Origin of the sequence: Jezberella montanilacus, assembly GCF_003003055.1 — a bacterium.
Taxonomy (GTDB): Bacteria; Pseudomonadota; Gammaproteobacteria; order Burkholderiales; family Burkholderiaceae_B; genus Zwartia; species Zwartia montanilacus.
On sequence record NZ_PVTV01000004.1, the window covers coordinates 1 to 45,478 of the forward strand.

At 50.5% G+C, this 45,478-nt stretch carries 39 protein-coding genes, 1 tRNA gene and 1 pseudogene; 19 read left to right on the forward strand and 22 right to left on the reverse strand.

What is annotated here, in order from left to right; translation table 11 throughout:
* Window positions 1-189 precede the first annotated feature (189 nt).
* The 8 genes from BCM14_RS01245 to BCM14_RS01280 form a co-directional block, all read right to left on the reverse strand.
* Window positions 190-1,338: an NAD-dependent epimerase/dehydratase family protein gene (locus tag BCM14_RS01245; RefSeq protein ID WP_106226228.1), complete on the reverse strand. Its 1,149-nt coding sequence runs from the start codon at window positions 1,336-1,338 to the stop codon at window positions 190-192.
* 206 nt (window positions 1,339-1,544) lie between these two features.
* The gene (locus BCM14_RS01250) at window positions 1,545-2,147 is read right to left on the reverse strand and encodes a Maf family protein (protein WP_106226194.1); all 603 of its coding nucleotides are present in this window, start codon (window positions 2,145-2,147) and stop codon (window positions 1,545-1,547) included.
* A 7-nt stretch (window positions 2,148-2,154) separates the two neighbouring features.
* On the reverse strand, window positions 2,155-2,625 hold the full coding sequence (gene rlmH / locus BCM14_RS01255) for a 23S rRNA (pseudouridine(1915)-N(3))-methyltransferase RlmH (RefSeq protein ID WP_106226195.1): 471 nt from the start codon (window positions 2,623-2,625) through the stop codon (window positions 2,155-2,157).
* A gap of 60 nt (window positions 2,626-2,685) precedes the next feature.
* Window positions 2,686-3,150 carry a ribosome silencing factor gene (gene rsfS / locus BCM14_RS01260; protein WP_106226196.1) on the reverse strand — a complete coding sequence of 155 codons (465 nt, stop codon included), beginning with the start codon at window positions 3,148-3,150 and terminating at the stop codon, window positions 2,686-2,688.
* A gap of 19 nt (window positions 3,151-3,169) precedes the next feature.
* Window positions 3,170-3,769 carry a nicotinate (nicotinamide) nucleotide adenylyltransferase gene (gene nadD, locus BCM14_RS01265; protein WP_106226197.1) on the reverse strand — a complete coding sequence of 200 codons (600 nt, stop codon included), beginning with the start codon at window positions 3,767-3,769 and terminating at the stop codon, window positions 3,170-3,172.
* Window positions 3,766-4,686: an oxygen-dependent coproporphyrinogen oxidase gene (gene hemF, locus BCM14_RS01270; RefSeq protein WP_106226198.1), complete on the reverse strand. Its 921-nt coding sequence runs from the start codon at window positions 4,684-4,686 to the stop codon at window positions 3,766-3,768. The genes nadD and hemF overlap by 4 nt, the downstream gene beginning before the upstream one ends.
* Entirely contained in the window at window positions 4,687-5,970 is a 1,284-nt protein-coding gene (purD, locus tag BCM14_RS01275) for a phosphoribosylamine--glycine ligase (protein ID WP_106226229.1), read from the reverse strand.
* Between the two features lie 5 nt (window positions 5,971-5,975).
* Entirely contained in the window at window positions 5,976-6,707 is a 732-nt protein-coding gene (locus tag BCM14_RS01280; protein ID WP_106226199.1) for a YebC/PmpR family DNA-binding transcriptional regulator, read from the reverse strand.
* Window positions 6,708-6,820: 113 nt separating this feature from the next.
* Here BCM14_RS01280 and BCM14_RS01285 point away from each other — a divergent pair, with 113 nt between their 5' ends.
* Window positions 6,821-7,807 carry a quinone oxidoreductase family protein gene (locus BCM14_RS01285; RefSeq protein ID WP_106226200.1) on the forward strand — a complete coding sequence of 329 codons (987 nt, stop codon included), beginning with the start codon at window positions 6,821-6,823 and terminating at the stop codon, window positions 7,805-7,807.
* A gap of 144 nt (window positions 7,808-7,951) precedes the next feature.
* On the opposite strand, the gene BCM14_RS01290 is transcribed toward BCM14_RS01285, so the two are convergent.
* From BCM14_RS01290 to BCM14_RS01300, 3 genes are all read right to left on the reverse strand, one after another.
* A complete protein-coding gene (locus BCM14_RS01290; protein ID WP_106226201.1) occupies window positions 7,952-8,962 on the reverse strand; it encodes a class 1 fructose-bisphosphatase in 1,011 nt (336 codons plus the stop codon).
* 74 nt (window positions 8,963-9,036) lie between these two features.
* Window positions 9,037-11,739 (reverse strand): aminopeptidase N, encoded by a 2,703-nt coding sequence (pepN, locus tag BCM14_RS01295; RefSeq protein ID WP_106226202.1) that lies wholly within the window; start codon window positions 11,737-11,739, stop codon window positions 9,037-9,039.
* Window positions 11,740-11,741: 2 nt separating this feature from the next.
* Window positions 11,742-12,104 (reverse strand): H-NS histone family protein, encoded by a 363-nt coding sequence (locus tag BCM14_RS01300; protein WP_106226203.1) that lies wholly within the window; start codon window positions 12,102-12,104, stop codon window positions 11,742-11,744.
* Window positions 12,105-12,209: 105 nt separating this feature from the next.
* On the opposite strand from BCM14_RS01300, the gene BCM14_RS01305 reads away from it, so the two are divergent.
* The 8 genes from BCM14_RS01305 to BCM14_RS01340 all read left to right on the forward strand — a co-directional run bounded on the left by BCM14_RS01305 (window position 12,210) and on the right by BCM14_RS01340 (window position 21,269).
* Complete coding sequence (locus tag BCM14_RS01305) at window positions 12,210-13,034, forward strand: carbon-nitrogen hydrolase family protein (RefSeq protein ID WP_375318454.1); 825 nt, start codon at window positions 12,210-12,212, stop codon at window positions 13,032-13,034.
* A 19-nt stretch (window positions 13,035-13,053) separates the two neighbouring features.
* Window positions 13,054-14,514 carry a metalloprotease TldD gene (gene tldD / locus BCM14_RS01310; RefSeq protein WP_106226204.1) on the forward strand — a complete coding sequence of 487 codons (1,461 nt, stop codon included), beginning with the start codon at window positions 13,054-13,056 and terminating at the stop codon, window positions 14,512-14,514.
* Between the two features lie 35 nt (window positions 14,515-14,549).
* Window positions 14,550-15,623 (forward strand): 3-deoxy-7-phosphoheptulonate synthase AroG, encoded by a 1,074-nt coding sequence (gene aroG, locus BCM14_RS01315; RefSeq protein WP_106226205.1) that lies wholly within the window; start codon window positions 14,550-14,552, stop codon window positions 15,621-15,623.
* An 11-nt stretch (window positions 15,624-15,634) separates the two neighbouring features.
* A complete protein-coding gene (locus tag BCM14_RS01320) occupies window positions 15,635-17,056 on the forward strand; it encodes an FAD-binding oxidoreductase (RefSeq protein ID WP_106226206.1) in 1,422 nt (473 codons plus the stop codon).
* Entirely contained in the window at window positions 17,053-18,549 is a 1,497-nt protein-coding gene (locus BCM14_RS01325) for an FAD-linked oxidase C-terminal domain-containing protein (RefSeq protein WP_106226207.1), read from the forward strand. Before BCM14_RS01320 ends, BCM14_RS01325 begins: the two co-directional genes overlap by 4 nt.
* Before the next feature lie 7 nt (window positions 18,550-18,556).
* Window positions 18,557-19,663 (forward strand): glycolate oxidase subunit GlcE, encoded by a 1,107-nt coding sequence (gene glcE, locus BCM14_RS01330; protein ID WP_106226208.1) that lies wholly within the window; start codon window positions 18,557-18,559, stop codon window positions 19,661-19,663.
* A gap of 59 nt (window positions 19,664-19,722) precedes the next feature.
* Window positions 19,723-20,958, forward strand: coding sequence for a glycolate oxidase subunit GlcF (gene glcF / locus BCM14_RS01335; protein ID WP_106226209.1), 1,236 nt, complete (start codon window positions 19,723-19,725; stop codon window positions 20,956-20,958).
* Window positions 20,959-21,068: 110 nt separating this feature from the next.
* Complete coding sequence (locus tag BCM14_RS01340; RefSeq protein WP_106226210.1) at window positions 21,069-21,269, forward strand: hypothetical protein; 201 nt, start codon at window positions 21,069-21,071, stop codon at window positions 21,267-21,269.
* 29 nt (window positions 21,270-21,298) lie between these two features.
* Here BCM14_RS01340 and BCM14_RS01345 read toward each other — a convergent pair whose 3' ends face one another.
* The 3 genes from BCM14_RS01345 to BCM14_RS01355 are packed head-to-tail and all read right to left on the reverse strand — an operon-like array spanning window position 21,299 to window position 24,191.
* Window positions 21,299-22,747, reverse strand: coding sequence for an NAD(P)(+) transhydrogenase (Re/Si-specific) subunit beta (locus BCM14_RS01345; RefSeq protein WP_106226211.1), 1,449 nt, complete (start codon window positions 22,745-22,747; stop codon window positions 21,299-21,301).
* A complete protein-coding gene (locus BCM14_RS01350) occupies window positions 22,744-23,073 on the reverse strand; it encodes an NAD(P) transhydrogenase subunit alpha part 2 (protein ID WP_106226212.1) in 330 nt (109 codons plus the stop codon). The genes BCM14_RS01345 and BCM14_RS01350 overlap by 4 nt, the downstream gene beginning before the upstream one ends.
* The gene (locus BCM14_RS01355) at window positions 23,073-24,191 is read right to left on the reverse strand and encodes a Re/Si-specific NAD(P)(+) transhydrogenase subunit alpha (protein WP_106226213.1); all 1,119 of its coding nucleotides are present in this window, start codon (window positions 24,189-24,191) and stop codon (window positions 23,073-23,075) included. The genes BCM14_RS01350 and BCM14_RS01355 overlap by 1 nt, the downstream gene beginning before the upstream one ends.
* 84 nt (window positions 24,192-24,275) lie before the next feature.
* On the opposite strand from BCM14_RS01355, the gene mnmA reads away from it, so the two are divergent.
* Window positions 24,276-25,391, forward strand: coding sequence for a tRNA 2-thiouridine(34) synthase MnmA (gene mnmA, locus BCM14_RS01360; RefSeq protein WP_106226214.1), 1,116 nt, complete (start codon window positions 24,276-24,278; stop codon window positions 25,389-25,391).
* Between the two features lie 27 nt (window positions 25,392-25,418).
* Here mnmA and BCM14_RS01365 read toward each other — a convergent pair whose 3' ends face one another.
* On the reverse strand, window positions 25,419-26,030 hold the full coding sequence (locus BCM14_RS01365) for a glutathione S-transferase C-terminal domain-containing protein (RefSeq protein ID WP_106226215.1): 612 nt from the start codon (window positions 26,028-26,030) through the stop codon (window positions 25,419-25,421).
* Window positions 26,031-26,160: 130 nt separating this feature from the next.
* Here BCM14_RS01365 and purB point away from each other — a divergent pair, with 130 nt between their 5' ends.
* Both purB and BCM14_RS01375 read left to right on the forward strand, forming a co-directional pair.
* A complete protein-coding gene (purB, locus tag BCM14_RS01370; RefSeq protein WP_106226216.1) occupies window positions 26,161-27,537 on the forward strand; it encodes an adenylosuccinate lyase in 1,377 nt (458 codons plus the stop codon).
* A gap of 14 nt (window positions 27,538-27,551) precedes the next feature.
* Window positions 27,552-28,007 carry a c-type cytochrome gene (locus tag BCM14_RS01375; RefSeq protein ID WP_106226217.1) on the forward strand — a complete coding sequence of 152 codons (456 nt, stop codon included), beginning with the start codon at window positions 27,552-27,554 and terminating at the stop codon, window positions 28,005-28,007.
* A gap of 73 nt (window positions 28,008-28,080) precedes the next feature.
* Here BCM14_RS01375 and pcaD read toward each other — a convergent pair whose 3' ends face one another.
* A complete protein-coding gene (gene pcaD, locus BCM14_RS01380) occupies window positions 28,081-28,857 on the reverse strand; it encodes a 3-oxoadipate enol-lactonase (RefSeq protein WP_259673354.1) in 777 nt (258 codons plus the stop codon).
* 68 nt (window positions 28,858-28,925) lie between these two features.
* Window positions 28,926-29,624, reverse strand: a complete 699-nt coding sequence (locus tag BCM14_RS01385; protein WP_106226219.1) for a cytochrome b/b6 domain-containing protein — start codon at window positions 29,622-29,624, stop codon at window positions 28,926-28,928.
* A 54-nt stretch (window positions 29,625-29,678) separates the two neighbouring features.
* On the opposite strand from BCM14_RS01385, the gene BCM14_RS01390 reads away from it, so the two are divergent.
* From BCM14_RS01390 to BCM14_RS01420, 7 genes are all read left to right on the forward strand, one after another.
* Window positions 29,679-30,719 carry an ABC transporter ATP-binding protein gene (locus BCM14_RS01390; RefSeq protein WP_106226220.1) on the forward strand — a complete coding sequence of 347 codons (1,041 nt, stop codon included), beginning with the start codon at window positions 29,679-29,681 and terminating at the stop codon, window positions 30,717-30,719.
* An 88-nt stretch (window positions 30,720-30,807) separates the two neighbouring features.
* Entirely contained in the window at window positions 30,808-32,100 is a 1,293-nt protein-coding gene (locus tag BCM14_RS01395; RefSeq protein ID WP_106226231.1) for an ABC transporter substrate-binding protein, read from the forward strand.
* Window positions 32,100-32,978 carry a carbohydrate ABC transporter permease gene (locus tag BCM14_RS01400; protein ID WP_106226221.1) on the forward strand — a complete coding sequence of 293 codons (879 nt, stop codon included), beginning with the start codon at window positions 32,100-32,102 and terminating at the stop codon, window positions 32,976-32,978. Before BCM14_RS01395 ends, BCM14_RS01400 begins: the two co-directional genes overlap by 1 nt.
* A complete protein-coding gene (locus tag BCM14_RS01405) occupies window positions 32,975-33,844 on the forward strand; it encodes a carbohydrate ABC transporter permease (protein ID WP_259673355.1) in 870 nt (289 codons plus the stop codon). Before BCM14_RS01400 ends, BCM14_RS01405 begins: the two co-directional genes overlap by 4 nt.
* 89 nt (window positions 33,845-33,933) lie before the next feature.
* Entirely contained in the window at window positions 33,934-34,377 is a 444-nt protein-coding gene (gene cynS / locus BCM14_RS01410; protein ID WP_106226232.1) for a cyanase, read from the forward strand.
* A gap of 71 nt (window positions 34,378-34,448) precedes the next feature.
* The gene (locus BCM14_RS01415; RefSeq protein WP_106226223.1) at window positions 34,449-35,819 is read left to right on the forward strand and encodes a surface-adhesin E family protein; all 1,371 of its coding nucleotides are present in this window, start codon (window positions 34,449-34,451) and stop codon (window positions 35,817-35,819) included.
* 181 nt (window positions 35,820-36,000) lie between these two features.
* A tRNA-Met gene (locus tag BCM14_RS01420) sits at window positions 36,001-36,077 on the forward strand.
* 330 nt (window positions 36,078-36,407) lie between these two features.
* Here the strand turns inward: BCM14_RS01420 and BCM14_RS01425 are convergent.
* The 5 genes and pseudogenes from BCM14_RS01425 to BCM14_RS01445 all read right to left on the reverse strand — a co-directional run.
* Window positions 36,408-36,554, reverse strand: a pseudogene (locus BCM14_RS01425) (type I restriction-modification system subunit M N-terminal domain-containing protein); the annotation flags it as partial.
* Window positions 36,554-41,974 carry a DUF4011 domain-containing protein gene (locus tag BCM14_RS01430; RefSeq protein WP_106226224.1) on the reverse strand — a complete coding sequence of 1,807 codons (5,421 nt, stop codon included), beginning with the start codon at window positions 41,972-41,974 and terminating at the stop codon, window positions 36,554-36,556. The pseudogene BCM14_RS01425 and the gene BCM14_RS01430, both read right to left, overlap by 1 nt.
* A 636-nt stretch (window positions 41,975-42,610) precedes the next feature.
* A complete protein-coding gene (locus tag BCM14_RS01435; protein WP_106226225.1) occupies window positions 42,611-43,576 on the reverse strand; it encodes an HNH endonuclease in 966 nt (321 codons plus the stop codon).
* Window positions 43,577-43,730: 154 nt separating this feature from the next.
* Entirely contained in the window at window positions 43,731-44,222 is a 492-nt protein-coding gene (locus BCM14_RS01440) for an HD domain-containing protein (protein WP_146129710.1), read from the reverse strand.
* A 452-nt stretch (window positions 44,223-44,674) separates the two neighbouring features.
* Complete coding sequence (locus BCM14_RS01445) at window positions 44,675-45,220, reverse strand: hypothetical protein (RefSeq protein WP_106226227.1); 546 nt, start codon at window positions 45,218-45,220, stop codon at window positions 44,675-44,677.
* Window positions 45,221-45,478: the final 258 nt, after the last annotated feature.

The following is a 45,478-nucleotide window of genomic DNA, read 5'->3' on the forward strand; positions in this document are numbered from 1 at the left end:
ATGATAGTGGACGTACGTCTGTGAAAGTAGGTCATTGTCAAGCTCTTACCCCTCAAACCCCCGCCAGCATCAAGCTCGCGGGGGTTTGTCTTTGCGTGGACACTTTAATGATAGGTAGTCCGCGAGGTAATAAAAAAGCCAACAAGTCCATTGTTGGCTTTTTTATTTACGTTCCTGTTTGGTTGGCGACTAACTGTAACTGAATCTGGGCATGACTTTGCTGTGATCGATTCTGTCTTGGTATTTGGCAATCACTGAAATCATCTCCGAGATGATTTCAGTGGTTAACAAGTGTGGTTTCAAACCCATATCAAGTAAGCCCTGATGGGCAGCATTAAAGTAGTGGCTATCCATTTCCTTGCGTGGATTTTTAATTGTTTGGATTTCGGTTTGATAGCCTGAACTTCGCGCTGCGGTACGAACCTGCTCCGCAAGCTGTCTGACAGAGAATTGCTCAGTAAATTGGTTCAGAATCCTCAAGTCACCTCGCTCAACGGGCTGTGCTGCCGCTAGCTCGAGGCACTGTAAGGTATCTTTGATATTTAAAAAGCCACGAGTCTGACCGCCCGAGCCATATAGAGTAAGGGGTATGCCAGCAACAGCCTGTACTATGAAGCGATTTAAAACTGTTCCAAACAGGTCGTCGTAGTGGAAATTTGTTAGCAACCTATCGTCCAGCAAACTTTCTTCTGTGATTAAGCCGTAGACTGGTCCTTGCATCAAGTCTGTCACTTTCAGACCATAGGTCCTGACATAGAACCAGAGCAGATCCGTATCCATGATCTTAGTCGTGTGATAGAGCGTCGCCCCTTGCCTCGGATACAAAAATTTATCTGTTCTGCCTCTATGATGGATATCTATCCAACCCTCTTCGATATCAATATTTGGGGTCCCGTATTCGCCCATCGTACCTAATTTAATAATATGGCAATCAGGCGCGTGCTTAATGACAGACCAAATTACATTAAAAGTCGTATGGATATTGTTATTGAAGGTGACCTGAGCCTCTTCAAAACCCCGCATTGAGTAGGGCCCAGAGGGTTGCTCTGCGTAATGTATTAAAACCTCAGGCCTGCACCGCTGCACAATCTCGTTCAATGCTGTTGGGTTTGTGCAATCCTCGATAATGACATCGATTTGATGATTGGTAAGCGACTGAAAGATCCGAGCACGCTCAAGTAAATCTGGTGTTGGGATTAACGCCTGGGATTTGTTCTGCTTCGCGAGTGTTCTTTTGAGATAGTTATCAACAACGGTTACTTGATGACCATTGCTGGCGAAACGCATAGCTGTTGGCCATCCGAGATAACCGTCACCACCTAATATCAAGACATTCATAAAATCCTGCATTTAACTAAATATTACTTATTTTTTTCAATCCTCAAGCCTCCTCAGATAGGTCTCGTATGAGTAGCGTCATCTTTTTATTATTTTTTTACGCGATCAGACCTAGGTTTGATTATTACGCATATTTCTGATCAATGACACGGTGCAGCAAATTAATTCATTTCAATTTGTTACCCACACATGACTATGTTAACGAGTCAGGCGATTCTGGAAAGGAGAGCTGCTGTTTCGCATAGGGGCAGACCCATCACACCGCTATAGCTGCCTGCCAGGTGTTGGATGAAGGAAGCGGCATGGCCTTGGATGCCGTATGCCCCGGCTTTACCAAATGCTTCACCCGTTTTGACGTAATCTTCGATGCATTGATGGCTTAACTTGGCAAAGGTTACGTCTGAGGTCGATAGCGCTTTGTGCACTTGCCTGTCGTGTAACAGCACCACCGCAGTGTAAACCTGATGGGTTTGGCCTGATAATTTACACAGAATGGTGATTGCGTCATCGTGATCAGAGGGTTTGCCCAGAATTTCGTGAGCCAGGGCGACCGTCGTGTCTGCAGTCAAGAGGGGACGCACTATCCTGCGTCCCTCATTCGCCTCTCTGTTTAGCCACTTAGCGGCCCATTCCGCTTTATGCAAGGCAGTACGCTGTACGTAATCAAGTGGGACTTCACCGGGCAGAATAGGTTCGTCTTCGCCAGCTGGTGGTGGGACGTTCAAGATCTCGTGAGCGACTCCAATTTGAGTTAATAATTCGTGTCGTCGGGGGCTTGCAGACGCTAGATAAATATGTGGATATTTCATTTACTGCCTAGGCACGATGATACGGGTGGTTGTTAAGAATTGACCATGCACGGTAGATCTGCTCAATCAGCAGCACTCTGACCATGGGGTGCGGCATGGTCAGCGACGAGAGCCGGATCAGACTGGTACAGCTTGCCTTAAGCTCAGCGTCCAACCCGTCGGGCCCACCGATCAGCAGAGCCACTGTTTGACTTTGCTCGTGCCATTTTCCCAGTTGTTCAGCGAATTTAACGGTAGATAAATCTTTACCATGTTCATCCAGCGCGATCATCACTGCATCTTGAGGCACACTGGCCTGGATCCTTTTTGCCTCGGCGAGCATCATTTGCGCAGGCGTTTTGCCTATTGTTCGTGCTTCAGGTTTGATTTCTTTGATTGTCACCAGCCAGTCGGATGGTAAGCGCTTAATGTAATCATCCCAAGCCGCATCAACCCAATCAGGCATGCGGTTGCCAACGGCAATAATCACAAGTTTCATGCGACCCCTAGCGCTCGTCCAGGTTTAAACCCGAGATCACACCCAAGCTCAAGTTTGAACTCAACGGCCTGCTGTCTTGCTCACCCGACTAGCGGCACGCCGTCCAGTGGGAGGCTCTTGCAGTGAACTTGGTTCTGACTCATCTTCAGTGAAAGCCATCATCACCCCTTTGTTTGACTCGGGCAGTAGCTTCATGCGCACTGGCTTTCCACCCCAAACTTCTTCAAGATTGTAATAAGCGCGAATGGCTGGTTGCATGATGTGAACCACGATGTCACCGACGTCAACCAGAACCCATTCTCCCGTCTCTTCCCCTTCGATAGCAATCACTTGAAGCCCGGCACCTTTTACTTTTTCAGCAACGCTTGAAGCGAGGGCTCGCGTTTGTCGATTCGATGTCGCCGAAGCAATGATGACCCGATCAAACAAGCTGGTAATGTGCATCGTGTTGTAGACATGAATGTCTTGAGCTTTCACATCCTCAAGGGCGTCGACGACTAAGCGCTGTTGTTTGGTAATGTCCATGTATTGGGTTGTTATCCTGTTAAGTGGGCAGCTGTTTGTATAAACCGTGCACCGTAATGTAATTGGCGACCGGTGCGGTAATCAGGCCGCTGATGGATTGACCGCGAGCAATCCTTTGGCGGATTCCGTTGGCAGAGATATCCATCGGGTCGAAAGTAAGTTCAAGTAATTCTTTATCGTTGAGGGCTAGCCATTGAGCTAATTCATCGGGTGGTCTGGTGTCGGTACCAGGGCGTTGCGCCACCACTAACGTGACTCGTTGAACAATTTCTTGCCAGCGGTTCCAGGTACAAAAATTAACAAGTTGATCAGAGCCAAGTAACCAAAAGTATTCGGGTCCTACGGTCAAAGCCTCAAGCGTCTCAATCGTATAGGTGGGACCATTACGCTCGATTTCAATGGGATTGATAACGAGCCCGGGTGTGTTGCCGACTGCCAGCTTGAGCATATCGAGTCGTTGGCCAGGGCTTGCCCCAAGGGGGGCACGCTGCCAAGGTTGCCCGGCGGGGATTAACTGAACTTGATGCAATTTCAAGCTAGAGAGTGCCGTTCGGGCAAGTGCCAGGTGGGCGCTGTGCACCGGATCAAAGCTCCCGCCGAAGAGGCCAATTCGCGTCATAACCAGTCGCGAGGCGTCAAAAAGGCATTCAAGGCCGCCTCACGACTACCCTCAGCCGCGTGCCAATCGTATTTCCAGGTCGCCATGGGGGGCATCGACAGCAGGATTGATTCCGTTCGTCCGCCAGACTGCAGCCCGAATAAGGTGCCTCGATCGAACACCAGATTAAACTCGACATATCTGCCGCGACGGTAAGCTTGAAACTCTCTTTCTTCATCGCCAAAGGCCCGGAGACGTCTTTTGTTCACGATGGGCATGTAAGCAGGCAACAGTGAATTGCCAACTGATTGCATCAAGGCAAAGGATTGCTCAAATCCCGGTTCACTCAGATCATCATAGAAAATGCCCCCGATGCCACGCGTTTCTTTTCTATGCTTCAAGTAGAAATATTCGTCACACCATTTTTTATAGCGAGGATAAAGCTCGGAGCCAAACGGCGCCAAAGCATCGTGACAGGTCTGATGAAAATGCTTGGCGTCTTCTTCAAACGGGTAATAGGGGGTGAGGTCCAAACCACCGCCAAACCAAAATATATCTGCTTGGCTTGGCTCGTTGTTGCTCTTGGCAACAAATAGGCGCACATTCATGTGCGTCGTGGGTATGTAGGGATTGCGGGGGTGCAGAACCATAGACACGCCCATCGCCTCCCAGGGGCGACCGCTGAGTTCTGGTCGATGAGCACTTGCTGAGGGCGGGAGCGTTTTACCTTTGACGTGACTAAACAGAACACCCGCTCGCTCAAAGAGATCGCCGCCCTCGATCAGACGAGACACGCCACCACCGCCTTCGTCACGAAGCCAACTATCGGTCTTGAAGGGTTGTCCGCCGGCGATTTCAAGTTCATTAACGATAGTCTGCTGAAGACCCAGTAAATAGGCCTTCACCGCATCTGTATCGATCGTCGGGAGGGCGCTCACTTAGTTTTTCTCCAGTGCTCGCCAGCCAATATCGCGCCTAAACTGTGCCCCATCGAAACGTATCGCATCGACTGCTGCATAAGCGCGAGACTGCGTTGCCTTGACTGAGTCAGCCAGTGCGGTGACGCACAAGACCCGTCCTCCGGCTGTCATAACCTTGCTGTCTTGCAGGCGTGTGCCCGCATGAAAAACAACACAATCAGTTTGTTCTGCCGGTATGCCGGTGATGACATCGTCAAGGCGAGGCGTGCCTGGGTAGTTTGCGCTGGCCATGACGACACCAAGCGCTGTGCGCGGATCCCAGTCGAGGCTGGCTTGATCAAGTGTGCCCGAAATGGCGTGCTCGAATACCTTGGATAGATCGTTTTTAATCCGCAGCATGATCGGTTGAGTCTCGGGATCGCCCATTCTGCAATTGAATTCCAGCACCTTGATGGGTCTGGTTGCATCATCGCCCTCGCCAATCATTAAGCCCGCGTAGAGAAAACCGGTATAGCGAATACCGTCGAGCTTCATGCCGGTAATCGTGGGTTCAATCACCTCTTGCATGATGCGGGTATGCAAGGTGGCCGAGACGACAGGGGCGGGTGAGTAGGCACCCATACCGCCTGTATTTGGGCCGCGATCTCCGTCTTGCAAGCGCTTGTGATCTTGACTGGTGGCCAGCGGCAAGATGTGTTCGCCGTCACATAAAACAATGAAACTCGCTTCTTCGCCTAGCAGACATTCTTCAATCACGACCCGGGCACCTGCGGCACCCAACGAGCCGTCTCCAAGCATGGCTTCAACAGCTTCATGTGCTTCGGTGACTGAGGTGGCAACGACCACGCCTTTGCCCGCAGCTAATCCGTCTGCCTTGACCACAATCGGCGAGCCTTGTTCGTCGATGTAACGATGGGCGGCCACTGGATCAGTAAAGGTTTGATAGGCTGCGGTCGCTATTTGATGACGGACCAAAAACGCTTTGGCAAAATCCTTTGAGCTCTCAAGTTGCGCCGCTGCTTTGGTCGGACCAAAGATTTTCAGCCCCTGGCTTTGAAAGACATCGACCACACCTTTAGCTAACGGTGCTTCAGGCCCGACCACTGTAAACGCGATATCGTTCTGTTTGGCGAAATCGGCCAAAGCATGCAGATCAGTGATGTCAAGGTTGGATGCGCCTTGCATCGTAGCGGTGCCACCGTTGCCAGGTGCCACAAAAACATGCGTCACACGATCGGACTGCAAGAGTCGCCAAGCCAAGGCGTGTTCGCGTCCGCCAGAGCCAATAACAAGAAGTCTCATACTCATCAGGCCTGTTCGTCGATTAAAGCGTTGCTATACACCTCTTGAACATCGTCAAGATTTTCTAGGGCATCCAGCAGTTTTTGCATTTTGATACCGTCTTCACCGGCGAGTTCGATCTCATTTTGTGGCTTCATGACGATGTCAGACATCTCGGGTTGTAAGCCTTGAGCCAACAGTGAGGCCTTGACTGCAGCATAGGCACTCGTGGGGCAAATGACTTCAACTACGCCTTCAGGATCGGTCGTGACATCGTCAGCACCCGCATCGAGGGCGACTTCCATAATGGCGTCTTCTGAGGTGCCGGGCGCAAAGATAAACTGACCGCAGTGGTTGAACATGAACGCCACTGAGCCTTCCTGGCCGAGATTACCGCCGTGTTTAGAAAAGGCATGACGCACTTCAGCGACCGTTCTGACGCGGTTATCGGTCATGCAGTCAACCACGACTGCGACTCCCGCAATCCCGTAGCCCTCGTAGCGAATTTCTTCGTAGTTTGAACCATCCGCGCCACCAGCGCCACGGGTGATCGCACGCTGTATGTTGTCTTTGGGCATGTTGGCATCCATTGCCTTGTCCCAAGCCATGCGAAGCCGAGGGTTAGCGTCAGGATCTGCCCCGCCAGCCCGCGCTGCTACCGTGATTTCACGGATGATTTTGGTCCAGAGCTTGCCGCGCTTTGCATCTTGCCTGCCTTTGCGGTGCTGGATATTGGCCCACTTACTGTGTCCTGCCATAATTTTGATTTACATCTTCATTAATCTTGTTCAAGTAGTCATTTTACCTTGCGCGGATATACACTTGAAAGCTAAGCTGTTTTTGTTTTATTACCCATTCACCTGGAGCATTCATGAGCAATCTAGTCAAAGCAATCCGTATTGACCAGAACGGTGGTCCCGAAGTCCTGAAAGTTGTCGAAATCGAAGTGCCTGCGCCTGCTGATAACGAGATCACGATCAAGCAGCATGCAATCGGCTTGAACTTCATTGATGTGTATTTCCGTACTGGTCTCTATAAAGCACCGCTGCCTCATGGTCTTGGCTTTGAGGGCGCCGGCGACGTGATTGCAGTGGGTAAAGCGGTGACTCGCTTCAAAGTAGGCGATCGTGTTGCCTATGGTCAAAGCCCTTTGGGTGCTTATGCCGAAGTGCGCAATGTGCCTGAGGCTCAAGTTGTTTCAATCCCGAAAAAAATTAGCTACGAAGAAGCTGCAGCCATCATGCTCAAGGGCTTGACGGTTCAGTACCTGTTTCGCCAGACCTATCGCTTGCAGGGTGGCGAAACGATTCTGTTTCACGCCGCCGCAGGGGGGGTTGGTTTAATTGCGTGTCAGTGGGCCAAAGCGCTCAAGGTCAAACTTATCGGCACAGTTTCTAGTCCCGAAAAAGCCGCGCTTGCTAAAGAGCATGGTGCGTGGCAAGTCATCGACTATTCAAAAGAAAATGTCGTCGAACGCGTCGCTGAGCTTACCAAAGGTAAAAAATGCCCAGTGGTTTATGACGGCGTGGGTAAAGACACTTGGGAAACCTCACTTGATTGCTTGCAGCCGCGTGGTTTGATGGTCAGTTACGGTAATGCCTCTGGCTCGGTCGAAGGCGTCAACCTGAACATCCTAGCCGCTAAAGGCTCATTGTTCGTGACTCGCCCGACGCTCGGCACACACGTCAACACCGCTGCCAAAATGCAAGCTGCAGCTGATGAGCTATTCGGTCTGGTGCTGAAAAAGAAAATTAAAGTCCGTATTGATCAACGTTACAAGCTTGAGCAAGCTGGTGAGGCACAAGCCGCGTTGGCTGCACGCAAAACGACCGGCGCAACCGTCTTTACACTGGATTAATACTGTCTCGATTATTGAGACGTCTTGAGCTGAGTATTTCGTACAGTAGTCTGGTCGTTAGCAGTGCAACAAAAAAAGCTGCGAGATTATCCTCGCAGCTTTTTTTACTTTAAATGCCCTGTCTCGATATGGGCGGGCTTGGTGTCAGCCCTCGTGGTGATACTTGGTCACCCGCTCAACCTCGTTCTTGGAGCCAAGAACCACACCAACGCGTTGATGTAACGCGGTCGGTTGAATATCGAGAATTCGCTGATGGCCGTCAGTTGCCGCACCACCCGCTTGCTCAACGAGCATGCTCATCGGATTAGCTTCATACATCAGCCTGAGTTTGCCTGGTTTACCGGGCTCCCTGGCATCCCACGGATACATGAAGACACCGCCTCGCACCAATAAACGATGCACATCCGCGACCATTGAGGCAATCCAGCGCATGTTGAAATCTTTGCCACGTGGGCCTGTTTTGCCGGCCAAGCACTCGTCGATGTAACGGCGCATGGGTGGTGCCCAGTGGCGCATATTCGACATATTGATCGCAAATTCTTTGGTGTCTTCGGGGATAGTCATGTTGTCATGCGTCAAAATCCACGAACCCATTTCGCGATCCAGGGTAAAGCCAACAACGCCTCGGCCAATCGTGAGGATCAGCATGGTTTGTGGGCCATAGACGGCGTACCCGGCACAAACCTGAGTCGTGCCTTTCTGTAAGAAGTCTTGCTCGGTGACCTCTCGACCAGATACCTCTGAGGGCGCCCTGAGCACTGAGAAAATAGTGCCTATCGACACGTTGACGTCAATATTTGACGAACCATCCAAAGGATCAAACAGCAACAGGAACTCGCCCTTCGGATAGCGATTGGGGATGAGGTGTATGGTCTCCATCTCTTCAGAGGCCATCGCTGCCAGGTGACCACCCCATTCGTTCGCTTCGAGCAGGACTTCGTTAGACATGACATCTAGCTTTTTTTGCACTTCACCCTGAACGTTTTCACTCTCCAGGCTGCCTAGAACCCCACCCAACGCGCCTTTGCTCACGGCATGGCTGATGGTCTTGCAGGCGCGTGAGACGACCTCGATCAAGAGCCTGACTTCGGGTTCGAGTGCTTGCTCGGCACGCTGTTGTTCGACTAGATACTGGGTAAGCGTTTTTCGTTTCATGGGTCTTGGTGTCGGTTGATTTGAGTCGTGGGCGTGAAGGTATTCGAGTCGTAAGGTCGTGCGTGAGCGCTAGTTTAGAGCGCCAGCGCTTTGCTGACGATCTCTAGTGTATTTCCAGATAGGTCGGCCTGCGAGGCAATGTCTTGCAGATTGTGTTGCATAGCGGTTTTTGCTTGAGGGATGAAACGACTCCATAAATCCATCACGCGCGCGAGCCGAGCCGCTATTTCAGGGTTGATTTTGTCCAGCGTCAATACTTGCTGAGCCCAAAACTTGTAGCCCGCACCGTCCGGCGCGTGAAACCCTGAGAGATTCTGGTTACAAAATGCAAAGATCACTGATCTAGCCCGATTTGGATTCTTCAGGGTGAAATCAGGATGCTGCATCAAGGCAAGGATTTTGTCAGCCGTCGCATCCGGCGCAGTGGCTTGAACCGAAAACCACTTATCCAAAACAAGTGGTTGTTGATGCCAACTTTGATAGAAATCGTCCAGAGCTGATTGTTTCAGCGTATTGGTGGATTCATGAGTCAGGCTCGTTAACGCTGCGAGCCGATCAGTCATGTTGCTGGCGTTTGCGTATTGAGCTTGGGCAAGCAGCGACCCGAGTTCAGTGTTGCCCACCATCAAATAATTCAAGGCTAAGTTTTTTAACGCTCGCCGACCGGCAGAAATCGGATCAGGGCTGTATTCGCTGGGTGTTTGTTGCCCCAAATAGGTCTGATGAAACACTTCACTCAGGGCGGTCGCGATGTCTCGTTTGAGCCCGTCGCGTGCGGTGGCGATCGCAACTGGATCAATCACCAGCATGCGTTCGAGCAGCGTTTTTTCGCTTGGCATCATCATCGCGCGAGCCCGATATCCCGAATCAAGCGACACATCAGTGGCGAGCGCTTGCCAGACGTTGATCAACACTTTACTGGCTGCCAGGGGCTGCTCCGTTTCGCGCCAATGCGCTGCCGATTTCAGGATATGACGGGTAGCAAGCTCTTGGCCCGCTTCCCAGCGGGTGAAAGCGTTGTTGTCATGGGCGGACAGCACTGACAATTCAACATCGCTGTAATCGTAATCAACAATCACCGGCGCTGAAAAATCACGCAAAATTGAGGGGATCGCTTTGCCGCTACTGCTTGTCTTGAAGGTCCAGGTTTTGCTCTGGGTCGTCAGTTCAAGCGTTTTTGTGTCAGCGATCCCGTCACTGTCCGCTAACAGGATAGCCTTGCCACTTTCATCGAGCAGGCCGAACTTGATTGGGATATGAAAATCCTCTTTTTGAAGTGAATGCTGTTTTTCAACGCCTACTGGCGGGCACGACTGCGTGAAGGTAACAGACACTGTCCCTTCTGTTGGGTTGTCCGTCATGCTCGCGGTAAGACGTGGTGTGCCAGCCTGACGATACCAACGACGAAAAACATCGAGCGACACGCCGGGTTTGCTTTGTTTATAAGCGAATTCCATCGCATCAACAAAATCGTCGCAAGTCACAGCCTGTCCGTCATGGCGTCGAAAATACTCGTCCATGCCCGCTCTGAACGCTTGTTCGCCCAATAGGGTGTGCAGCATTCGGATGACTTCTGAGCCTTTTTCGTAGACCGTGGCCGTATAAAAATTGCTGATCGATTGATAGCTTTCAGGGCGAATGGGATGTGCCATTGGCCCGCTATCCTCCGGGAACTGAGCGTTTCGCAACACCACGACGTCATCAATACGCTTGGTGGCTCGGGCGCTTTGCGCCTCTTGAGCTGACAGGCCGGCCGCCATCATGTCAGCTGTAAATTCATGGTCTCTGAAAACCGTTAAGCCTTCTTTCAAGCTGAGTTGAAACCAGTCTCGACAAGTGACACGATTACCCGTCCAATTATGAAAGTATTCATGACCGATCACCGCTTCGATCCCTTGGTAATTCAGGTCAGTCGCCGTATCTGGGTCTGCCAGCACATAGGCCGCGTTGAAAATGTTCAAGCCTTTGTTTTCCATCGCGCCCATATTGAAATCTCGCGCGGCCACAATCATGAAGCGATCGAGATCTAATTCGAGGCCAAAGCGTTGCTCGTCCCATCTTACTGATCTGACCAGCGACTCCATGGCCCAGCCTGTTTGCGCAAAAGTGCCCGGATCGCTGTAAATTTGCAGCAGAACTTCTTTGCCATGCATCGTGCGCATCGTAAGTTCACGGCAATCGAAAACACCTGCTACCAGGGCAAACAGATACGATGGTTTTGGAAAAGGATCGTGCCAGACTGCCTCATGTCGGCCGAGGTCTAGCTCGCGACTCGATAACAGGTTTCCGTTTGACAAGAGGGTAGGGTAGCGGCCCTTGTCGGCTCTGAGCGTGACGGTATAGATAGACATCACGTCGGGCCGATCGGCAAACCAGCAAATCTTTCTGAAACCTTCAGCTTCGCATTGAGTAAAAAAACTTTCACCCGATACGTAGAGACCCATTAAGCTTGTGTTTGCAGCTGGCTTGCACAAACTGACAATCTCTAGGGTGCCCGACGCAGGAAACTCAAATATTGTCAGCCGTGCGTCGTCTTGAGAAAATCTGGACGGGTCGAGGGGCTGGCCATTTAACGTGAGGCGCTCTAGGGTGAGATCTTCCCCATTCAGCACGAGTGCTTCAAGCTCAGCACTCGCGCTCTTTCTGACAACAGATAGCTGGGTGGTGATTCTAGTTTGAACCGGATCCAACTCAACTATTAACTTGACCTCGGGGATATCAAAGGGAAACGCCTGATAATCGGTCCTGAATATTGTGTTGCTGATGTTTGTTTGCACGGCTAAATGAGAAACTGGTTGCGTGATTGGCCGGATTTTTCTGCCGCCACGATCCACAAAGGAGCTTTTCCCCTTCCCGTCCAAGTGGCGCCACTGCTTGGGTGACGGTATTTTGGAGGCACAGGTTTTTTAGTGGTGGCGCCATTCGCTGGTTTCGTGCCTACCGTGTTTTTTACCTTGCTAGTCACTTTGGCGAACGCAGCGCTGACATCATCTGGTGAAATGTCATATTCTTTCATTGACTTGATAATACCTGCCAAAATAGGGCGACGGCGCTTTGCTTGAAGCATGGATGCTTGTTTTTGCAGCTTTTCAATATCTTTTTGAAGTTTTGCTTGCTGGGCTGCGTATGATAATTTGTTCATTGACGGCCTATGTGATTAATTTAAGTGTTTGGATATTAATCGATATATATATAAACAGATTAAAAATACGTGATTAATTTGTCACGCAATATATATTAATTTTAAATAAAGCGAGATGCGAAATTGAAGCAGACATTCAACGTGGCAGCGGTGCAAATGGTAACGGGTATATCTCTCGCCGAAAACCTCGCAACAGCAGGCCGTTTAATTGCTCAAGCAGCTTCTGAAGGCGCTCATCTTGTGTCTTTACCCGAATATTTTTGTTTATTGGGACAAAAAGACACGGATAAACTTGCTATTGCTGAAAATGACGGTAGTGGGCCAATTCAGGATTTTCTTGCAGATATTTCAAGCCGTCATAAAATTTGGTTGGCAGCTGGCAGTATTCCCTTAAAAACGCAAGATCCTAATCGCGTTTTTAATACTCAATTGGTTTTCAATCCCGCTGGCGAGCAGGTGGTTCGCTACGACAAGGTGCACTTGTTTAGTTTTACCCGTGGTGAAGAAAACTACGATGAATCCCGTGCAATTGCAGCTGGCAGTGAGATCAAAACCTTTGACTGCGATTTTGGCCGGGTTGGACTGTCGATTTGCTACGATTTAAGGTTCCCGGAGATCTATCGGGCGATGGGATCGGTTAACTTAATTTTGATCCCCTCGGCCTTCACCTATACGACAGGCAAGGCCCACTGGGAGCTACTACTCAGAGCCAGAGCCATTGAAAATCAAGCCTACGTGCTAGCAGCTGCTCAAGGCGGCACCCACCAGAACGGACGAAGAACCTGGGGACACTCTATGCTTATCGATCCCTGGGGCGAGATCGTGGCGGTTTTGCCAGAGCACGAAGGGGTAGTAAGCGGTACCATTGATACCCAGCGCTTGTCAGACGTCAGGCAGTCGCTTCCAGCACTTAAACATCGAATTTTTTAATCATTAATACACACATTACATGAATCTGACCAATCCTTCGATTTCCGCCCTGGCCACCGCAAAAAGCGTGCTGCTTGATCCCTGGGGATTGACTGAAGCAGATATGGCTCGGGCGCTGGGTGAAATTTTCACCCATAAAGTCGATTACGCCGATCTGTATTTTCAATATACAAGAAGCGAAGGCTGGAGTCTGGAAGAAGGCATCGTTAAAACCGGTAGCTTTTCGATTGGTCAAGGTGTTGGGGTTCGCGCGGTGGCTGGTGAAAAAACCGCCTTTGCCTATTCAGACGCTTTATCCGGCGACGCCTTGTTGAATTCAGCAAGAGCCGTGCGAGAAATCGCTCGGCAAGGTGCAGGAAAAATTCACGTGCCGGCCTACAAAGACGAGGGCAAGTCACTGCAACTGTATCAACCCATTGATCCCCTGAGCACGCTGAGCGCCCCCGAGAAAGTCGCTTTACTTGAGCGCCTTGAACAAATGGCTCGCGCTAAAGACCCCCATGTCATTCAAGTCATGGCTGGTCTCGGGATGGAGTACGACGTGATCATGGTCGCAGGCAGTGATGGCCGACTCGCGGCCGATGTTCGACCGCTCGTACGCTTGTCTTTGACTGTTATTGTCGAGCGACAAGGTCGACGTGAGACCGGTCATGCGGGTGGTGGAGGGCGAACGGGTCTGGCCTATTTCACCGACGACCTGTTGAGATCTTACGTGGATCGCGCAGTGCACGAGGCAATGGTCAATCTGGATTCACGACCAGCACCAGCCGGCGAAATGACTGTCGTGCTGGGCAGCGGCTGGCCTGGCATTTTGTTACACGAAGCAGTCGGTCACGGCTTGGAAGGTGATTTCAATCGTAAAGGTTCGAGCGTTTTCTCTGGCAAGGTTGGTCAGCGCGTGGCTTCAAAGGGTGTAACGGTCATCGATGATGGCACCATCACAGACCGGCGGGGTTCGCTCAATATTGACGACGAGGGCAACCCGACACAAAAGAACGTCTTGATCGAAGACGGGATTTTGCGCGGCTACATGCAAGATGTAACGAACGCGCGCTTAATGAAAACGAGTGTGACCGGTAATGGTCGCCGTGAATCGTTCGCCCATCTGCCCATGCCGCGGATGACCAATACCTTTATGCTGGCGGGTGACAAGGACCCCAAAGAAATTATCGCTTCAGTTAAAAAAGGGCTGTATGCGGTCAATTTTGGTGGCGGACAAGTTGACATCACAAGTGGCAAGTTCGTGTTTTCAGCCTCAGAAGCCTACATGATTGAAAACGGCAAGGTAACCTACCCAGTTAAGGGCGCCACCTTGATCGGTAATGGGCCAGAAGCGATGAATCGGGTCAAAATGATTGGCAATGATTTGTCTCTTGACAGTGGAGTCGGCACCTGCGGTAAAGAAGGGCAAAGCGTCCCTGTCGGTGTTGGTATGCCAACCCTGCGGATGGAAGGCCTGACCGTTGGTGGCACGGCGTAATAATTAAAATTTTTGACTTAGAACTGGAGTAATTTGTGTCACATAATACCGACGACTTGCGCATCAAAGAAATCAAAGAGCTGGCTCCTCCCTCACATGTTATGCGCGAGTTCCCTTGTAGTGCAGACGTAGCTGAACTGGTCACAGAAAGTCGTAATTCGCTACACCGTATCCTTCACGGTATGGACGATCGTCTCATCCTGGTGATAGGTCCTTGCTCCATTCATGATCCCGTAGCCGCCATCGACTACGCGAAGCGCCTGAAAGAAAAGCGAGATCAATATAAAGGCGAACTCGAGATCGTCATGCGCGTCTACTTTGAAAAACCGCGCACGACAGTTGGCTGGAAAGGCCTGATCAACGATCCCGACATGGATTCGAGTTTCAACATCAACAAAGGTTTGCGCCTTGCGCGTGGGCTGTTGCACGACGTCAACGGCATGGGTTTGCCTGCGGGTTGCGAATTTCTGGATATGATCACGCCACAATATATTGCGGACTTGGTGGCCTGGGGCGCAATTGGTGCCCGCACCACCGAAAGTCAAATCCATCGTGAATTGGCCTCTGGTCTGTCGTGCCCGGTTGGTTTTAAAAACGGCACCGATGGCAATATCAAAATCGCTGTTGATGCCATGAAAGCAGCCTCGTCACCGCATCACTTTCTTTCAGTGACGAAAGGTGGCCACTCAGCCATTGTCTCGACCACCGGCAACGAAGATTGTCACGTCATTTTGCGTGGCGGCAAGACAACCAACTATGACGCAGCGAGTGTGCAGGCCGCGGCTGAGGATTTAGGCAAAGCAGGCTTGGCCCCTCGTTTGATGATCGACACGAGCCACGCTAACAGTAGCAAGAAGCCAGAAAACCAACCTCTGGTGTGCGAGGATGTCGCCAGTCAGATCGAGGCAGGTGAAACCCGTATTGTTGGTTTGATGGTTGAAAGCAACCTGGTCGCGGGCAGACAAGATTTTGTCCCAGGTCAGCCACTGGTGTACGGTCAGAGCGTAACGGATGGCTGTATCGATTGGGATAGTTCCTTGCAAGTCATCGAGCGTCTGGCAGCTGCCGTTCGCGAGCGTAGAAGAGTCCAGGCCACAAAAAGCGAATAAAAGGATTTAGGATGAACGCACCCCACAATCTACAAATGCTGCGTAAACCGTTGCCTGCAGAGATGTCCTCTGCGCTACAGCAATTATTTGGTGAGCGGTTTTCGACAGGTCAGGCCGTGCGCGAACACCACGGCAAGGACGAGTCTGCTTATCCAAACATGTTGCCTGATGCGGTCGTGTTTGCGCTAACGACTGAGGAAGTTGTGGCGGTTGTCAACCTTTGTAATCAGTATCAAGTGCCGCTCATACCATTCGGTGCGGGTTCATCACTTGAAGGTCACCTGCTGGCGGTCGAAGGCGGCATCAGCCTTGATGTGAACGGTATGAATCAAATCATTTCGCTCGACGCTGAAGACCAAACTGTGACGGTGCAGCCCGGTTTGACCCGTAAACAGCTAAACGAGCAAATTCGTGATTCTGGCTTGTTTTTCCCGATTGATCCTGGTGCGGATGCTTCACTTGGTGGCATGGCCTCAACCCGGGCGTCGGGTACGAACGCGGTCAGATACGGCACCATGCGTGAAAATGTCGTGTCATTGACTGTTGTGACGGCGCAGGGCAAAGTCATCAAGACCTCACGTCGGGCGCGCAAGTCGTCTGCTGGTTACGATCTGACGCGCTTGTTTGTCGGCAGTGAAGGGACATTGGGTGTGATTACTGAAGTCACCGTAAAACTTTACCCTCAACCTGAGGCCGTGAGTGCAGCGGTGTGTAACTTCCCCTCTGTCAATGATGCTGTGCAGTGCGTCATTCAGGCTATCCAAATGGGCGTGCCGCTTGCCCGTGTCGAACTGATGGATACTGCTGCTGTGCATGCCAGTAATCGCTACAGCAAACTGACTTTGCGCGAGACCCCCTTGCTGTTGTTCGAATTCCACGGCAGTCAGCACAGCGTGAAAGAACAAGCTGAGATCGTGCAAGACATTGCCAAAGAATGCGGTGGCATGGATTTCGACTGGGCCGAACGTACTGAGGACCGCAATCGGCTTTGGACCGCCCGCCACAACGCTTACTTCGCCGGTTTGCAATTGCGGCCAGGCTGCCGGGCCAGTACAACGGACGTTTGTGTACCGATTTCGCGTCTGGCTGAATGTATCAACGAAACCACGGCCGAGTTAGAGAAAGCAAGCTTCCCGACTACCATCGTTGGCCATGTAGGTGATGGCAATTTTCATGTGCTGATGTTGCTTGATCCTAATGATGCCGCGCAATGGGAGGAGTCTGAGCGTATCAATCAGAACATCGTTCGTCGCGCGCTTGAAATGGACGGTACGTGCACCGGCGAGCATGGTATTGGTTTGCATAAGATTCAGTTCATGGCGCAAGAGCACGGCGAAGATGCGCTCGATTTAATGCGTACGATCAAAAAATCCTTTGATCCAAATAATATTTTGAATCCTGGCAAGATCATCACAGTGGATTACTCTCTATGAACGCGATCACTGATGAGGGCTTGATGCGTGCGGTGGGTGTAGATGCCGAGCAGGTGGTGACCGAGCTCTTGAAGATCTTGCCGGCTCATTGCGTATTAAGTCGAAAAGAAGATTCACGACCCTACGAATGTGACGGTCTGTCGCTGTACCGTTCCGTGCCGATGGCTGTTGTTCTGCCTGAGACTGAGAAGCAAATACAGGATGTGTTGCTCACCTGTAGACGACTTAACGTGCCCGTGGTGGCTCGGGGTGCCGGCACAGGCTTATCAGGTGGCGCCATGCCGCATGCACAGGGGGTGTTGCTGGGTTTAGCCAAGCTCAATAAGATTAAACGGATTGATGCCGCTGCAGCGATCGCAGTGGTTGAGCCTGGTGTGCGCAACTTGGCCGTCTCAGAAGCCGTTGCCCCCTATGGTCTTTACTACGCACCAGATCCTTCGAGTCAGATTGCTTGCACGATTGGCGGTAATGTCGCTGAAAACTCAGGTGGGGTGCATTGCCTTAAATATGGGTTGACCATACACAATGTCCTGAAGGTCAGGATGATTACGATTGACGGTGACATCGTCGAGTTAGGATCGCTTGCACCTGATAGTCCCGGTCCGGACTTGCTCTCAGTCTTTGTCGGATCCGAAGGGATGCTCGGCGTTGTGACCGAAGTGACTTTGAAGCTCACGCCTAAGCCCGCACTGGCCCGCGTGATCATGGCGAGTTTTGATGATGTTGAGGACGCCAGCCGCGCCGTATCAGAAATCATTGCAGCCGGCATCATCCCAGCAGGCCTTGAGATGATGGATAAGCAAGCGACTCAAATGGTTGAGCCCTTCGTCAAAGCTGGTTACGACACTGAAGCAGCCGCTATTTTATTATGTGAGTCTGATGGTGCCGTTGAAGAAGTGGCAGACGAAGTAGCCCGAATGGAAGCTGTTTTTCAGCGTGTTGGTGCAACCAAACTACAGGTGTCCGAATCCGAGTCACAACGGCTGTTATTTTGGGCTGGCAGAAAAAATGCTTTCCCTGCCGCAGGTCGCGTATCACCTGACTACTACTGCATGGACGGCACTATTCCCAGACGAAGTTTGGGGCAAGTATTAAACGCAATCACGGCCATGGAGACTCAATTTAATCTTCGCTGCGCCAACGTGTTTCATGCGGGTGACGGTAATCTCCATCCACTGATTATGTTTGACTCAAACAGCGCAGACGAAGTCCTGCGGGCCGAGGACTTCGGCGCAGCCATCCTCGAACTTTGTGTCGAAGTGGGTGGCACTATCACTGGTGAGCATGGTGTGGGCATGGAGAAAATCAACCAGATGTGCGTGCAGTTCTCACGAGATGAGCTGGATAAGTTTCTTGGTGTGAAACGGGCCTTTGATCCTGCAACCTTACTCAATCCAGAGAAAGTTGTGCCGACATTGGCACGCTGTGCTGAGTACGGCAAGATGCATGTTCATGGTGGTGTTCTGCCGTTTGCGAATTTGCCCAGGTTTTAACGACAGCATGAATAGTCAACTTGAATTATTGCGTGAGAAGATCAAACGCGCTGCCGCTGAATCAAAAGTAATCCTCATTAAAGGTGGCAACACCAAAGCGTTCTACGGCAACACGGGCACCCGCGACGAGGCTAGCCCGATCGAGCTAGACATGACAAGCCTGACGGGGGTGATTAATTACGAGCCTACCGAACTGGTCATCACCGCTTGGGCTGGGACTCCTCTGCAGTCCCTCAAAAACCAGCTCGACGCTGCGGGTCAGATGTTTGCCTTCGATCCACCTTCGTTTGGCGAAGGCGCGACCTTGGGTGGTGCAGTTGCAACAGGGCTTTCAGGGCCCATGCGCCATGGTGCAGGCCCGCTGAAAGATTATGTCCTGGGTGCGCATTTACTGGATGCAGAGGGCAAGTTATTGAAGTTTGGCGGCGAGGTCATGAAAAACGTGGCTGGCTACGACGTGTCTCGTTTGCTGACTGGCTCGCTTGGGATGTTTGGCCCCTTGACGCAACTGTCGATAAAAGTTGCGCCCAAACCGCTTGAGGTGGCGACGTTGCAGTTTGAGCTGGATGAACAAGCTGCCCTAGACAAGTGCTTGAGCTGGCGTGCGCAACCCTTGCCTGTCTCTGCGACCGCAACGACACAAGACGGCTTGTTTGTGCGCCTTGCCGGTGCCCCGAGCACAGTTCAATCAGCGCTCGTAAAAATGGGCGGTACCCGAGTGCCAGAGCCAGTGGCTACATCATTCTGGGATGGTTTAAGAGAACAGACGCACCACTTCTTTGAGAGCAGCGCGCAACCTCAGTCAACGCAGGGGCTCTGGCGTCTTGCCGTCGCGCCGCATACGCCTGCTTTGGGTCTTGGTCCAACGCTTACTGAGTGGGGGGGAGGGCAACGCTGGATTAAATCTGATCAGCCTGCAGCCAACCTTCGCGAGATAGCCGCTCGCGCGGGTGGTCACGCGACGTTATTCAGAGCCGCGTTCGGTCAAGGCAATCCCGCAGATGGCGTTTTTCATCCTTTGTCGTCAGGCGTTAGCACGATCGTGCGTCGCTTAAAACAAGAGTTCGACCCGCAAGGCTTGTTTAATCCCAGTCGCTTAGTCTGGGGCGTTTAAGGCCTATCCAGCCTATCAAGCGACAGGTCTCACAGAATAATATTAAGAGCTTCTTCACTATGCAAACCAATCTCGCCCAGTGGGCACTCGAGTCAGATCTTGGTAAAGAGGCCGATGCCATCCTGCGGCGCTGCGTTCACTGTGGGTTTTGTAGTGCTACCTGTCCAACCTATCAAGTTCTGGGTGATGAACTCGATAGCCCGCGTGGCCGTATTTATCTGATCAAAGAAGTGCTCGAGGGTAAAGAACCTACGCAAGCCACACAACAACATCTAGATCGTTGCCTAACCTGTCGGAACTGCGAGACAACATGCCCGTCAGGGGTTCAATATGGTCACCTTGTTGATATTGGACGAGAGCTTGTCGAGCAGCGCGTTGCCCGCCCAGCAACGCAGCGATTAAAGCGAGCTTTGCTACGTAAAGGTCTGGTTTCACCCTTGTTTGCGCCCGCTTATAAAATCGGTCAGGCAGTGCGTGGCTTCTTGCCCGCTGTACTTAAAAAGAAGTTGCTGGCGAGTCGTCCTGCAGGCGCTATCCCTAGCACCCGACATCATGCCAAACAGGTCTTGATTTTAGCGGGCTGCGTGCAACCCACCATGATGCCCAGCATCGACGCGGCAACGATCAGGGTGCTTGATCGCTTGGGGATCGGCACACAAGTTGCGGCAGGCTCAGGTTGTTGTGGTGCGCTGAACTTTCATCTGGATGATCAAGCGACAGCACTCGATCAGATGCGAGCCAATATTGATGCCTGGTGGCCCCTGATTGAATTGGGGCAGGTGGATGCCATTGTGATGAATGCCTCGGGCTGTGGTGCCATGGTGAATGAATACGCCCACCATTTACGCCACGATGAGCAGTACAAGCTCAAAGCCGAGAAGGTACAGTCTCTCGTTCATGATGTGGCAGAGCTACTCGCACCTTATGGCGATCAACTGTCCGCTTTGATTGATGCGACCCAACTGCCGTCGCGACCTGTTTTTCATCCACCTTGCACCTTGCAACATTGGCAAGGTCTGCGTCCGCAAAGTGAACAACTGCTCACTAAACTTGGTCTGGCGTTGCAGCCATTTACCGAGACTCATCTTTGCTGTGGTTCATCAGGTACCTACTCGGTCTTGCAACCCGAGATTTCGACCGCTTTGCGGGATCGTAAGCTGACTCAGCTCAACGAGGCTAAACCTGACATGGTGCTGTCCTCCAATATCGGTTGTATCGGTCACCTGCAAAGTGGCACCGATACACCTGTCAGACATTGGATTGAAGTCATTGACTTGGCGTTGAAGCCAGCCTGAGTCGGCTAGCTGGTTGTTACTATTGTTTACAGAATACGCGGGTGCTACGCATTGAACTAGCTATTATTCACTTTTAAAATTCAGTCTCAGCTCACTAGATAAATTTTAAAATGGATAGTCGACTTACTCGAATAGAGGCACTCATCCCGACCCTCGCAACGCGCGAAGATCTGGCGCGCTTAGAAACCAGAATGGAAACCACCATTCACAGAGAGATCAGCACGCTAACCTGGCGCCTGCTGATTTTTTTAGTGACTTTCCTTCCCGGTGTATTCGCAGGTGTTTTTTACGTTGCTCGAAACGTACACTAAGTATTGCAAACTCGTCACGATAAAACTCGTCAAGAGTTCTCAACCGCCTTAATGATATCTTCGATCACCTTCTTTGCATCACCAAATACCATCATGGTTTTGTCGAGATAGAAGAGTTCGTTGTCCAGACCGGCATAACCCGCAGCCATCGAGCGTTTATTAACGATAATGTTGCGTGCCTTATAAGCCTCAAGGATTGGCATACCAGCAATGACTGATTTGGGATCATTCTTGGCCGCAGGATTAACGACGTCGTTTGCGCCTAGCACCAACACCACATCCGTCTGCGAAAACTCACTATTGATGTCGTCCATCTCGAACACCTGATCGTAGGGGACTTCTGCCTCTGCGAGCAGCACGTTCATGTGGCCTGGCATACGGCCAGCCACAGGATGGATGGCATACTTAACTGTGACGCCGTGCGCGATCAGTTTTTCTACCAGCTCTTTCAGCGCATGTTGGGCACGTGCGACTGCCAGGCCATAGCCAGGCACGATGATGACCGTCTCTGCATTGGTTAGCAGAAAGGCCGCATCATCAGAGCTGCCGCTTCTGACGTTGCGTTGGGCTTGCGCGCCAGCCGCACCGCCGGCCTCGGGGGTTGCACCAAAGCCACCCATGATCACGTTGATGAACGACCGGTTCATGGCCTTACACATGATGTAAGACAGGATGGCGCCTGACGAACCCACCAAAGACCCCGCAATGATAAGCATGGGGTTGTTTAGCGAGAAACCAATTCCTGCGGCAGCCCAGCCTGAATAGCTATTGAGCATCGACACAACGACGGGCATATCCGCACCACCGATTGGGATGATGATCAGCACACCGAGCACAAAGGCTAGTGCTGTCATGATGACAAAAGGTGTCCAGCTTTGTGTCAGCATGAAAGCAATGCCGCAGCCGAGCATGGTCAACGCGACCAGCAAATTGAAGAGATGCTGACCTTTAAAGACGACGGGCGCACCTTGAAACAAACGAAATTTATATTTGCCGGATAGTTTGCCAAAAGCAATGACCGAGCCAGAGAAGGTGACCGCACCGACGAAGGTGCCGATGAACAATTCAAGACGATTACCCACGGGGATAGGGTCACCGGCAGCCATCACGAGCTTAAAGGCTTGAGGTTCAGCAACAATCGCGATTGCAATGGCCACAGCGGCCAAGCCGATCATGCTGTGCATGAAGGCAACCAGCTCTGGCATCTTGGTCATCTCCACGCGCTTGGCCATCAAGGTGCCGACGCTGCCGCCGATCAAGAGGCCAAGTAGCACCCAACCCAAACCAGCAACACTCATTCCGGTGCGTGCCTGACCGACAATCAGTACCGCCGTTGTGACGACGGCGATCAACATGCCAACCATGCCAAAAGCGTTACCCAGGCGCGACGTGTTGGGATGAGATAGTCCCTTTAAGGCTTGGATGAAACAAATTGAGGCGATCAGATACAAAAGGGTTACTAGATTCATGGAGATCATTTGACGTCTCCCTGAGCTTTAGCAGGTAAGGCTTTTTTATCTTTTTTCTTGAACATTTCTAACATTCTTCTGGTCACTAAAAAGCCGCCAAAGACATTCACGGCCGCTAGGGCTACGGCAAAAACGCCCATGCCGCGTGCCAAACCGCCCTCTGTCAACCCTGCGGCGAGCATCGCACCCACAATGATGATTGCAGAGATGGCGTTTGTGACAGCCATCAAGGGCGTATGAAGCGCGGGGGTGACGTTCCAAACGACGTGATAGCCCACGTATATCGCTAAAACAAAAATGATCACATTGATCAAGGTGTGGTCAATTGCTTCCATTAGTTTTTCCTTTTGACTTCGCCATTGGCGCACATCAAGCAAGCTTGTACGATTTCGTCCTCATGATTGATGGCGAGTTTGGCGTCTTTATCGATGATGAGCTTCAGAAAATCCATCAGGTTGCGCGAATAAAGCGCTGAGGCGTCCGTCGCCACCATGCCAGGCAAATTGGTCAGACCAACGAGTTTTACTCCGTGGTGTTCGACAACTTCGCCTTTGACTGAAAGCGGGCAGTTACCACCACGCTCAACTGCCAAATCAACGATGACAGAGCCAGGCTTCATGCCAAACACCGTTTCTGCTGAGACTAGAGTGGGTGCAGGGCGGCCGGGGATTAAAGCGGTCGTGATGACGATGTCTGCTTGTTTGCAACGCTCAGCGACCAGCACGGCTTGGCGAGCCATCCAGGAGGCTGGCATGGGTCGTGCATAGCCGCCAACACCTTTGGCAATTTCGCGTTCTTCATCGGTCTCGAAAGGCACGTCGATGAATTTACCGCCCAAGGACTCAATTTGTTCTTTAGCAGCTGGTCGCACGTCAGACGCTTCAACAACGGCGCCTAAGCGCTTGGCCGTTGCAATGGCTTGCAAGCCAGCAACACCGGCCCCTAAAACAACGGCCCGAGCCGCCTTCAAGGTGCCAGCAGCCGTCATCATCATGGGAAACATCCGACCGTAGTAGTGCGCGGCTAATAAAACAGCCTTGTAACCAGCCAAGTTAGCTTGCGACGACAAGACATCCAGGCTTTGTGCCCGGGTAATCCGTGGGGCCGCCTCCAGCGCAAAAGCTGTGATTCCTGCAGCGTTCAGCGCGTTAATGCCTTCGCTATCAAAGGGATCCAGCATGCCAACCACCACTGTCCCTGACTTGATTTTGCTTATTTCTTCGGGTGAGGGTGCTCTGACTTTTAAAATCAGTTCTGCGTCCAGGCACTGTGCCGACGCGGCCAGCTTGGCACCCGCTGCGGTGTAGGCTTCGTCGGTAAAATGCGCAGCGAGCCCCGCACCCGGTTCGACCAGGACTTCGTGTCCAGCTGTGACGTATTTCTTTACCGTCTCTGGTGTGCCAGCCACTCTGGTTTCGTGATCGCGAGTTTCTCGCAGGATTCCGATTCGCATAGATCTGTCCGTCTATTAGGTAAAAAGAATTGTTTATACACCAGACCAGCCAACTGTTTGAGTCAGACTACAATTTAGCTAATTATGACAAACCCTAAACTTTCAAAAAAACGCGTGGTGGTCGGCATGTCCGGCGGCGTCGATTCTTCCGTGACTGCGTGGTTGCTTAAAGAGCAAGGCTACGAGGTGATCGGTTTGTTCATGAAAAACTGGGAAGACGACGACGACTCTGAATATTGCTCGACCCGTCAAGACTGGCTCGATGCAGCGAGCGTCGCAGATGTCGTAGGCGTTGATATCGAAGCCGTCAATTTTGCAGCCGAGTACAAAGATCGCGTTTTTGCGGATTTCTTGCGAGAATACTCAGCCGGTCGTACCCCCAATCCAGATGTCTTGTGTAACGCCGAGATTAAATTCAAGGCTTTCTTAGATCACGCAATGTCTTTAGGCGCAGACCACATTGCAACCGGCCACTATGCCCGTGTCAGAAAAGTGACCGACGAATCAGGCGAGCGCTATGAGTTACTCAAGGCGCTTGATCACACCAAGGATCAAAGTTATTTTTTGCACCGATTAAACCAAGCCCAGCTGGCAAAAACCTTATTCCCGCTCGGTGAAATCGCCAAAACAGAAGTACGTCGTATTGCTCACGACTTAGGTTTGCCCAATGCTGCCAAGAAAGACTCGACTGGGATTTGTTTTATTGGTGAACGACCTTTTCGTGAATTTCTGAATCGTTATTTACCTACCAAGCCTGGTCCGATATTGACCGAAGCCGGCGAGCAAATTGGTACTCACCATGGCTTGTCTTTTTACACAATCGGTCAGCGCAAGGGTCTGGGCGTCGGTGGCGTAAAGGGTCAACAAGGGGAGGACGGCACGGGCCCGATTTGGTACGTTGCCCGCAAAGACATGGCTAACAATGCGCTTTATGTTGTGGCGGGGCACGATCACCCGTGGTTGCTCGACGAGCACCTGCTTGCTGAACAGGCTAGTTGGGTGGCGGGTCCACCCCCTGCTTTAGGTCAGTATTGCGCCAAGACCAGATATCGGCAGGCGGACTCGTCGTGTTCAGTGACACAAACGGAAGGCAGGCAGTTTAAATTGTCTTTCGACGAGCCGCAGTGGGCGGTGACACCCGGGCAATCCGCCGTCTTGTACGACGGGGATGTGTGCCTCGGGGGTGGGATTATTGACTGACGTTTATTGATAAATTAGGCCGCAACTTCAAGCCGCAACAGGCACGGTATCGAGAAACGATTGCCGGGCAGCTAGCTTCTGGTACAGCCGATCAAGGTTTGGATGCTCGTTGCGCCATTCGAGATGAGCAAACCTGAAATCCAACAGGCCTAACAAGCAGCCGACTGCGATATCAGCGAGGGTAAAGTTGATCCCCATGCAAAAGGGGTCGTCACCCAGGCCCTTCTCCATGTGCTCAATGGTTGCCTTGATCTTGCCGTACTGACGCTCTATCCATTCTGCGCTTTGCTGTTTGGCCGGGCGTTGCAGTTCTTTGATGATGATGACGCAGGCATCCATCGCACCATCGGCTAGGGCTTCCCAACATTTGACGGCAGCGCGGTCGCGACCCCCTTGCGGGATTAAGCGGCTGACAGGGGATAAAGTATCTAGGTATTCAACAATCACGGCAGAATCAAACAGTGAACTGTTGTCTTCCATGATAAGGCAGGGTACCTTGCCCAGCGGATTGAATGACTGGATTTTGCTATCAGGGGCCCAAACGTTTTCTAATTCAATTTGGTAGTCGAGTTTTTTTTCAGCCATCACGACGCGAACTTTTCGCACATAAGGACTGGTAATGGAAGCAATGAGTTTCATGAGCCTGCGTCTAAAACGAATTTGACACTTAGTGTATCGTCTAATCCCGTTCTGGATGCGATTTGCTGGGTGATAAAATGATCTCGGCCGATTTTGTCGTTTTTTTTACTTGTTTTTGACCGAAACTCTCATGCAAAGCAACCCAGGTATTACGCTTTTGAACGCCCTTTCTCCGCTAGACGGGCGCTATGCCTCTCGTTGCGATGGCTTAAGACCTTTATTGTCAGAAGGCGGCTTCATGGCCCATCGGGTAGAAGTCGAAATTGCCTGGTTGCTCGGTCTGTCAGAGGCGGGTTTGTCAGAGTTGACCCCTTTCTCTGAGGCGTCAAAGGCCCGTTTGAATGCCCTGGTGTCAAATTTTTCTGAAACCGATGCCCAACGGATCAAAGACATTGAGCGCGTCACCAACCATGACGTCAAAGCGGTCGAGTATTGGCTAAAAGAGAAAGTCGCCGATTCGCCAGAATTAGCGCGAGCGGGTGAATTTATTCACTTTGCCTGTACCTCCGAGGATATTAACAACACGTCACACGCCTTAATGCTGACGCGCGCTCGTGATCAGGTGATTTTGCCTGCGCTCCGGCAGCTATTAACCGCCTTGACTCAGATCGCCCATGATCAAGCGAATCAGCCCATGTTGGCGCGAACGCACGGTCAACCCGCGACCCCTACGACGCTGGGCAAAGAATTTGCTAATGTCGTTGCACGTCTAAAAGATGCGATCGCTAATATTGAACACGTCGTGCCCCTCGCTAAGATGAATGGTGCCACGGGTAATTACAACGCCCATCTGTCGGCTTACCCTGAGATCAACTGGCCCGAATTCAGTGCTGGCGTGCTCGCATGCCTGGGCTTGAAGCAAAACCCGCACACGATTCAAATCGAACCCCATGACTGGATGGCTGCTTTATTTGATTCGCTTAGCCGAGCGAACACGATTTTGCTGGATCTAAATCGGGACGTCTGGGGCTACATCTCCCTGGGTTACTTTAAGCAACGACTGAAAGAGGGTGAAGTAGGGTCGTCGACCATGCCACACAAAGTCAACCCCATTGATTTTGAGAACTCAGAGGGTAATCTGGGCTTGGCCAATGCGATGTTGCGTCACCTGTCCGAGAAACTGCCGATCTCGCGTTGGCAGCGTGACCTGACCGACTCTACCGTATTGCGCAATTTGGGCGTGGCCTTGGGCTACTGCATGGTTGCCTATGATGCCTGCTCGCGCGGGTTGGGCAAGCTTGAAGTCAACGCGGCAGCCATGAATGAAGACCTGGATAATTGCTGGGAAGTCCTGGCCGAACCCATCCAGACGGTGATGCGTCGCTATGGCTTACCCCAGCCTTATGAGCAACTCAAAGCGTTGACCCGCGGCAAAGGTATTACCCAAGAAGCACTGGCTGGTTTTATTGCAGGCTTGGATTTGCCAAATGACGTCAAACAACGTTTGTCAAAGCTGACGCCGCGCAGTTATATTGGTCTGGCAGATCAACTAGCCAAAGATATTTAACGACAGGTACACCCATGAAAAAGACCTCAATATATGCAGTCATGTTTACGTTGCTTGCTTGTATTTGGGCAGGTAGCGCCAGCGCTCAGTTCACCAAGCCCAAGCAGGCAGAAGAGTATCGCGAGGCAGTGATGACTTTAATTTCGTCACATTTTGGTCGGATGGGACCGGTCATGAAAGGCCAGAAACCCTACGACAAAGCAGAGATCCAGGCCAACGTCGCGATTTTGTCAACTCTAGCCGCCTTGCCTTGGCAGGCGTTTCCCGAAGGCACGCAGTCTGAATACGCTTTGGCTGATATCTGGAAGGACCCCGCAGGCTTTAAGGCAGCACAAGAGAAATTTACCTCTGCTGTGGCTAAGTTGTCGGCCGCTGCTGACACCGGCGATTTAGAACAGATCAAGAAGTCTTACGGTGCAGTGGGTGCTTCGTGTAAGTCTTGTCATGATGTTTATCACGAAAAGAAATAATCTTCGTTCGATATTTAGTCTGAATAAAAAGCGCGTTGTGAGAGCACATTGCGCTTTTTATTTTGTAAATTGGCTACGTCCTTAAAAAGCCAAGCAAGGCGGCTGAATAGGCTTGCGGTATTTCAGTCACGGGAATATGCGCTGAAGGCAGATTGACCAGCTTGGCACCTTTGACGCGCGCAAGGATATCCTCTCCACGCGAGGGTGGTGTCGATAAATCAAACTCGCCAACAACGACTAAGGCCGGGATCGCAATCGAGCTTAAACGGTTGACAATGTCCATGTCACGGATAGCAGCACAGCATCCCGCGTAACCCCCAGGCGTTTGCATCAGGACGATGTTTTTAACGCGTCTGAATGCAAGGCTGTTTGCTTGAACGAAGCCTTCAGTAAAGAAACGGCCAAGCACGGCATCAATAATCGAACCCATCCCACTTTGCATGACAGAGTCAATCCGTGCGCCCCAGATCCCGGCAGGGAACTCGAACGCGGTATTGCTCAGCACGACTTTAGCCAGTCCTTGAGGTTGGCGTGCCGCTAACTCCATACCAACCATGCCACCCAGTGAGATCCCTGCGTAGCTGAAAGTCTGTAATTTTGCTGCACTGATTACTGCTTGAACATCATCCACCAGCGTGTTCAGCGAATAGTCGCCGGCCGGGGCATCCGAGCCACCGTGCCCGCGCATATCAAAGCGTACGACATAAAAATGCTGCATCAATTCGTCAAGAATCGGATCCCAGAGTGTTACATCCGTGCCCAGTGAATTACCTAGCACCAGACCTGGCAAACTTGGATCCCCATCACCACGCCAGTAAATACGACAGGATTGATTGTGAGCGATTGGCACGTTTAGTCTCCTTGAAATTGTTGAGTGATAGTGCAGGCAAGAGAGCAGGTAGGCAAGATGTTTTTTGTTTAGGATAGCTGGATTAAATAATAGGCAGCGCAGGCGAGGACTACTGCAATGCCAAGCGCCCACAGCCTAAGCGTCAGCGTATCCCGAGCTTCGGTCGTCTCGAGCGGCAGTCGATTAGTGGGCACGTTCCCGGTAATCATTGGTTTGACTAGGCCATGTCCTCGCAAGGTGTAAACAAGAATAGCCACCAGATGCAGCCCAATAAAGATGTATAGCAAGGTCTCGTTAAGATGATGAATCTTGGTTAACAAGTCGCTTGTGCTCTCGCTCACGAACTCGACCAAGGGGCCTTGCGTCATGATTTCATCGCGAGTGAATAGGCCAGTTGTTGCCTGGACCCCAATGCTGACAAGCATGGCCAGCACGGACCAGGCGCCCAAGGGGTTATGTCCGGCCGTTTTTTGATCGGGTACCTTGACCGACTTCAAATAGCGTAAGGTTGCTGCTGGTGAGCGAACGAATTGGCTAAAGCGTGAGTAATGCGAGCCAACGATCCCCCAGATCAATCTGAAGAGCAGCAAGGCCAGGCTGATGATGCCAAACCGTACGTGCCATTCCATCCAGTCGTCTCCCAGTTTCACCGTTGCAACCGCGCCTGTGACCGAGAGCGCGAACAGCATATGAAAAAGCCTAAGGGGCAGATCCCAGATGCGGGTTGACGTCCTTGCCTGCGATACTGTTTTAATGTGTTCAGTCATATTTCTGTCATATTTGTCGCGTTAGATTACGGGACTATGTGATGGGTAGCCCTTATGCAAGCAGTCACCTTCGAACAAGTCAGCAAATCCTGGGGATCAGTTGTCGCGCTGGGGGCAACGGATTTAGCTATCCCCGCACACCAGTTTACGGTACTGCTTGGCCCGTCGGGTTGTGGCAAAACCACGACCCTGAGATTGATCGCTGGGCTCGAGGCTCCAACGAGCGGTCAGATCCAGATTTTTGGTCGGGATGTCACCCATACGCACGCCTCAGCGCGAGGCGTGTCCATGGTGTTTCAGAGTTACGCCTTGTTCCCCCATCTGTCAGTCGCTGAGAACATTGTGTTCGGTTTGCGTGTTCGCAAATTGCCTCAAGCGGTGATCGATCAAAAACTAAAGCACGTGATAGACCTCTTGGGTTTGAGACAACAGATCGATCGTAAACCTGCGCAACTGTCAGGCGGACAGCAGCAGCGTGTTGCCCTAGCGCGAGCTTTGGTGGCCGATAGCCAGCTGTGTTTAATGGATGAGCCCTTATCCAATCTGGATGCCCAGTTAAGACAAGAGATGCGGCAAGAGCTGCGTGCCTTGCAACAAACACTCAACTTGTCAGTGGTCTACGTCACGCACGATCAGATTGAGGCCATGAGCATGGCAGATCAAGTGGTGTTGTTGAATGCCGGGCGTGTTGAGCAAGTCGCGAAACCGGTGGATTTGTACCAACGACCAGCAAGTTTGTTCGCGGCTAAGTTCATTGGACAAACGCCAATGAATATTTGGCCGCTTGATGGACACCACCTTCAATCAAGCACCCTGCGCGTGCAGCCGCCAGCGGGTGCTAAGTGGTTAGGCGTCAGACCAGAAGCACTCCTGCTCAATGCCACGGCAGACCAGGTATTTGAGGGCAGGATTGAAAAAATTGAATATACCGGTGCGGATGCCTTGGTCACCCTCACCAGTCAAGGGCTTAGCTTGATTGCGCGAATTGCCGGTGAGGCGATGACCGGCTTGCTCGGATCCTCAAACGCTTCGATCGGTGTCGGTTGGGCCAGCAGTGCCCAACACTGGTTTGACGAGCACGGTGCTGTCATATGACTCCACTAAGCTTTTGCCAGCGGTTGTTTTGCGTTTGCTATTTTGTTTGTTATTCAGTTCGCAATTGACCAATTATCAGGAGAGTTCAGTGAAACGTTTATTAAAATCCATCGCGGTTGCTTCGACAACTATTTGCCTAGGTTTGGGACTGAGCGCCGCGGCGTTTGCTAAGACCGATATTTCGTTTTATTTCCCCATTGCTGTGGGCGGCCCCATTACTAAAATCATTGACCAATATGCCAGTGATTTCAATAAAGATAATCCAGAGCTCAATATCGTTCCTGTCTATGCAGGGACGTATCAAGAAACTATTGTCAAAGTCTTGACGGCCCATAAGGCAGGCAAGCCTCCGGCAGCGGGCATCTTGTTGTCGACTGACACTTTTACTCTGGTTGACGAAGATGCCATCGTCCCGGTTGATGGCTTTGTAAAAACCGACGCTGACCGTGCCTGGCTGAAAGGATTTTTTCCCGCTTTTATGCTGAATGGTCAGATCAATAACAAGACTTGGGGGGTCCCTTTCCAGCGCTCGACCGTCGTGATGTTCTGGAACAAAAACCTGTTTAAAGCAGCCGGCTTAGATCCTGAAAAAGCACCTAAAACCTGGCAAGAAACGATTGATATGGGCAAGAAATTGACCCAAAAGGATGCAAGCGGCAACGTGACGCAGTGGGGTATTCAAGTCCCCTCGAGTGGTTTTCCTTACTGGTTGTATCAGGGCTTCAGCACACAAAGCGATGCGATTCTGGCGAACCAAGATGGCACGACAGTTAAGTTTGATGACGCAAACGCCATCGCGGCTTTGCAGTACTGGGTCGACTTATCTAAAAAGCACAACATTTCGCCAGCTGGAGTGGTCGAGTGGGGCACCACACCGCGCGACTTTTTAGAAGGCAAAGCTGCCATGATCTGGACGACAACGGGCAATCTGACCAATATTCGCAGTAACGCCAAGTTCGATTTTGGCGTGGCCATGTTGCCTGAGGGCAAACGTCGCGGCTCGCCAACGGGTGGTGGTAACTTCTTTATCTTCAAAAAGACCAGCCCCGCCGAGCAAGAAGGTGCCTATAAATTTGCCAAGTGGTTGACGCAACCTGAGCGTGCCGCCCAATGGAGCATTGACACCGGCTACGTTGCTGTCTCACCTGCCGCTTACGACACACCCGCTTTGAAAAAGTACACGACTGATTTCCCACCTGCCTTGGTGGCTCGCGATCAATTGCCGTTTGCGGTTGCAGAGTTCTCAACACACGACAATCAACGCGTGACCAAAGCGCTCAATGATGGTTTGCAGGCTGCGCTCACCGGTGCCAAGACACCAGAGCAAGCCCTTAAAGACGCTCAAGTTGAGGCGACTCGCTTATTGCGTAGTTACAAGTAATGAGGGGGCGGGTAGTGAAACAGATTCATGCTTATCTGCTTTTGCTACCCGCTTTATTCTTCTTGTTCGTTTTTACGCATTACCCTGCGCTGACTACGCTGATTGATAGTTTTATGTCCACCCCCAAAGCAGGCCGCAGCGCCGTCTATGTGGGGATGGAAAACTATCAGATCATGATCGAAGATCCAGTCTTTTGGCGTTCACTGAGCAATAATTTGTGGTTTGCGGCCCTGACCATCCCCTTGTCGATCGGCTTGTCATTAATGATGGCTTTGTGGGTCAATAAAAAGTTGGCTGGTCAGTGGTTTTTACGGACCTCATTTTTTCTGCCAACGATTTTGCCCATGATTGCCGTGGCAAATATCTGGATATTTTTCTACACCCCTGGCTACGGTCTCTTTAATCAAGGCTTGCAAACGCTCGGTTTCGCTGGGCAGAACTGGCTTGGCGACCCTCGCTTCGCGCTGGGCGCAGTCATTGTCGTAGCAGTCTGGAAACAAGCTGGCTTTTTTATGATTTTTTATCTGGCAGCTTTGCAAAGCTTGAGCCCCAGCCTTAGAGAGGCAGCTGATATCGAAGGGGCGAGCAGCTGGTATTTTTTTAGACGGATTCAATGGCCTTTGCTGATGCCGACCACTATTTTTGTGTTGATAAACGCCGTAATCGATGCTTTCAGAATGGTTGATCACATCATCGTGATGACGCACGGCGGGCCTGATAATGCGTCGTCCGTCCTGCTGTATTTTTTGTACCAGATCGGGTTCCAGTTCTGGGATCAAGGCTATGCCTCGGCGTTGACCGTGGTGTTGCTCATGACACTCGCAGTGATCGGTTTGATTCAGTTCTTTACGCTGGATCGTCGGGCGCACTATCAATGACATCCCGAACAATGGCACCGCTATCAGTGAAACTGCGATCGCTGAGCTCGCTGATTAGTCGATCTGGGGTGTTGAGCCTGTCCGTGATCGGATCCTGGCTGCTGGCGCTGTTGTGGATTTGCCCGTTACTTTATGCCGTGTGGGCTGCAGTTCACCCAAGCGAGTTCGCGACTCGCTTTGTCCTGTCTGCGCCTTTGACGTTCGATAACTTTACTGCCGCTTGGCAGGCTGCACCTTTTGCCCGCTACTTCTTGAACACCTTTATGTTGGTCACCTTGATCTTGGTGATTCAATTGATCATCTGCACCTTGGCCGCTTATGCTTTTGCCCGCTACGAGTTTTTAGGCAAAAACCTGTTGTTTGCGCTGGTACTGGTGCAGCTCACGATCATGCCCGAAATTCTGATTGTTAAGAACTATCAAACGCTGACCGCAGTGGGGTTAGTCGATACGCTCTTTGGGATCGGTTTGCCTTATTTTGCCTCCGCGTTTGCGATCTTTTTGTTGCGACAGACTTTTAAAAGCATTCCCAAAGAACTTGTTGAGGCAGCAGAGATGGAGGGCGCCACGTCCATGGAGGTCCTTCGGCATGTCTATATCCCTCTGGCGAAACCCACCTTTGTTGCCTTTGCTTTGATCTCAGTCAGTTTTCACTGGAACAACTTCCTTTGGCCGCTGGTGGTCAGCAACTCGGTGACTTCAAGACCTTTAACCGTGGGCTTGCAGGTCTTTTCTTCTTCGGATCAAGGCATTGATTGGTCTATCATCACCGCAGCAACCCTGATGTCGTGCGCACCACTACTCATCGGGTTTTTGATTTTTCAGCGACAGTTCGTGCAATCTTTTATGCGGGCAGGTATTAAATAGCCTCAGATGGCATGTTAATTGCTTAGCTGGATAGCTCTGTTAATTCACTCTGGAGACTTCTCATGAAATCAACCGCTATCACCAAGCCCATGACCCGCGAAGACGTAACAGACCTCATTTACTCAGCCAAAGTACAAAAAGGGCTGAAGTGGTCTGATATCGCAGTCAAGCTCAAATTATCCAAAGAATGGGTCACGGCGTGTTGCTTGGGTCAGATGACTTGCACCAAGCAGCAAGCAACCATCCTGGGCAAAATATTCGATCTGCCGCCAGAAGCCGTCAAAATCCTGCAAGTCGTGCCCTACAAGGGCTCTTTGCCTACTCAGGTACCGACTGATCCTTTGATCTATCGCTGGTACGAAATCGTTAGCGTCTATGGCACCACCATCAAAGAACTCATTCATGAAGAGTTCGGTGACGGCATCATGAGCGCAATTGATTTCTCGATGGATATCACGCGCGAGCCTGATCCCAAAGGCGACCGGGTCAACGTGGTTTTGTCCGGTAAATTTTTGCCCTATAAAACCTATTGATTGCTGGCAAGCTTGCGCACAAAACAAATCAATATTAAGGTGGTGGTGCATGCAGTTAAATAGGGTGCACCATGAGGCGATTAAAACAATTAGCTCAAACCTCGGTCTTGATTTGCTTGTGTGTTGCTGTGCAAGCGGTCGCTGCCCAAAGCTGGATACAGCTGCAAAAAGTCGCGGGCGATTCAAGCAATGCGCTCAACAATCAAGCTGTTGATGTTTTGTACTCTCCGGCCATTGATCGCAAAGGCGATCTGGCGACTGTTTCGCTCTTGAATAATGTGTTCCCCTACAAAGAGGGGGCGTCGGCAATTGTCGATGTCGAGTTCAATTGTGTGGACAGCGTTTTTCGGTTTAAACGCTTAACAGTTTATCCAAGTGCAAACGCAAAAGGGCGGCCCGAGACGATTCCCCAGCGGGAGATTGCCAGCGTTGATAACCTGCCTGCCGTAGATGATGATCCTGATCTTGATATGGCAGAGAGTGTGTCTGGTGCGCATTTTGGCGCGCTCAAGCGCATCGCGTGCGATGGCGGAACCCCGACGGACTATTTGAAAGAAGCGACGGGGATCGCTGTCCCGACCGCCCCGAACACGACCAATTTGCCTATTCGACCGAATGTTGAGTATTCGGGACAAGCCACGTGGGTTAAGCTCGGCGCAAATCCCCGAACCGGCACGCTTTTTTACGATACGCAAATATTCAAGAAAGATGACACCTTAATCGTCAAGCTATTAGTAAACCCCTTGCAGGTCGATGCCAAGGATAGAGAATCGGCTTTTGTAGCGCTTGATGGCAAATTAGCAGGCCAGTCACTGGTGCAAAGTTTTGAGCTTAACTGCACGGACAAAACTTGGCGAAGAGGTTGGGTGGCCGTCTACAGTCAGCCTAATGCCCAAGGTCCGATGATCGACACTGAGTTGATGCAAGTTCAAAACGCACAACCCTATCAAGACGCTTTCGAAAAAGCCGAGGGGGCATTTGCGTGGGCTGGTATTAACGGCCGCCCCTTTATGGAGATCAATTCAGGTCGGTTACTAAATATTGTGTGTTTTCGGGCGCCCCCATCGACCTACGCAACCCCCAGCGCCATGGCTGATCTGCCCCCTGACACCCGCAGCACGGGGGGTAAATCAATGAGTCGGTCTTCAACTGAGCAAACCGTTAAAGGCGCCAATGTGGTGTCGGTGGTTTACGGCACTGGGCGGATTGATTATGCCGGTGAAGAAAACGGCAAGCGTATGTGGCTGGAAACCTGGTCTAACGGTACCAAATACCGTCTGCGTGAGGACAGTTTTGATGAGTGGTCGGTCAATTTATTCGATGCTGAGCGCTCGGCCAATGTGCAGCTGGATATGTATCGCAAGGTCATGGTCTACGACGATGGCCTGATCCCCAAGATCGATCCATACCCGCTTGAGAGCTACAAAGCAGGGATGCGCTAGCGGCTTGCTCGATGGTTTGTCGGTACTGACTTGTCGGGAGTGGGCAAAAAATGCTAGAATTTACGACTTCGGTGGATTTGTTTGACGATGATGTTTGACATCGATTTTCAGACTCTTTTACCGTGCTGAGTGCAAGGCTCAGCGTTTCACCGAAGACAGCAAGATACCTCGCACTACAAATGGCGCATTAGCTCAGTCGGTTAGAGCAGCGGAATCATAATCCGAAGGTCCCCTGTTCGAATCAGGGATGCGCCACCAGTAAAATAAAGGGTCTCAAGGCATAAATGCTCGGCTCGACTCCATTAATTTAAGGTTCTAATCGAGGGCGGTGCTCTTTTAGTCAACGACTTCGAAACGACTTGCTCTTACACAGACCACAATATTGGTGGATACTTTGAGCTTCGCAGATGCCCCATAGAGGTGAGAGACTAGGCGCCGACCTAATTGTCTAAATGAGACCAACCGCCTTGGCGCGTTTGAATACCTCAACAGTTTCACTTTCTATGAATCGTGACTTCTTCATCTGTAGAATCCCTCATAATTAGAAAATTCTAACTTTAACAACCGCTTTTTTCAGGGACGATTACCGTACTCCTCGTCCCAAACGTCGCAGATACGCTTGAAAAACAGTGGTGGAAAGATGTAGGTCTTGAAGTCGGCCGCATCTACAGGACCACGCAGAATGTTTGCCGATTCCCATAGGTGAGACTCAAGTGTATTTAAAGTGACGGCCATTAATTTTCTGTTCTTTTAATTTCTATAATTTGGAAAGTCTTGGAGGTACTGCCAGTAAGGTGAAGTACAACTTCATCGCCAACAACAGCTCCAAAAAATGCTTGAGCCAGAGGAACACTTTCGTTAACTATGCCATTTAAAAAATCGCTTTTACCGCTGGTAATTTGTACCGTCAGCACTTCGTTAGGCTTAGCAAGATCCACGTAGCGAATCACATCACCAACCTCGACCTCCAGATCGTCGTCTGTATCGATTAATACCGAGTTAACGGCCTCGCGCTCAATCTCAGCTTGAACAGAGTTTTCAATCAATACAACCTCTGGCGTTACGTGCACCGCCGGTTGTCCCGCACCTATACCCTCTTCGATCCATGCCTCGCCAGATGCGTGCTCCGGACTCCAACTTCTGCGCATATCTTCGAGGAAGCTAATGAGCTTTTCAGTCTCTTGTCTAGGAGTTCGAAACCAGTCAGTTGACCAAATACGCCAGATGCGTCCACGCCAACCAAGCGATTCAAGAATTTCTTGCCGGATGCGGTCGCGATCCCGCACTGATAATGCAGAGTGATACGTAGCTCCATCACACTCAATAGCAGCTAAATATGAGCCTTGCGCATCGGGATGTTTGACTGCAATATCAATGCGATATCCAGCAACACCTAGCTGCGGGGTAACTTCATAGCCGCGCAGCTTTAACATTTCCATGACAGAAATTTCAAAATCACTGTCTGCCTCAAGACCCGTTTCCTCGACGGTAGTCAAGAAGGCTGTTCGGGCGTATTCGAGGTAATTTCGGAGTGCTTTTGTTCCATCAGGTGTTGTCCCATCCATAACGATGTCTTCAGGGCGCATTGACGTGTACAGTGCGATCGATCTTTTTGCTCGAGTGAATAAAACGTTAAGTCGCCGCCAGCCTCCTTGTCGACTGATAGGCCCAAAGTTCTGACGTACGGCACTAGAGCCGGGAGGCTTACCAAATGTTGTCGAGATTACTATCGCGTCACGCTCATCGCCCTGGACGTTTTCGAGGTTCTTGATGAACAAGGGGGCGCCCTCATTGATCCAGTGTTCACGATAGGTATCTGCACCACGAACGGACCTTAGGCGCTCTTCTAACAGCTCAGCAATAAGGTCACGTTGCTTTATGTTTAGTGTCACGATGCCAAGGGACTCGCTAGGCCTTGTTGCAATATGCTCGACAACTGCATCTATCACCCGTTTAGCTTCACGTAGATTGGTTTGGTTTTCGTAAATGGCGTCTGCTAAGTAAACAGCTCGCACGCCCAGCCTGCCACCTTGTCCGTAGGGCGAGGGGAAGATGATCAGGTTCCCACGGTAGAAACTGTGATTAGAAAAGGCAATCAGCGAATGATGTTGTGAGCGGTAATGCCAGCGCAGCGAACGTGTTGGTCTGAAATGTGACGAACATACGTCCAGAATGCTTTCGGCATCGGTGGTGGTGAAGTGGTCATCACTACTTTCTCCATCCTGTGACATACGGGAGAAAAATGATGTTGGGGGTAGCTGTTTAGGATCGCCCACGACGACTAGCTGGCCACCGCGAGCAATCGAACCAATAGCTTCCTCGGGTTTCAATTGGGACGCTTCATCCATGATGACCAGATCGAACTTGATCACGCCTGGAGTCAAATACTGTGCCACTGCTTGTGGGCCCATCATGAAGCAAGGCTTCAGTTCTTGAATCGCTCCTCCCGCTCGGGTCAGAATTTTCCGAACGGGCATCCGTGGACGTTGTTGTGGCATGAGATAGTTCAGAAGTACCATCTCAGTACGGTCATCGACTCGTACTCCGTTCCTGCCGTTCGGTGGTGACGCCCTGCGTGTGCCTTCGTAACCGATGGCCTTGCCACGCAGTGAAATTATTTCCCTGTCCAGTCGCTTGAATTCGTCACGAATCTGGTTGTGCTTCAGCCCAGTAAATCGACCCAGCTCAGGAATGTTTCGGAAGGCTTCGCGTGTGATCGTACTGTAGGTACAGTAAGCGTAAGCGTCTGTTAATTCGTCGTGCTTGATTCGTTTCGTCTCGAGGAGCTCAACGAATACGTTCAACGTTAGCTCACTTGCTTCCTTGCGGCGGGTGAGGTACAGCGACCATGGAATCAGAAGGTCCTGATCCTGAATTGCCTTTTGAACGGCTTCATGCAATGCACTGACAAAAAGCTCCAAGTCTTCGTCTGCTGGCGCTCCTGTCCATACGTCCATTTCAAACATGCCGAATTGGGACAAAGTACTGCTTAAATTCTCGACTTGCTGCAAGCCTGTATGCACATCCTCCAGCGCAGCGACAAAGGTGCGCGAAGTTTCAATTGGATGTCCCGAGCGAAGCTTGTACTTTATCTGTGGTAACAAGTTGAGACCGTCGAGACTTTGACCAAATGAAAGGGCTTCGATGGCAGTTGCGCAGTCGGTGTCTACTCCCAAATAGAGTTCGTCGAGGAGCGTTTTGACTCGAGCATTTGCTTGTATCTGTGATTTCAAAGCAGAACGCTCCAAAGCCGCATCGCAGCCAGCTACCACCTGGTTGAAGGTGGCTTGGCTTTTTGCCTCCAGCTCTAGCCACTCGAATCTGTCCTCAAGAGATCCGGTAAGTTCTTTCGTCTTCTCCAACACTTTCTCAATAAGATGGCCTCCGCTGAATTCAGAAAGTCGCTTGAGCTTTTCACTGATGCTTTTGAAGGCCGAGATTGCTGTCGTGATCTCCAGTTTTACTGATGAGAATTCACGGCGCAGGGCGCGCGCCTGGTTAGCGGTGAAGTTGATTGGGTCGATCAGTACAACTTGAATATCCTCGGACGCAACTTTGATTCCACGATTCCACTTTGCTAAGGCTAGGTATCCCTCTAAGGGTGATGATGTCGCTGGTGCAGGAAAACCAATGAACTGTGTCCAAGTGGGAGAAGACTTCCACTGCTCTTTGAGACCTAGTAATTTGATGATTTGCTCGAGTTGTTCCAGTCGCTTTTCGCTCGGCATCTTTAGCTTGGTGCGCTGCAACGCTTTGTGCAGTCCCACGGCTTTGCGCCAACGTCCCTGGAGGACCCGATACCAAGCATCACCTTCGCGTATCGTCAGGATTGCTTGTTTGATATCTCCTTCATGCGGCAAGGCGTCTACATAAAGTGAGTCACTCAGTTCCTTCTCGAGCCTAGTCCATTCAGATTGGAGTGCAAGTAATTGATCGATGGCATGAACAGCGCCGTCGCGAGTCAGACCAGGAGCCTGGAGATGGAAGTGCTCTTCAGGAGCGTCCAATATGAGATCGGCAAAGCTGAGTAATTGCTCCAATTTCTGCTTCGAACCGTCATAGGGAATGTTTTTCCCGCCGATAAAGCTTATGACGGCCATATTGGCTGCTGAGAGCATGCCCGCTGTTTCAACAAGCTGTTGATGAAGAGTTCTTAGTTCGTTGAGTGTGCCTAGTTCAGCACCCAAGATATCTGCTTGACGTTTAAGACTCTTTAGTTCATCTGCGCCTGACTTGGTGACGCTCGATTCCAATTTGAGGGCTGCCCTGACAGTACCGTCTAAGCTATGGAAGTGTTCGACCTGTTTGGCAAACTCTCCGATCGTTTTTGCAGCTGTTGCGCCTGTCTCATCATCTTCAAAGAAGCCAGGAATAAGGTGTAGGGGTAGTTGTTGATTTGCCGTCTCAAGCAAGCGCCTGAGCACAGTTAGTTGCTCACTACTAAAAGACAAAGAAAGGTTATGAACTCGGCCTCCGAGGACATTAGATAAATGCTTTGAGGCATCAACCAAAGCAAGCCCCCAGGCATCGGCTGCTTCGAATAACTGTGTGAGTTTGACCTCGTCGCCTGGTATCAACCGCTCAGGGTAAAAGCCCCAGAAAGTACAACTTGCATCGAAGCCGCCGACTGAATTGTATTGAGAGCCAATGTACCCGAGGCAGTCGGTGCGGCGACCAAACTCAAATTCAGAAATCTGAGTTGCGTCACCGATACTGATCTGGCTCAGCATGCTTTCTTCGTCGCTGAGACATTGACGGTGCTTTTCAGCACGCCACATAATTTGGTGGAGAGTCAATCCAAACGCGTTATGAGCGATGGAGTTGATCAGGTCTGAATAGGCTTTGAGATCTTTGCGATGAGCTTCGAGCTGTTGCTGCAAACGAGGAAGGTCATTAGGGTGGTTGGGTCTGAAGGTGATTCGCTTAGCGATTTCCTCCAAGACCCGTTTTTTGTTCGTCTTGTTGCTGTGCAGTTCAAGCACGAACGGGTCTAGACCAGCTAGCGATAGGCGGTTTTTCACTACCTCAAGGGCGGCCAGTTTCTCAGCGACAAACAGCACCTTCTTGCCCTCGGCAAGACAAGCAGCAATCAAGTTCGTGATGGTTTGGGACTTGCCTGTGCCTGGAGGGCCTTCGATGACCAGGTTCTTCTTGAGCGACAAAACATCAATTAATGCACTGTGTTGTGAGCTGTCGGCGTCATAAACAAGTGGGATGTTTGCCCCTGGTCCTTCTTCCACCATGTGATCTTCGGCGAGACTGAGACCAGCTCCGGCTTCATCAGCGCTGCCCTCGAATATTTCACGGACGATTGGGTGATCAACGAGGCCGTTTTCATCTCCGTTTGATGGCCATTTGTTCGGATCTAAATCACGCACCAGCAGCATATTGCTGAAACTGAGCAAGCACAGGGAGACGCGATGCTTCAGTCCGAATCCAGGTTGTTTTACGATGATCGCTTGAATTCCTGCGAAGTAAGCGTTGACATCAATCTGTTCTTCAGCGAGCTCAGGTAGGACTAGTCCAAAGTCGTTGCGCAGCTTTTCACGTAACGAGAGGTTCTCTGAGATATCGTCACCCGTGTACTGTATTGAGAACTGCTGAATGCCCGAAACGTCTTTTTTTTGCAATGACACTGGGATGCTGATCAACGGGGCAGTGTATGTCTTGTCGCTATCTCGCTGATCAGGAAACTCTAAAAAACCGAGCACCAAGAACAGCATGTTTGCGCCAGTTTCCTCAATTGCTAGCGTAGCCTCGCGCTCGATTTTGCGGCAGTGCTTAGCTAGGTCGTCCGGATACATCAGTGCCCTGACATTTGACTCTTCCGATTCTTCACCTGCGCCGGAGATGTCAAATCCTGTTGAAATGCCCGCAGATTTGGCCCACTCTCGTGGTTCGGGTCGCTGCAGACGACCGTTACGTTCAACCCATTCTCTACGCGCAGGTTCGGGCAGTCCAAGAACGCTGATGTTGGCTCTGTTATTTGTCTCAACTAACTTTTCATAGATAGCGGCTGGATGTCCTTCTACAAACTGAAGTGACTTACCTAAGGTATGTTTGAAATTGATAAGACGGTTGCGTCCTGTCAGATCGAGCAGCTTCAGGCGTAGTTGTTCGAGTGCAGAAATAAGTGGAGATGAACTTTCGTTCATACCAGTACCTCTGTTTTTTTGAAACCCGGTGCTAAGTTAGCGTTTGTAACGCTGTACAAAGTTAAAGGATTGCTTGGACATAACTGATGTTCTTCGAGATTTAGCCTATGCTCATGTATGCAATGAACGGACCCGCGTCGTGCTGCGTAATCATCGTATAGAGATCGCCTGTCGCGCGCAATTGAGCAATTACACATAATCAAGTCAACTTCAATTTATTTTGGTTAAGTAGGTGTGTTTTAAGAGAAATCGCCAGTCTTTAATACGGTGATACTTTTTGACAACTTTTTTATACAAGCACTGATGAGACTATAAAGTCCATACTCGTTTAGGGGCCGAGCATGTTTTGCGGTTGAAAACATAGCTCAGCTCCTAATAGCAACCATTATTTTCTTTGATTTCTCAATTTTTTTACCTGATCGCATAGGCGATTTTCTAGGATTAAGTTGACGCCATTAAGATTAGTACAAAAAGGGATATTTTTGTTCAGTTGTTGTCTCGAACCTTTAAATGTAGTGGTTTTGACGCCGGATGAAAATTGACCATTTTGGGGTGCGTCTAAAAACTTGGACTGGTGAGTTTTCGTCTGACGCCAACAGACTAAACTTAATACATCTGTAAAGTTAAAAAATCCGACTAAATTGCACGTACCTGCAATAGAACGGACTCTCTATGAAAATCTAGAAAAGATTTCTGACCCTGCGTAAATGCGCCTACGTTGGTGGTGCTATTAATGTCTATCCCCATTCGTTGCAGCGATGGTCGATGCGCCACCGGCGAAATAATCAACTGCCCGTTATTTTCAAAACCAATAAAACCACGATCAAACAAATGGTCGATGCTCGGTGTGAGGAGCAAACCGTTTTCGCCGTCCAATCGTTCTTCATTTGAAGCATCGCGCCAGGGTTTGCAGTGGCTAGCTATGAGGTGCACGGGGTTATCAACGCCAGTAACTCGACAACGAGTCTCGATTTTTCGAACGCGCTCTTTAAAGATACCTTGTCCGAGGCGTGCCCGTACTAGTGCCAATTTCTCGGTTTCACGGATCGCTGGGTCGAGATAAATCTCGCTCTCGATCTGCAGCTCAGAAAAATCCAGATCATCAGCAGCGATAGGTTGTACTGTCTGCGCAGCGTCAAGCAGAGGCGACACCTCTGCGCCAATTAAATTGATCAGCTCGCTGGCTAAGTCTGAGTTTACGTGGGCTAGATAAACGGACTGCAAGCCATTACCGTTAGGCTGTAACGGCGAATACTTTTTTGGCAAGAACGGCAGCAGCAGGGCAATATGATCTTTAGGCCGTATCGAATTGGCTAAGGGAGTGAAGCGAACTTTTACCTTCCAGCCAATGTTCTCCCAATATGAACCAGCGGTGCCAAACTCGACAGGTTTTGGGCTTTCATAGCAATAGGATTCAGCGATACCGATTGCCGCGATCCGGGTGTCTTTGAACGAAAAAATAAGATCTCCTGGGGAGACCTCTCGCATATTTTCGTAAAACTGATTTCGAGCCTGGTTTTTATTCTTCTTAGGCGACCAGAGATAACCGCCGTCAATTTCGTGACGGTACGTTTGGTTCTGATTGACCCACCAATAGCGCATTCTTCGTAGCCGACAGCGTTTTAGGATTTACGTAACTAGTTTATACAGATTACTTATTTTGTTACAGTAAAACTTAGAGGTCCAGAAATTTGAGTCATCAGTGTCTCAACTCACTGAGACACTTCAGCGTTGCCAATTTGTTACCTTCAAGCTTTTACTGGCGACTCCACTGGTATGCTTTTTCAATATGTTTTGCTGCCTGTGAGGATAAAAACCTTGCGTCTGGGGTAATGTTGACTCGCCCCAAGTCCAAGCGGTCAGCATCCCAGCAAGTTTGAACCGTTGCGTGATCGTGCACCTTGCCACCGCTATGGTGCTCAATGGCTTCACACAAAACATCCATGCGCTTGGCGGTCAGCTCAAAATAAACTGTATTAAGTGACCGGGCGTATTCAGCCCCGCGCTTACCATGAAGATAATCGCCGCCATCGCTGTGGCGTTGGCTGTCGTGCAAAAAGGCGAATAGCTCTATCACCAATAAATCGGCAGAGCGTTCTGTGCCAATTGTGATGCCATGGTGCAGCACACGGGCCCAATGATTGGCGCCATGGATACCATGCCAGCTAACTTTGAATTGTTCGCGTATGGCTTTAAGCATGCCTTGTTTGTCATACGTCTCGAGGGGAGCAGCTATTGGCTTTGTCATGAAAGGCATAGTTTCTATACGTTGATCTTTATTCTACTTAGATTGATGTCTCAGAGCGTGAGACTCATAGTCGTTTTATGGGGCAATAAGGTCAGGCATTGAACTGGTCGGTTTGAACAACGATTTTCAAAGGTTTCATGATCTGGAGTTTCGGCATAATTTTTTGACACACTGTGCCGCTGTGTCATCTGTTGTTCCACCGTGATCGCAAAAATCAAACAGTATTGGGATCTCGACCGCTTGTTACTCTCTGCTTTCGGCTAAGTCATCGCAACAGATCTGTGCGTCTATCAATCAGGGGACTAATCAATGAACAAGGGGATATTCTTGCTTTACGTCTATCTGGGGTGCGGGGTGGTGTGCGCCACGGTGATTGCTATTGGTGCTCGGATAGAAAATCTATCCGAATCTAAGGTGTATGCACTACCTGCTGACATTTTTTTGAATTCATTTCAAGTTTCGTCTGTGTTACTTATGAACCAAACAAATTGTGATTTTGGGTTAATCATGAGGGCCATCAAACCGGATTTTATTGATCTCAATTCACCGGAAGGCTGATTCGAAATCATAAGATGATTCATCCATTCTTCTTGTGATAGCGAACCGATCAATTCAAAAGGTCTTTTTATTTCACCGTCAGAGCAGAAGAAGTTTTTGATATGTTTAAGACTGAAGAACATATTCTCCGACCCGAAATCACCACTAATAGATAAAGTAATTTTGATTCTTTTATCTGCCACTAGTTTATTTATAAGTGTTAACCAGCGCAATATTCGCTCGAGTTTTTGACGCACGCCGATTTGATAATTTTCATCTAACACTGCAAGTTTCAATGCCTGTATGCAGTCGATGCTTTTGGGCGCAACTGATGATGCGTACTCTGCGAGTGCAATTGGCCCAGGTCGATCCCAAAAACCGTGAATAGATGTGGTGATTTTTTCGTGAGTTGTTAAATGCGCAGATATTGCAATTCCGTTGCAAAGGTACAGGCCGATCAAATTATTAAAGGTTTTATTGGGAATAGAAACACTTAATTTTTTTGTTCTGCGTCGCCCTAAATTGAGCCCCAGAGTCCGCGTTGTGCGCCATAACGAGTCTGGGGATATGGACAGATCAGAGGCGATGTTTTTTAGTACCGAATCCTTATTGATATTTTCTATCTGACCTGTCTGGTTTTATCGGACCATTTTCATTTAGAAACGACGGCTCCGGTTGTTGAACTGCTTTTCCATTCAGACACGTACTCAAGCGGCGTT

Bases quoted from the DNA above. Each gene is read 5' to 3' on its own strand.
- BCM14_RS01245 (WP_106226228.1), bottom strand. From the start codon at position 1,338: ATGAATGTCTTGATATTAGGTGGTGACGGTTATCTCGGATGGCCAACA.
- BCM14_RS01250 (WP_106226194.1), bottom strand. From the start codon at position 2,147: ATGAAATATCCACATATTTATCTAGCGTCTGCAAGCCCCCGACGACAC.
- rlmH (WP_106226195.1), bottom strand. From the start codon at position 2,625: ATGAAACTTGTGATTATTGCCGTTGGCAACCGCATGCCTGATTGGGTT.
- rsfS (WP_106226196.1), bottom strand. From the start codon at position 3,150: ATGGACATTACCAAACAACAGCGCTTAGTCGTCGACGCCCTTGAGGAT.
- nadD (WP_106226197.1), bottom strand. From the start codon at position 3,769: ATGACGCGAATTGGCCTCTTCGGCGGGAGCTTTGATCCGGTGCACAGC.
- purD (WP_106226229.1), bottom strand. From the start codon at position 5,970: ATGAGACTTCTTGTTATTGGCTCTGGCGGACGCGAACACGCCTTGGCT.
- BCM14_RS01280 (WP_106226199.1), bottom strand. From the start codon at position 6,707: ATGGCAGGACACAGTAAGTGGGCCAATATCCAGCACCGCAAAGGCAGG.
- BCM14_RS01285 (WP_106226200.1), top strand. From the start codon at position 6,821: ATGAGCAATCTAGTCAAAGCAATCCGTATTGACCAGAACGGTGGTCCC.
- BCM14_RS01290 (WP_106226201.1), bottom strand. From the start codon at position 8,962: ATGAAACGAAAAACGCTTACCCAGTATCTAGTCGAACAACAGCGTGCC.
- BCM14_RS01300 (WP_106226203.1), bottom strand. From the start codon at position 12,104: ATGAACAAATTATCATACGCAGCCCAGCAAGCAAAACTTCAAAAAGAT.
- tldD (WP_106226204.1), top strand. From the start codon at position 13,054: ATGAATCTGACCAATCCTTCGATTTCCGCCCTGGCCACCGCAAAAAGC.
- BCM14_RS01320 (WP_106226206.1), top strand. From the start codon at position 15,635: ATGAACGCACCCCACAATCTACAAATGCTGCGTAAACCGTTGCCTGCA.
- BCM14_RS01325 (WP_106226207.1), top strand. From the start codon at position 17,053: ATGAACGCGATCACTGATGAGGGCTTGATGCGTGCGGTGGGTGTAGAT.
- glcE (WP_106226208.1), top strand. From the start codon at position 18,557: ATGAATAGTCAACTTGAATTATTGCGTGAGAAGATCAAACGCGCTGCC.
- glcF (WP_106226209.1), top strand. From the start codon at position 19,723: ATGCAAACCAATCTCGCCCAGTGGGCACTCGAGTCAGATCTTGGTAAA.
- BCM14_RS01340 (WP_106226210.1), top strand. From the start codon at position 21,069: ATGGATAGTCGACTTACTCGAATAGAGGCACTCATCCCGACCCTCGCA.
- BCM14_RS01345 (WP_106226211.1), bottom strand. From the start codon at position 22,747: ATGATCTCCATGAATCTAGTAACCCTTTTGTATCTGATCGCCTCAATT.
- BCM14_RS01350 (WP_106226212.1), bottom strand. From the start codon at position 23,073: ATGGAAGCAATTGACCACACCTTGATCAATGTGATCATTTTTGTTTTA.
- BCM14_RS01355 (WP_106226213.1), bottom strand. From the start codon at position 24,191: ATGCGAATCGGAATCCTGCGAGAAACTCGCGATCACGAAACCAGAGTG.
- mnmA (WP_106226214.1), top strand. From the start codon at position 24,276: ATGACAAACCCTAAACTTTCAAAAAAACGCGTGGTGGTCGGCATGTCC.
- BCM14_RS01365 (WP_106226215.1), bottom strand. From the start codon at position 26,030: ATGAAACTCATTGCTTCCATTACCAGTCCTTATGTGCGAAAAGTTCGC.
- purB (WP_106226216.1), top strand. From the start codon at position 26,161: ATGCAAAGCAACCCAGGTATTACGCTTTTGAACGCCCTTTCTCCGCTA.
- BCM14_RS01375 (WP_106226217.1), top strand. From the start codon at position 27,552: ATGAAAAAGACCTCAATATATGCAGTCATGTTTACGTTGCTTGCTTGT.
- BCM14_RS01385 (WP_106226219.1), bottom strand. From the start codon at position 29,624: ATGACTGAACACATTAAAACAGTATCGCAGGCAAGGACGTCAACCCGC.
- BCM14_RS01390 (WP_106226220.1), top strand. From the start codon at position 29,679: ATGCAAGCAGTCACCTTCGAACAAGTCAGCAAATCCTGGGGATCAGTT.
- BCM14_RS01400 (WP_106226221.1), top strand. From the start codon at position 32,100: ATGAGGGGGCGGGTAGTGAAACAGATTCATGCTTATCTGCTTTTGCTA.
- BCM14_RS01405 (WP_259673355.1), top strand. From the start codon at position 32,975: ATGACATCCCGAACAATGGCACCGCTATCAGTGAAACTGCGATCGCTG.
- cynS (WP_106226232.1), top strand. From the start codon at position 33,934: ATGACCCGCGAAGACGTAACAGACCTCATTTACTCAGCCAAAGTACAA.
- BCM14_RS01415 (WP_106226223.1), top strand. From the start codon at position 34,449: ATGAGGCGATTAAAACAATTAGCTCAAACCTCGGTCTTGATTTGCTTG.
- BCM14_RS01430 (WP_106226224.1), bottom strand. From the start codon at position 41,974: ATGAACGAAAGTTCATCTCCACTTATTTCTGCACTCGAACAACTACGC.
- BCM14_RS01435 (WP_106226225.1), bottom strand. From the start codon at position 43,576: ATGCGCTATTGGTGGGTCAATCAGAACCAAACGTACCGTCACGAAATT.
- BCM14_RS01440 (WP_146129710.1), bottom strand. From the start codon at position 44,222: ATGACAAAGCCAATAGCTGCTCCCCTCGAGACGTATGACAAACAAGGC.